Raw genomic sequence first — 45,661 nt, 5'->3', positions numbered from 1 at the left:
ATCTCACGGCCTGAATAAATGCCTGATGGGACAATCTCTAGAATCCAGCTTTAATGAATGAGCAGCGGGAATCGCTGTGTAATAGTCGTAGTCCATGACATTGGCGTGAATGTCCGTGGTTTCCAGCACGCGCAGATCAATAGTGGCAGCCGATGCAGCTCCGGTGATTGATACCAACCCCATCAATACTGCTGCAGATAATGCAGTCCGACGTACTTGCATACTTCCCCCTCGTTTTGAGGCTATTAGTTTCCAAGCAACCTACCTCAAAAAAGACGGCCATGTAATTAGTACGATCCACCAAATTTGCTTTCAGCTATCTGTTTAGAAATCCGATGGTGATACGATATTTGAATAAGGCTAATGACAGGAGTTGTTAGCATCTTCTATCCCACAAAAGGACTTGAGGAATGGGAATCTGCGCCAAGGAGCTGAGGCATTACGTGGTTCGTCCGGCTCTGAAACATCTGGGCATGTGGAGCCCAACCGCTGAAAACTTGTTGCTTGGCACCGCCGCCAGAGAGTCTGGCCTTGGCTTCCACCTGAAAATCGCTAATCAGCACGCGCTTGGAATTTATCAGATATCCCCCAGAATGCACCGTAAAGTCTGGGATCAGTTTTTAGCCACACAGCCAGAACTCTCAAGCAAAGTGAGGGGGCTGGCCAGCCAACGGGAATTTCTCGCCCATCCTCACCATGAGCTGGCGACCAATCTAGCCTATGCAACCGCCATTGCCTGGATGATTTACCTGCGTTCAGGCACTACGTTGGAGTTAATTGGCAAGGATGATGTTCGTTCCATGGGGCGACTTTGGTACAAACATTTCCACAGCAGAAACCCTGGCACCATCAAAAGCTTCTGTGACAGTTATCAGAAACAGATCATTGAATCGGGGAGCTCTCGAGAGGAATCTGACTACTTTAATCAGAACGCAGATATAAGAAGCTGTTCATGATCTTTTGCGAATAGCGAAAACGAGGAGAAAATGTTCCTGTTTTTCAGTTTTTCAGTTTTTCAGTTTTTCAGTTTTTCAGTTTTTCAGTTTTTTGAGGAGCATAGTGGCGCTACGTAACGAAGAAAACTGAAAAACAGGGGCGTTTTATCATCGTTTGCAGCTCGCAGAAAGATTGTGAACAGCTTCTAAAGCCTGCTTGAGACATTCGGCAGGCTTTATCTTGATGAGCCGTTGTCAGAGGCCTTGTGCTTCTGCACACCCGACACAATAATCCGCATAGGGCATCACTTTCAGGCGTTGCCCGGGTATCTCTTGACCACAGCCATCACAGTAGCCGTACTCACCTTCATTAATCCGATCCAGCGCCTTATTAATCTTGCGAAGCTCCATGACGGCCTCGTTACCCAGAGCATCCATCACCTCGTCGTTTTCACGCTCCTGAGCCTGCTCCGACCAGTCTGCACTGTTCTTACGAGTCACGTCTTCTTTGATACTGCCCAATCGGGTGTTCAGCTCGTCACGACGAGTCAACAACCAAGTTTTTGATTTTTCATGGTCTGACATTTTGCAACCCCTGCTCCAATACTGGAAACACTATTATTGTTAACCCCGTTCCGAGGTTTATAGAATTTCATCAGATGGTTTTGTAGCTATGAGAGACATCCTGACAACATTTATAGTACCGCCAGTGGCGTTCGATCGTAAACTGTCCCTGATCAATCCCAATCATCAATAGTAGATCATCGCTCTCAATATCGTGACATCGCTGCCAATAAAATTAATCGATAAGTAGTTGTGCAAATGGAATCGAATATTTCTGGCTGAGTGGCCAGTTACAATGCAAGGCGCTGCGGAGGGAGCATAGCCGTAGCTATGTGACTGGAGCTGCAACGATGCACGACTGCATGGATGCAGAAGGTAGCACCCAAGGGCATAAAAGCAACGCAGGAGCAAGTTGCCGAGAGTGGCTGTCCACTTAGTCAGAAAATATGATTTCATTTGGTCAACTACTTACCTACCGTCGATTCCTAAAACCCTGACTTGGTTGAAAGCTGAGCGGCAGATATAATTGACGAATTTCCTTTTAGACACAGCTGAAACCAACCCTATGACCACAACCAACCTGACCGGTTCTGATACGCACGGCTTCAATAAACTGCAGAAGAAGCTGAGACGCATGGCAGGCAGAGCCATCGAAGACTTCAATATGATTGAAGACGGTGACCGGGTCATGGTCTGCCTGTCCGGGGGTAAAGACAGCTATACAATGCTCCACATCCTGATGAGCCTGCAGAAAAGCGCACCCATCGACTTTGAGCTGCTTGCCGTGAATCTGGATCAAAAGCAACCCGGCTTTCCGGAAGAAATACTGCCAGAGTATCTGGATGGCCTTGGCGTTCCTTATCACATCATCAACCGCGATACCTACTCCGTCGTTAAGGAAAAGATTCCTGAAGGCAAAACCACCTGCGGCCTTTGCTCACGTCTGAGACGAGGTACACTCTACGCCTTTGCTGAAGACATCGGCGCCACCAAAATAGCCCTTGGCCATCATAAAGACGATATCGTCGAAACCATGTTTCTGAACATGTTTTACGGCTCACGACTGGCCGGCATGCCGCCAAAGCTTCGCTCTGATGATGGTCGAAACGTCGTGATTCGCCCTCTGGCCTATTGCCGGGAAAAAGACATCACCGCCTTTGCTGACCAGATGGAATTCCCAATCATTCCATGCAACCTTTGCGGCTCTCAGGAAAACCTTCAGCGCCAGAATATCAAAGCCATGCTGACAGAATGGGAAAAGAAGCACCCTAGTCGTATCGAGTCCATTTTTACGGCCATGCAGAATATTGCGCCATCACAGATGGGCGACACAGAGCTGTTTGATTTTAAAAACCTGACGGTCGATCGCAGCTCAGAACGTAAAGGTTATGAGCATGCTGATAACCAGTTTATCTTTTCTGGCAATATCAGCATTCAAGAAGAAAATAACGGGGTACAGGTGCTCAACTTCGAGCCCTGATTGCTTTATTGCGGTTCGTTCAGCCGCCAGTCATACCGGTACTTCACGATACCGGTATGACTCTTGATTTTTTTCGCAGTATCAGGCCGGGCGTATTTCTGTAAATGCAGCAACACGCCATCTTTGTCGACAAAATCCACTTCATACCATTCATAAATTCGCGACAGAACCAACCTGCCGTCAATCCAGGTTATACCTTTCTCCTGGCTAACAAACCGATCGGCCAGCTTATCCAGTAATTGCTCTGTATTGGCCGCGGTAAAAACCTGTGGTGATAAATCCGGACAACCCATGCTGGCACAATTCACCGCATAATGAATCCGGTTATCTTCCCATAAAGGCCTGAGTATTCTGTGCTCGATATCATTCAGCGTCAGCGGCAGGCCAGCAACGGTAATCACCTTTTCATCCCATGGGCCAAAACGATACCAAGGACCGATATCCGCTATGGACTCAAGAGGATAGTTTTGCAGAATAAGATCCACAGTCAGGGCATTATACAGATTGATCCAGAACGCTTTCTGTTCCGCCTTTGAATAAGACAAAGGCTCAACGGTTGATAGACGACTCAGGTAATCTTTTAGTTTCTCACGGTCTGCTTGTGAAACTGCCTGATACCGAAAAGTATTACCCGCTGAATGGACGACAAGATATTCATCCAGAATATCCTGCCAGTTCTGATGACTCACTGTTTTGCTGGAACCCTCATCACCACCATCCCAAACAGCCCAGTATTCACTGGCCGGTGCGGCTTGAATATTGACTGAAAATGCGACAGAAAATAATAAAAACAGTAACCAGAAAGGCCGGAGAAGAGAAGGAGAACGAGTCATTATTTTATCTTTGTGATTCATAGGAACTCCCTCTCTCTGTTGGGTTATGTTAACAGAGCCTAAGTACCCGGCCATATGGAATCGAATATTTCTGGCTTGTTAATCAGGTTCTCTGCAAGGCGCAACAGCGGGAGCATAGCGAGCTATGTGACCAGAGTTGCAACGCAGTCAGAGGGGCTGATCAACAAGTCAGAAAATATGATTTCATATGGTTGGGTACTTAATTACCCCTGATCATCGTCATCATACTGGATAAGCTCGTTGCTGTTAATCATGGCAATCAGTTCCTGGATGTAGTCATCACCACGAATCGAGTATGCACCAAGCCCCTGGGCAAGGTTTACACCGGTTACTGGCAAGCGCTTTTCCCGGTTACTCTCACGCATTGCTCTCAACGACTGATAAGAGTGATTGGTGTTCAGGTTATGCATATACGCCTGAACAGAAGCGTAAACCGTCTCAAACTTTTGCACTTCATAGGTTTTCCCTTCAGGGCGACCACTGGGAACAATTCCGCAGCCCGGACTGAAACACCATTGTCCAAAAAAGTTATTACCCTGCGTCGCAAAACGGGACGTTCCCCAAGCACTCTCATTGGCAGATTGCGCCAGAGCCAGTGATGCGGGAATAATATCCACCCGGGGCAGCAACGTTTCAAATAGCGCTCGGTCAACGGTTTCAATACTTTTTAGACGATACCGTTTGGCCAGGCTCTTCACCCAGCCAGCTTCATCCTCAGAGAGCGTCGTTTTTGCCGACAACTCAAGCAACTGTTGGCGATTCTGCAGGATGACTTGATTCTCTCGCTCTACCATCGGTAGAACGTAATCAAAGAAAGCACTTTTCTTGCTTTTTACATCGACGATACTGCCAAAATCCGGCAGATGAGAAGGAATTTCCTTAAGCTCAACCACCTCCTGAAGCTCATTTGTTGGTAACGGCCAGAGATACCAACCTGAAAGTAAAGTCAGCACAAGTAATGTACTCAGCATGAGTTTGTCGACCCTGTTCAGCATACTTTCCTCATAAAAAATGTGATTTCTATAGAATACCTACTGACTCACAAAATTGGCATTAAAAAATTTTATTTACACCGGCGATATTTACATTTATAAAAATATATGTAATCACTGTGGGGCGGCTACAAGCGGTTCTGTCATACAACGCTGCACACAAAGCAGCGACAGATAGCCAATAACTATAATAACAACAAACGGTCAACCGCCGGTCAGCATCAGCGTCTTCTCTATTAACGACGAGAAGGCTGATTGCTTACCAAGACATGGAGGCACAACCATGATCCTTAGCCATTTTTGGGGTTTACTTACTGAGCCGGACCACGAGTGGACCAGTATTCGTAAAAACCCGCCCGGTCTTCTTCAGCTTTATCTTGGTCAAATCATCTGGCTGGCAGCCTTGCCAGCTATTTCAACCTACATCGGTACCACCATGGTGGGCTGGTCACTGCCCGGCAATGATGATGTCGTGCGTCTTACCAGCGACAGCGCCCTTTGGATGGCCCTTCTGGCCTGGCTCGCCACCATCAGCGGTGTTGCCGTCATGAGCTGGTTCATGCAATGGATGAGCAGCAACTTTAACAGCAACCCCAGCCTGACCGACTGCACAGCCTTCACCTGCTATACCGCCTATCCACTGTTTCTGATTGGCCTCAGCGGGCTTTACCCTTCACTCTGGGTAGCAATCTGCGCAGGGACAGCCGCTGTTTCAGCAACAGCTTACCTACTCTATAGTGGACTCCATATCTTCATGAAAATTCCCAAAGAACAGGGATTTATTTACGCCAGTTCTATTCTTTGCATTGGTTTAGTGGTTCTAGTGTCCATTATGATCACCACCGTGATCTTCTGGGGCATGGGTGTTGGACCTGAATACGTCCAAAGTTACTGAGTCCTTCTTTTCAGATTTGGCCGCTAATGCGGCCATTTTTATGCCTGTCATTTATGGCCGGCGATTATACCCATTTTCCAGCTCCCGATAATCCGTTATCCTTCCAGCTCAACCTTCCAGCTCAACCTTCCAGCTCAACCTTCCAGCTCAACCTTCCAGCTCAACACCAGGAGGATAATAAACCGTTGCAGAACGACCTTCACCAAATCGAACAGCGCGTGCTTGAGCTGTATCAGGAAGCCGAACGCTTTTTCCAGAAATCATTTAAACGACCTTACATTCGTCTGGATCTTACCGGCGCAACGGCTGGTCAAGCCTGGATCGAAAAGCATCAGCTGCGTTTTAATAAAGTGCTGTTACAGGAGAACCGCGAGCATTTTATTCAGCAAACTGTCGCTCACGAAGTAGCGCACCTTCTGGCCTATGATCTTTTCGGCCCACGAATTCGGGCTCACGGAAGGGAATGGCAGGGGATAATGATAAAGGTATTCAGACTGCCAGCGGATCGCTGCCACAGTTACGATACCGGCAGAAGCAGCCGAAAACAGTGGCTTTATCAATGTCATTGCAAAGGCAGGGAAATCGCCCTCAGCACTGTGCGACACAACCGTTCACAGCGAGGAACGATCTACTTGTGCACAACCTGTAGAGGACCATTGACATACGCAGGAAAAGCACAGGCCACAATCAACTGAACAACCGGCAGAAATATTCAAGGCTCCACTGACGCAGCCATCACTTTTTTCTAAAGACCTATTTCGTAAGCTACACTCTCACCCTCAATAGGAACACGCCTGCGTACTGCTCTGCTGCCAATGCCCCAGAACTCAAATACAGCGCACCCAGAGTGCTCCTACGGTGAAAGTGAAGACACACGAATAGACATAGACGATCCTTTAATTGATTTCAACGTCAACAGTCCCTAACACTGCCAACAAATCGTCACCGTATTTTTCCAGCTTATGTTGGCCGATCCCGGAGATACGGGAAAGCTCAAGATGCGTTGTTGGTCGATGCTTTATCAGCTCCATCAGCGTTTTATCATTCATGATGACATAGGCTGGCACACTCTGCTCTTCTGCATGGTTCCGACGCCACTGTCTCAGGGTTTCCCAGAGTTGTTGGTCGTGCGCTTCCACCACCACCCGGCCGACTTCTTTATACTCCTTCTGATACTTAGTAGAAGGCTCATAGCGATCACGCCGCAGCTCTATACGTTCATTGCCCTTAAGAATTGATCGACAACTATCGTTTAGTTTCAGGGCACCGTGGCCATCAACATCCACATTCACATAGCCTCGTGCCACCAATTGTCGGAATACTGAGCGCCAGCCATTCTGATCCAGCTCATTGCCAATGCCAAAAGTACTTAACCGATCATGACCAAAGCGGCGAACCTTATCATTTTGCTTACCCTGCAACACATCAACCAGATGTGCGACACCAAAACTCTGACCGCTGCGGTAGATACACGACAGTGCTTTCTGCGCTGCTTCTGTGCCATCCCACACTTCTGCAGGCTCCAGGCACAAATCGCAATAGCCACAGGGTTTATCCAGTGGTTCATCAAAATAATTCAGTAGTACTTGACGACGGCAACCGGTGACTTCACACAGCGAAAGCATCGCTTCCAGCTTCTGCCGCTCCACCTGCTGCACTTGCTGACTCGCTATTGATCGAGCCTGCATTTGTCGGAGAAGTACCACATCCTGAAGGCCATACACCATCCAAGCCGTTGCGGGCAGCCCATCACGCCCACCACGGCCGGTTTCCTGATAATACGCTTCGATACTTTTGGGCAAATCCAAGTGCGCAACAAAACGCACGTCTGGTTTATCGATCCCCATGCCAAAGGCAATGGTGGCCACTACGATAATCCCTTCTTCCGCAATAAAACGGTGTTGATTGGCTTTTCGCTGCTCAGGCGGCAAGCCTGCATGATAGGGAATGGCTTTACGCCCAGCCTGGCTCAACCACTCTGCCGTTTGTTCAACCTTTTTCCGGGAAAGACAATAAACAATGCCAGAATCTTCTGGATGCTCTTTCTCCAGAAATTTCAATAACTGCTGCTTACCCTGCTTTTTCTGGCTGATACGATAAAAAATATTGGGACGATTAAAACTGTCAATGAACACCCTGGCGGATTGCAATCCGAGACGCTCACGAATTTCCTGACGGGTGCGCTTATCCGCTGTGGCCGTTAGGGCAATTCTTGGAACGGCAGGAAAGCGTTCCTGCAGGTGGTGCAACTGAAGGTATTCCGGACGAAAGTCATGCCCCCACTGGGAAACACAGTGCGCTTCATCGATCGCAAAAAGAGCAACTTGCATTTGATCCAGCAAACGCAACATAGATTCCGTCAACAGTCGCTCTGGAGCCACGTAAAGCAGATTCAGATCGCCCATCAACAGCTCTCGCTCCACTTGCTGACGATCTTCTGGAGACATACCGGAATGCAAGCAGTCCGCTCGAATGCCGAGCTCCCTCAGGCTATTTATCTGATCTTCCATCAGCGCGATCAGCGGAGACACAACAACTGCCGTGCCACCTCGCATCAATGCAGGAATTTGATAGCAGAGAGACTTCCCTCCACCCGTAGGCATCAGAACCAGAGCATCACGGCCAGCCACTACTTCTGCAATGACATCTTGCTGAAATCCTCGAAACGATGGATAGCCAAACGTGTCGTTTAAAATATTGAGAGCAGGGTCTGACATGAACTTCAAAAACAGCCAAATTCAAAAGTGAAAAGTATACGGAGTTGTGTAAGCTTTCGCATCCCATAAGTCGCATAGCATTCCTGATGGTCACCGGCACCTCTGAACCAGTAAGTACCCGGCCATATGGAATCGAATATTTCTGACTTGTTGATCAGGTTCTCTGCAAGGCGCAACGCCGGGAGCATAGCGAGCTATGTGACCAGAGTCGCAACGCAGTCAGAGAGTCTGATCAATGAGTCAGAAAATATGATTTCATATGGTTGGGTACTTAAGTCAACCTCCCTGCTTTTCAGCGTAATGCCAGCAGAGTAGAATGCTAACCTCGTATTCACAGGACATGATTCCATGCCAAACACACGGGCCTCGCTGGAAACTTTTCTTCAGCCATTCTCTGAAAAAAATGAAGGTACTCTTGACTACCACGGCCTTCATGGATTTCTGACCGCCCTGACAATCTGCCCAACCGATCTCACCGAGCATGAGCGTAACGAGAGTGTTTTTGATCAGAAGGTTGACCTGCCTGCAGAACAGGCCAAAGAACTGAACAGACTCATTCAGGAAGTTCAAACCACTATTGACCGTGGCTTCAATGATGAGGAAGAAGGGTTTTCCCTATCCTGCGAAGCCGAGCTGGAGGATCACGATGATGATGCTCTGGCCAACTGGTGTACCGGCTTTATGGTGGCGCATTTCCTAAACGAAGATGCCTGGTTTATCAGTAATGAACAGGAAGTATGTGAACTTTTGCTGCCCATTATGCTGGCCTCCGGTCTGTTTGATGACGAGCAGGAGTTTAAGGATATCCGCAAAAACGAAGAGCTGGTTGAAGACATGTGCAGCCAAATTCCTGAAGTTTTAATGGAGCTGTATCTGGTCTTCAACGCGCCTGAAGAAAAGAAACCGTTTAAGCCAAAACGGCGTTGACAACTATCCCTCATTCGAACCTTAGTTACCTGATAGTTAGCTATAGTTACCATAAATTCAGATGTATCAAGGACGATAACTATGCACCCCACCTCAGGTAACAACCCAGACAGTACAAACATAGATAGCTTGCGTCGGAAAGTTGACAGGTTTAAAGACAAGGATAGTGATTCTGCCGTAAAAAAACTTGGTAAAGGCTTTCTTCGCAAAATCAGCCCCCAGTATAAAATTGCAAAGTCAAAATTAGCAAAAGCTGAAAGCGATAAAGCAGCAACTGTAAGGCTGAAGGACCGCCACATTACGAATACTGCACTACCCGAAACAAGACGCAGCCCTTATGACCCACTACCAGAATTACCTGATCAGAACCAAAGTAGGTCTGCCCCAATCTCATCACGACCACCCAGTGGTGCTACTAAGCCAGCTCCTCACAGCGAAGCTCCGCCACCGCCTCCACCCAGAAGCTCATCAAATAGACCATCGCTTCCTCCAAGGCCTTCACACGCTTTAAGCGTTGCAAAAGCTCAGGTACCCCAAAGCAACGCGATTAATTATGAGAACTGGTTTGACGATTTAAAACAGGCGACGCAGGAAGAGCCTTCTTACAACAAAGGAGAGTTGCTTGGTGGAGCTCGATTTACAAATATTCTTCCACCAAAACACTCCGCCGTGAATATTAATAAACAGCCTATAAATGCAAACTACACGTTTGATCAGAATTATATTGCTAGTCAAGCCCCTATGATGAATAACGAACAAGGCTTACCAGCATTCTTTTCAATGATTGCGTCCGAAGGTATAACGTCTGTCGTTAACCTGACCAATTCAAATGATGAAATTAACAAGAGAACCGGTCTCCAGGGAACAGATTTAAGAGCCCAGTATTGGCCAGAGCCAGGAGGCTTACAGCAACATTTCATGGATGGCCAATGGTACTCTGTCGAAAACATGGAGACAGAGAAGCATACTGGCTATGATATTACGAAGCTTAGTCTTCATGTACAAGCTCCTGATGGAAGCCTTCTTCAGGAATCTAAAGAGATTAAGGTTTTTCATTTCACGGACTGGCCAGATCACGGTGTCCCCAGCGGCGATGGAATGAAAAAATTCGATGGTTTTATGAGTCAGGTTAAGAATCAATCTGGAGAATCACCTAAGCTGGTCCATTGCCGCGCAGGGGTTGGTCGGACTGGTACATTCATGGTGCTTGAGCAATTAAAAAAAGGAATTGATACCGGTACAATCAATAATAATAACCTGACGGAAAAAATAAATCAGCTGGTTTTAGAGGGTAGGGGAGATCGCGGTAAGGCTTTTGTACAAGCCAATACACAACTACAAATGATTCACGAACAGGCGCAGGCATACCTACAAAAGCGCTCCGGTTATTAATATATAGAAATCCAGATATATGCATCATTAAATATATGAAGCGCAGTAGCAAAGCCTGAACTAATGGCTCATTACCGTTGTTGCCGCTGGTTCAGGCTCAAAAGTCGCAGTGGTTGTATCATACAGCCACACCTCAACCCGCCTGTCACGGATTACTTTTAAGCGACTATCTTCTAAATCCATGTCCACCACAGGAACGTAACCCGCCAACTCAATACTACCTCTAGACACTCCGGCACGAACCAAATGTCGTCTAACCACATCAGCCCGTAGCTTTGCCAGCGTCTTGGAAAAAGGAGAGTCATCGTTCGTTTCTCCAAAACCAATCAGGCGAATTGATCGATCATCTATTGCCAGAAAATCTGCCAACCGTCCAATATCTCGAATCGCCTTGTTATCAAGCTTGGCCTTACCCTGTTCAAATCGAAAGTTGACCGACAGTCTTGTAAATGAATCAACCAGCTTTTGATAGTCTGCTGGCATGGCACTTTGGTCGGAAGCTTTGGGTTGAATACTCTGAGCCACATACCCGACACTCTCCACAATAGACTGCCCTTCTTTGCCAATAGCGTACTCCAGAAATGCTCTGGCCATTGGTTTATCATTATTTTCCGGTATATACATGTAAAGGCGACGGCTTAGCAGATAATCCTCCGTAGATACATTGATCACCGAAGGAGACAGGCTCTTGCCAGCGGCATCAGCCACTTTCAAAGGTTTGGCTGCACCAATCGTATTAAGGCTGACAAAGCCAATTCCACCAGGGCTACTCACTACCGTTGCAGACAAAACCTCATTCGACTCAAAGCGCTCTACCCGACTTTTAAGCTTATGTTTTTTGGCCAAAACCAGTGATTTGAACGTGTCCCAGGTTCCAGACTGTTCATCCCGGGCCAACGGTGTTACGGCCAGATCCCTCCCTCCTAACTGTTTCCAATTGGAGATTGATCCGGAAAACAACCTGGCCACCTGATCAACACTCAGAGCGCTTACCGGGTTATCGGGATGCACAATAATGGCAAGACCATCAATACCAATAACATATTCAGATTGCTCACTGAATAAATCACAGTTTGCCCATAATAGCGATCGTTCAGACTCTTTACCTCGCCGGGAGGAAGCCGCAATATCGGCTTGCCGAGACTGAAGCCCTTTGAAACCCGTTGACGAACCATGAGCCTCAATTTTAATGGCAACCTCTTTATTATCAGCAGCCATAAAACCTTTGATCATGCTTTCATTGATGGATTTATCAGATAGAACCCTGACATCAGAAGCCCCCTGATTTTCAAGAAACCCTGCAGCCAGTGCCGGGCCAAGTGAGGCTCCTACCGTATTAGATCCATGTATGGTAAAAAGAATCTCTGAAGCCAGCACATTACGGCATAGAGTAGCCTGAACGATAAGCAGGAAAATATAGAACAGCGGTCGTTTTGTTATCTTTATCATGGTGACTACCCAACTTCTGAAAACCTGACCATTTTATGAATCATTTATGACAGTCAGATGACAATGGGTAACTAAGAACAGTCTACAGAGAAAGAATCACTGCTATATCAACAGTCAGAGATTAAAAGGGTTTATTAAGGAAAGGCTGTAAGTTTAATTCAGAATTTCAACCACGCTTTCCAGCTCAGCAATAACCTGATCAATCGTAACGTGATGCTCGGCAACCCGTTTGCTGGAGGCATTTTTCTTTAATTGCGTCCTTGCGCCATCAATAGTGAATCGCTGGTCATAGAGAAGATCACGGATCTGCCGCACCAGCAGCACATCTTCATGTCGGTAATAACGGCGATTCCCCCTACGAACAGGTGACAGCTGAGGAAATTCCTGTTCCCAATAGCGAAGCACATGGGTTTTTACACAACACAATTCACCGACTTCACCAATAGTAAAATAGCGTTTACCGGGTATAGCCGGAAGTTGACTCGTCCTGAGTTCCGTGTCCTGCATGGTCGCTTCCTGAGTAGCTTTCCACTCTTGCCTTGAGTTTCTGACCGGGCTTAAACGTCACTACTCGCCGGGGTGAAATGGGTATTTCTTCCCCTGTTTTTGGATTTCGTCCAGGCCTTTGTCGTTTATCCCGAAGATCGAAGTTACCAAAACCAGACAGCTTTACCGGTTGATTATTTTCCAGAGATTGACGAATTTCTTCAAAAAACAGCTCCACCATTTCCTTGGCTTCCCGCTTATTCAAACCCAGCTCGGTATTCAGGCGTTCAGCCATATCCGCTTTCGTCAGAGCTCCCATAATAAAAAAATCCCCCTTTTGTGCTGTTCCACAGCAAAACTGACTTGAACAATGCTCTTTCTGTACGCTGACTAAAGTAAAGAGTACTACTATCGTATTCTTTTTATCTTCTTCAACATTGATCAGTATGTACACAGTAGCAGGTCAGACCGTACTTGTGCAGTATCGTTCCAACCTAAGCTCTGCAATATGACTCATATATTCTTTAGATTGCGGGAAGCAAGACATCAGGTCAAGCCCAAGGTGAGTAGTTGTAATAGATCCATCGCTTGAGATTTATCGATCTCACTAAAAATGAAGCTATTCAAATCCATTCTAGCCTGCCCTGTAACTTAAGCTAGCTTTCAACGTAATCCCAATAATCAATTTATGAGTCACACATAGCTTCCTATGCATCCTTCCAAAAACCAGACTGCACTCGCACAAGTTCATAGAGTCTCATCAACAAGTTCAGACAGAATGGATAAGCCTGAGAAAGAAAAGGAAGTACAAGTCGCAGACATTTTACAAGCATGTCGTTCTGGAGATATCAGCACAATAGAAAAGGCTATTGCTCAAGGTTCAACCGATATTTTTCATCAACATATGAACCCGGAAAAAAATCATTCGTTCAAGACAACACACCCAGTTGGGATCGCTGTTGAAAATAATAGTACCAAAATTGTCGACCTTCTGATTGAACAGCATGTTGACCTAACTATTTCCCATAAAGGTTATGCTTTGGTTGCTCTTGCCTGTAGCAAAGGAAATATGGGTATTGTAAAAGCGATTATTGAGGCTGGTGCCCCCATTACAGCAGGGCCTAATAACATATCTCCTTATTACGCAGCATTGATGCATGGTCATCAGGGCATACTGGACTACTTATATACAAAGACAGACCTGAAATTACAAAAAATACCTGTTGAGCTCAGGAATCTCTTTCTTGAAAACGCCTGTCTAAAAAATGAATATCCAAAGCTTTTCGCATTAATAACTGATGATACGGTGAACTTCAATAATCCGATACCAAGCGAATTGATCCCACTGATCGATGAAGCTCACCAACATATAACGAACGCTCAATATGAGCAGACAAAATTCATAGCATCAATAATTAATCGCACCGTCAAAGAAGGTCTCGAGGAGAGTAAAGTAGAAGATACGCTCAATGCTTTTTATAATGTAGCTACAACATTACCATTTAGCCGTAGGATCAATACATACGACCATAATGAAGGTGAATCGAAGACTGACAGCGACAGCAAACCCAAAATCACCATCCGTAGTGAGGATGCCGAATTATTAGCAATCAATCTTCCAAAGATATCACCTGGCTCAGAAGAACATTCAAAGCTTGTCATGTCCATCATTGACTCACTAGCCATCCCCAAAAAAGAGATAAGCCTCCTACAAAATAAACAGTTTCAAACCATTATGGAAGAACAAGGTTACCAGCTGCAAAAAGGTCTGATTGAATTTGAGATCTCAGCTTTTAATTTAGTTTGCTGCTATATGTCAGTACCTGAGCTTACGGAGGAAGTACCACTAGATCTGGTAGTCTACCAAAATTCAGCAGCATATAAAAAGTCCTCAATAGTATTAAATGCCAGCAGAAAACCAACTAACTTTTTCAAAACAAATCAAGAATTAACAAAGCTAAAAAAACAACAACTCACATTAGATTCGCGGCATAATACAATGAACAAATTATGCAAACTTGCTGAAGAAAAGCTTAGCACCACTGAGTCATCAAACGCACAGGAAATGGGACACACTGTTCAGAGGGGAGAAATTAAAAAAGGTAAGCAATATGTGATGTACTACAGCATGGTTTAATACCAATGGCGTTTTTAAATTTTGGCACGAGCAAGTTATTTTGGGCGACTGGGCAAGGCGAAGAGACGAGTCATAGCCTTTACGCCCTGTGGGTGGTAGCTATGGCGAGGAACTTCAACGCAGATCCAGTCGGTCAAAATAGCTGCGCAGCCCATAATTTAAAAACAGAATTGGTATAACACTGTCCATGTAAGATAGATAAGGCATAAAACCTGATTTTCAAAACAACTCCTGACTGTCCCGTAAAAGACAGTCAGGCTAGAAAAGAAAACGACTACTGTCTCAGGCTCGCATTAAATTCCTGTTTCAGTCGGCTGACAATGCGCTCAACCACTTCGTTCACTTCTTCATCTTTCAAGGTTTGTGAAGGATGCTGCATAATCAGACCCATAGCCAGACTCTTGTACCCTTCTTCAATACCTTTACCGGCATAAACGTCGAAAGTCGTTACGCGACGCAACAGATCACCGGCTTCGCTGGCAATAGCCTGCTCAATAGCACCTGCCGCCGTGGACGCTTCAACCACCAGAGCCAGATCACGGCGCACTTCAGGGAATTTAGACAGTGATGTGAAGTGAGTGACCTTACCGGCAATCACAGCATCCAGTCGCATCTCAACAACATAGGTTGAAGCCGGCACATCCAGCTTCTTCGCCAGTGAGGGATGAAGAGCACCAATGTGACCAACAACCGTACCGTCGCGAACAATCTCTGCACACTGACCAGGATGCATGGCAGCGTGTTCGCCTTTACGGAAGGTAAACTCATTACCTGCCTGACCAAGTTCCAACACGGCTTCCAGATCACCTTTCAGATCAAAAAAGTCCACAGACTCTGCTTTGCCCTGCCAGCTTTCTGGATGACGACTGCCAGTCATCAGCGCCGCCAGCATTGACTCCTGCTTCAGTTCTTCACCGTCTTTGATAAAAGTCAGACCGGTTTCAAAAAGACGCACACGGCTTTGCTGGCGGTTCAGGTTGTAGCCTGCGGTTTTGACCAGACCAGGCAGCAGTGTTGTACGCATAACCGACAAGTCACTGGCAATGGGGTTTGCCAACGCCACAGGTTCACGGACAGGATCAAACAGCTGATGCAATTCCGGCGCAATAAAGCTGAAACAAACTGCTTCCTGATAGCCACGAGCCGCCAGTGCACGACGAACGTCGGATTCCTGAACCAGCGCTTCATCCACCTGCTTCATTTTCAGCAGAGCTTCTGGTGTGCTTTCTGGCAGATTGTTGTAGCCATAAATACGACCCAATTCTTCTATCAGATCTTCTTCAATGGCAATATCGAAACGCCAGCTTGGAACAGAAACGTTCCAGCGTCCTTCACCCGTTGAAGTCAGATCAAGGCCCAGACGGGAAAGCAGCGCTTCGATATGGCTATCTTCAATAGACATTCCCAGCAAAGAAGTCACTTTCTCAGAACGCAGAGTCACTTCACGCAGGGCTGGCAAATGTTCTTCGCTGGCCACTTCTGTTACCGGGCCAGGCTCACCACCACAAATATCCAGAATTAACGACGTCGCACGTTCAACGGCTTTTTTCTGCAGCTGGAAATCCACACCACGCTCAAAGCGGTGAGAAGAATCGGTGTGCAAACCATAAGAGCGGGCTTTACCGGCAATGGTGATCGGATCAAAGAAGGCACTTTCTAAAAAGATGTTTTTAGTGTTTTCGCTGACACCGGAACCTTCACCACCCATGACACCGGCAATGGCCAGCGCTTTCTGCTCATCAGCAATGACCAAAGTTTTATCATTCAGGGTCACTTCCTGACCATCCAGCAACACCAGCTTTTCAGCAGGCTTAGCCATACGCACCTGAATGCTGCCGGACAACTGGTCCAGATCAAAGCCATGCATTGGCTGACCCAGTTCCAACAAAACGTAGTTAGTGACGTCGACTACCGGATCAATGGAACGAATACCGGAACGACGCAGACGCTCAGTCAGCCACAGCGGCGATTGACGGGAAACATCCACATTGCGAATGACACGACCAACATAACGCGGGCAACCCTGTGGAGCATCAATGCTTACCGGGAAAGTGTCGTCAATCACTGGCGCAATATCAGCAACCGTTTCTTCAGTAACATCTGCCAGAAAGTTAGCACTGACTTCACGGGCCAGACCAGCAATACTGAGACAGTCACCACGGTTAGGCGTCAGATCCACATCAATAATTTTATCATTAAGAGACAGGTATTCACGGATATCCTGACCAACAGTGGCATCCAGTGGCAGTTCCATCAAGCCATCAGAAGAGTCGGACATACCCAGCTCTTCTTCCGCACAGAGCATGCCGAAAGACTCTACGCCACGGAGTTTCGCTTTCTTGATTTTGAAGTTGCCCGGCAGGACTGCGCCAACCGTGGCAAAAGGAATTTTAATCCCGACACGGGCATTCGGCGCACCACAAACCACCTGAAAGGTTTCACTGCCGGTGCTGACCTGAGTCACACGGAGTTTGTCAGCATCCGGATGTTGTTCACAGCCAACGATTTCTGCCACTACCACACCGGTAAACTCGCCAGCAACTGACTCAACGTCGTCTACTTCCAGACCGGCCATGGTGATTTTATCCACCAGCTCCTGAGTACCGACCTCAATATTGACCCACTGCCTTAACCACTGTTCACTGAATTTCATAGTTTTTACTCAAATCCTGTAGCCATCTTTAAAAAGGAAATTATCTTCTCTTCAGTTCTTAGCGGAACTGGTTAAGAAAACGCAGATCGTTCTCAAAGAACTGGCGCAGGTCATTCACGCCGTAACGCAGCATGGCAAATCGCTCAACGCCCATACCAAAGGCAAAACCGGTGTACTTCTCAGGATCAATGCCGGAATAGCGGAACACATCCGGGTGCACCATGCCGCAACCCAGCACTTCCAGCCATTTAATAGAACCGTCTTCATTGCGGCCCCACTCAATATCCACTTCCGCAGACGGCTCAGTGAACGGGAAGTAAGAAGGACGGAAACGCACCTGCAGATCATCACGCTCGAAGAACACTCGCAGGAAATCGATCAGCACGCTTTTCAGATCCGCAAAGCTGACCTTCTCTGCCACATAAAGACCTTCCACCTGGTGGAACATGGGGCTGTGAGTCTGGTCGGAGTCGCAACGGTACACCTTGCCCGGGCAAACAATGGCAATGGGTGGGTTTTCATTGTTGGCAATAAAGCGTTCCATGGTACGAACCTGAACCGGCGAGGTGTGGGTTCTCAGTACGGTGGACTCATCAAAGTAAAACGTGTCGTGCATGGCACGAGCCGGATGATGACCGGGAATGTTCAGAGCTTCGAAGTTGTGGTAATCGTCTTCGATCTCAGGCCCTTGCTCAACAGTAAAACCGATGCGACCAAAGTAATCGGTAATGCGTTCCATGGTACGAGTTATCGGGTGAATGGTACCCAGATCCTGACCACGGCCCGCCAACGTCACATCAATGGATTCACTGGCCAGTTTGGCGTCCAGCGCCTGCTGGTCGATCAGGGCTTTCTTCTGGTTAAGGGCATCCTGAACCTGCTGTTTGCCTTTATTGATCAGGCCACCGGCTTTCGGACGTTCTTCGGCGGACAGCTGTCCCAGGGATTTCAGCAGAGAGGTCAACTCACCTTTCTTGCCGAGGTATTGGACGCGGATTTCGTCCAGTGCTGGGGCGTCAGTGACCGTTTCAACAGCACTGAGTGCGCTGGCCACCAGCGTATCAATCGTGTTATCCAGATTCTCCATGGGATTCCCGAACAGATGAGCGACAGAAAATAAACGGTCAATTCTAGCGGTTGGTGGGGGGCTTGGGTAGCGTTCTATGATCGCTCACCCATAATGAGTGGTATTTTGACCAGCGTATTTGTACATACAGCCCTGTTTCTTTAGAATCACGGCTCCAAGAAAGGGCTAGCCATGCAAATTACAATAAATAATCAGCTGATGGAGGTTGAGGCTGACCTGAGCCTTGAGACCTTGCTTGGTCAATTGGGACTTCTTGCCGAAGAAAGTTCCCAGGGCGTAGCGCTTGCTGTCAATCGAAAAATCATCAGCCGGTCTCAATGGGTCTTCTGTCAATTGAACCACGGTGATGAGATTACCCTGATAAAGGCAACCGCAGGTGGCTGAAGCGCCTACCTGATAAACGTATCCCGTATAGCACGGATTAACAACGAATAAACCAGCATGCTGAAAATTGCGGATAAAACATTTGCCTCTCGTCTATTTACCGGCACGGGGAAGTTCTCCAACAGCCTTGTGATGACCGAAGCCATTCTGGCTTCCGGCAGCGAACTTGTCACCATGGCACTCAAGCGGGTCGACCTGAACGAGCAACAGGACAACATTCTTGGCCCTCTAATCGAAAACAATCTGAACCTGCTGCCCAACACCTCCGGTGCGCGTAATGCCGATGAAGCTATTTATGCCGCTCAACTGGCAAGAGAAGCCCTCGGTACCCACTTCGTCAAAATAGAAATCCATCCCGATCCCAAATATTTACTGCCCGACCCCATCGAAACCCTGAAAGCCTGCGAAACACTCAGCAAGATGGGATTTGCGGTGCTGCCTTATATCCATGCCGACCCGGTACTCTGCAAACGTCTGGAAGAAGTGGGTGTAGCCGCCGTTATGCCCCTTGGCTCTCCCATTGGCAGCAACCTTGGTTTAAGAACCAAAGAGTTTATCCAAATCATCATTGAACAAAGCTCAGTGCCGGTGGTTGTGGATGCAGGCATTGGCAGCCCTTCCGATGCGGCGCTTGCCATGGAAATTGGTGCGGATGCTGTGCTGGTCAACTCTGCCATTGCTGTTGCCCGTGACCCGGTTGAAATGGCCATTGCCTTCAAAGAAGCCGTCATTGCAGGCCGACGTGCTTATACAGCCGGGCTGGGTGCTCGTTCTCTGCAGGCCAAGGCCAGCAGTCCTCTTACTGCTTTCCTGGATGACTAATAAGGCCCTTTGACATGTCGTTTCTTGAACGGTTCAACCAGATCAACTGGGATGAGTTGAAAATGTCCATCCACAGCAAAACCGCTGCCGATGTGCAACACGCTTTGAACAGTTCAAGGTTGACCCACGATCAGTTTCTGGCGTTAATATCGCCTGCTGCAGAACCGTACCTTGAAGCCATGGCGCAAAAGAGTATGGCGCTTACACGACAGAGGTTTGGCAATACGCTCCAGCTCTTTATTCCGCTTTATCTCTCCAACAAATGCACCAATATCTGCACCTACTGCGGTTTCAGCCTCGGCAATAAAATTCGTCGCAAAACCCTGAAAATGGAAGAGCTGGATCAGGAAGTGGCCGCCATCAAAAAAATGGGGTTTGACCATATTCTGCTGGTCACCGGTGAAGCGCCGGGAACCGTTGGCGTTGAGTACATCAAATCCGTACTGGAACGAATTCGTCCGCACTTTTCTCACATCAGCATCGAAGTGCAACCACTGGATCAAGCAGATTATGAAACTCTGATGACCGCAGGGCTTGATGCGGTTCTGGTGTATCAGGAAACCTATAACCGCTCCGCTTACAAAGAATACCATCTCCGTGGCAGTAAGATGGACTTCGATTACCGCCTGGAAACCTCTGACCGACTGGGCAAAGCCGGTATTGATAAAATCGGTGTCGGCGCATTAATTGGCCTGGAAGACTGGCGAACCGACTCAGCCATGGCAGCGGCTCATTTAGACTATCTGGAAAAAACTTACTGGCGCACCCGCTACTCAATCTCCTTTCCCCGGCTGCGCCCATGCGAAGGTGAGTTTCAGCCGGTATCGGTGATATCCGACCGCCAACTGGTGCAATTAATCTGTGCCTACCGTCTGTTTAAACCCGAAGCAGAGCTTTCTTTATCCACAAGAGAGTCTGCAAAGTTCCGGGACAACGTGCTGCCGCTGGGCATCACCACCATGAGCGCCTATTCCAGCACGCATCCGGGCGGCTATGCGGATGACAATATTCTGGGCAATGAAGATCTGGAACAGTTTTCAATCGATGACAATCGACGTCCGGAAGTGGTAGCCAAGGCTATTCAGGAAAGAGGGCTCGAGCCGGTTTGGAAAGACTGGTCGCCGTGTTTTAACCACTGAGCTGTTCTATCGCCTAATCAATTTGATATTATGATACACCTTCAATATCAATCATTCTGACCATGAACCATTCAGAAGATAACGACGATTACAACGCCTTCCTAAAAGAGATGGCAGACGTTACCCCCGTAAAGCGAAAAATTCTGGCGGATATTCAGAAATCTCAAGCCGTGACTCCCGGACAACAGGTTCGCAAAGCCGCTGCTGAAGACACCTTTACCGACCCGAATTTTCTGTCACTGCTGAACCCAAAGATGGTGAAGCCCCATGATTTTCTGGTGTGGAAACGGGATGGCGTCCAGGAAGGCGTTTTCAAAAAACTTCGGCTGGGCAAATACGAGATAGAAGCGCGGCTGGACCTGCACCATAAAACCGGCAAAGAAGCCCGGGAAAGTGTTTTCCAGTTTATCAACGATTGTCGCGAACACGAACTGCGTACTGTCTTGATTGCCCACGGTCGGGGCGAGAAAAGCAATCCACCGGCCCTATTGAAAAGCTTGCTTTACACCTGGCTGCCACAAATGGAAGCTGTGCTGGCTTTTCACAGTGCCCTGAAGTTTCATGGCGGTTCGGGAGCGCTGTACGTTTTACTGCGCAAGAGTGAGCGGGAAAAATTAGAGAATCGCGAACGCCATGCAAAAAGAACCCTCCATGGGACTATATAGCCCCATGAAGCAAATTGTAATCTAGACAGGCTTCACTTTAGCCATTTACGGCGCTTAGAAAGGGTCAGGTGCCATACACCTTCTGAGCAGGAACCGCTTCGTCAATCAGCCCTGCAACCGCCTGACCAATCTCTGCCGCTTCCCAGCGTGCACCCTTGTCGTTTTCTGGTCCACGACGCCAGCCGTCTGCAAGGGAGATCTTACCGCCTTCCACTTCAAACAAACGGCCTGAAACGTTCTGACTTTGTTCTGAACCGAGCCACACCACCAGAGGTGCAACATTTTCAGGTGCGTAGAAATCAAAACCGTCTTCCGGCTTTTTCATCATGTCGCCGAACACATCTTCCGTCATACCGGTACGGGCTGCTGGTGCAAGGCCATTGGCCGTAATACCGTAACGCGCCAGTTCCGCCGCCTGAACCAGTGTTAATGAAGCAATGCCACCTTTTGCAGCAGCATAGTTTGACTGACCAATAGAACCCTGCAGGCCTGCGCCGGAACTGGTATTAATAATACGCGCATTGACGTCTTTACCCCCCTTGGACTGCTCACGCCAGTATTTCACTGCATGACTACTGATGCAGAAATGACCTTTCAAATGAACGGCCATCACTGCGTCCCAATCGGACTCTGACAGGCTGGCAAACATACGATCACGGCAGATGCCAGCATTATTAACCACCACATGCAGGTCACCAAACGCTTCGATTGCCTGTTTAACAATCAGGGCAGATTCTTCATAGTCAGTAATGTCGTTGGTATTTACCAACGCCTCACCACCGGACTGTTTAATGGTTTCCACCACGCTTTCAGCGGCTTTACCATTAATATCGTTCACAACCACTTTGGCCCCTTCCGCAGCAAAGCCGAGGGCATAAGCTTTACCCAGACCACCACCAGCACCGGTAACGATCACTACACGATTTTCACAAATAGCCATTTCTCACTACCTATTCTTATTCTTTTAAAGTCGTTCAATAATTGTCACGTTAGCCTGACCACCACCTTCACACATGGTCTGCAAACCGTATCTGCCACCAGTACGTTCCAGCTCATGGAGCAACGTTGTCATCAATTTTGTACCGGTCGCACCCAAAGGATGCCCCAACGCAATTGCACCACCATTGACGTTTGTTTTTGCATGGTCATAACCCGTCTCTTTCAACCAGGCCATGGCAACGGAGGCGAAGGCTTCGTTGATTTCCACAAGGTCAATTTGATCCAGCGTCATCCCCGCTTTTTTGAGCGCATAATCTGTGGCAGGAATCGGTGCCGTCAGCATCCAAATCGGGTCAGCGCCGCGCACACTCATGTGATGAATACGAGCTCTTGGCGTCAGGTTGTATTTTTTTAACGCTGCTTCAGAAACAATCAATACCGCTGATGAGCCATCACAGGTCTGGCTGGAAACACCGGCAGTGACTTTGTCGCAACCAAACAGGAAATCCAGCTCAGCCATTTTTTCCAACGTTGAGTGGCGAGGCGTTTCATCCATTCGAACACCTTCCAGCTGAACGATTTCCCGATCAAATCGTCCCTCTTCAATAGCCTGAAGTGCACGACGATGGGATTCCAGAGAATAACGCTCCAGATCTTCACGGGATAACCCCCAGTGATCTGCAATCATCTGGGCAGATTTGAACTGTGTGGGTGGCTCAGCACCATAACGCTCAACCCAACCTTTAGAACCAGAGAAAGGATCGGTAAACCCCAATGGTTCTGCAGCCATCATCGCAGACGAGATGGGAATCTGCGTCATGGTTTGCACACCTCCGGCGACCACTACATCCTGAGTACCACTCATTACCGCCTGCGCAGCAAAGTGCACGGCCTGCTGAGAAGAGCCACACTGGCGATCAATGGTCGTGCCCGGCACGGCATCAGAAAGGCCGGCTGCCAACCAACTGGTACGAGCAATATCGCCGGCCAGCGGGCCAATGGTATCAACGCAACCAAAAATCACATCGTCGTATTCGTTATCCGGAATACCGTTACGTTCTACAATGGCCTTTAAAACATGGGCACCGAGGTCCGCACCATGTACATGAGCAAGCCCACCTTTACGACGACCGGTCGGTGAACGGACTGCATCAACAATATATGCTTCTGCCATATTATTTCTCATAAAAAGCTTACTCCTGCACAAATGTGCTGCCAGCACCCAAGAACACATCACCAGCTAATACAAACTGCTTGATTCTCTGTTTATGAAACCCTTGACTTCCGTAAGATGAAGCCATTGCCCAGGCACTCTTCATAAAAATCTGCAGATCCACTTCCCAGGTATATCCCATGGCACCATGGGCTTGAATACCATTTTTGGCAGCCAGTAGAGCAGCATCGGTTGTCACCAGTTTTGCATGAGAAACGTCTCTGGTTCGACTACTCAGGCTATTGGCCACAGAATAAGCAGCCTTGTACAAAGGCGACTTGGCAAATTCAATCTGCACGGCAACATTCGCCATCAGATGCTTAACTGCCTGAAAAGAGCCAATGGGTTTACCAAACTGCTTGCGATCTGCCGTATATTCAACAGAGAGATCCACCATCTTTCTGGCAAGTCCTAACTGCTGTGCAGAAACTGCCAGGGCTCCACGATCCAGGGCATCCTGCCAGAGTGCTTTGCCAACAAACTCATTGACGATCAGTGTTTCTGAAGAGGGCGTCCATTCAACAGAAAACAGCTGACGACTCGGGTCAACGGATTCGTTTTTAGTCAGTGCCACCTGCTCAGGCTTTACTGCATGAACTTCATCACCATTGGCAAGAATCAACAGATCAGCAACATGAGCATCTGCAACCAGAAGGTTTTGTGGGTGAGCAACGGCAACCCGGACTTCACCCGTTGCTATACGACTCAGCCACAACTCTTTAAATTCAGCCTGATCATCACCAAGACTGTTTAATAGTGGTGTGGATACCAATACCGTTTCAACCAGAGCTTCTGGTAAAGCGGTGTAGCCGCACTCTTCTGCCAGCAGAATAAAATCCAGCTCATTCATGCCCAGGCCACCATAAGCCTCTGGCACGGTCATGGCCGTCAAACCCAGCTCTGCTAACTGAAACCAGAGTTCACTGGATCGCCCGGATTCACTTTCCCAGCTCTCACGCAGTGTTTCTGCTGTAACTTCATTGGTCAGAAATGACTTCACACTGTCGTGGAACATCAGCTGATCTTCAGTAAACGTAAAATTCATTGCTCTCTTCCTGGCTGTAGGCACTTCCTGGCTGTAGGCACTTCCTGGCTGTAGGCACTTCCTGGCTGTAGGCACTTCCTGGCTGTTGGCACCCTTACGCTCTGGGCATGCCCAGCATACGCTCGGCGATGATGTTCCGTTGAATTTCGTTGGTGCCGGCGTAGATCGGACCAGCCTGGGCAAACATAAAACCATCTAGCCATTTGCCAACATCGTCAGCCGCCGGCGCATGAGGTAACAATTCTGCCCGCGCACCCAAAATACTCATGGCGGTTTCATGCATATTCTGATCCAGTTCTGACCAGAAAATTTTATTGGTAGACGACTCTGCGCCAATCTTTCCGCCCTGAACCAACCGTGAAGCCGTCATATAGGTGTTCAAGGTGTAAGCCTCGGCATCCATCCAGGCTTTCATCACGGCATCGCCAATTGTCGGATCTATATCTGCAGATTCTTTATTGGCTTTGTACAATTCAACCAGCCGGCGGGCGGTTTCCTGAAAGCGCGCAGGAGATCTAAGCATCAAACCACGCTCAAACCCTGCGGTGGACATGGCAACGTGCCAGCCCATGCCTTCACCACCCAAAGCGTTTTCAACCGGCACTTTGACATTGTCGAAAAAGATTTCAGCGAAGCCGGGCAAACCATCTAACTGAGGAATTGGACGAACCGTAACGCCTTCTGCATCCAGCGGTACCAGAATAAACGTCAGACCTTTGTGACGGCTGGATTCCGGATCAGTACGGAAAATACCAAAGGTCCAGTCAGCCCAGACGGCACGAGTCGACCAGGTTTTCTGGCCATTGATGATGTAATGATCACCTACCCGTTCCGCCTTGGAACGTATCGCCGCCATATCGGAACCAGCGCCGGGTTCAGACCATCCTTGCGCCCACACCTCTTCTCCGGTTGCCATTTTAGGGAGAAAGCGAGCTTTCTGTTCTTCCGAACCAAACTCCATCAGTGTTGGCCCTAACAGAAATATACCGTTCTGATTCACCCGTGCCGGTGCACCGGAACGATAATATTCTTCTTCGAAAATCAACCATTCAATCAGATCGCAACCTCGACCACCCAGTGCTTCTGGCCAAGTCACCATTCCCCATCGACCGTCGTTTAATTTGGCTTCCCATTCACGGTGCTGCTGAAAACCTTCTTCCGTATCAAAAGAGCTCAGTGGTTGCTCAGGGACATTCTGTTCCAGCCAGCTGCGCACTTCCTCTCGGAAAGCGTTTTGACCATCGGTATAACTGAGATCCATCTTACGCCTCCGACCCTGCTGCTTGTTTTTGTTGCTCCGGGGAAAACGACGCATCCCGCTTGTCCACGAACGAATCTCTGGCTTCCTGGGAATCAGGAGATGTATAGGCTTCTAAAGTAAAACCCTGTTCCCAGCGGTATTTGGCTTCCAGACTGCCATCTTCAATACCGGTGAGCGCTTCCTTCGCCAGCTTGATCATCTTTGGACTTTTTGCAGCGATCTTTGTCGCGATTTCTCTGGCAGTATCCAGAAGCTGGTCACGGGGAACCACTCGCTCAACTGCTCCCAGTCGGTAGGCTTCCTGCGCATCAATCATGTCGCCAGTGAAGTACATATGACGCACTTTCTGCACCGGAAACATTCTCTGCAGGTGAGCACCGCCGCCCATGGCACCGCGATCCACTTCCGGCACACCAAAACGGGCACAGTCAGAAGCGACAATAATGTCCGCAGCACCGGAAATACCGATACCACCACCAAGTACAAACCCATGAACAGCGACGATGACTGGTTTAGGGTTCAGATGAATCGTTTCAAAGGTGTCGTAATTACCTTTGTTAACCTTGACGATCAGGCTGCCGTCGCCTGCCAGCTCTTTGATATCCACACCGGCACAGAAACCACGGCCATTGGCGGCAATAATAATCACACGAACATCTTCGTTCTTACCCAGAGCTTTAATTTCACTGGCGATATCCGCCCAACCCTGGCTGGTAAAGGCGTTCACCGGCGGGTGATCAAACACCAATTCGGCAATGCCCTGCTGAATGGTCACATTGAACGGTTTACTCATTATTGTTATTCCTTAGATGACGTTAGACAGCGACAGGCGTATCCACTTCAGCGACTTTTTGAGCTGGAGAGTTCGCCGTCAATTGACTGAGACGATGCAACTGCTGATTGGCTTCCTGCATGATTTCCTGAATCAGTTCTTCACAGCTCAGCAGGCTATCGATGGCACCGGCTATCTGGCCCGCAGGTAGAACACCCTCACCGGGTTTACCATCCACCATGGCTTTTTGAATCACCATGGGCGCATTGGCGGCCATAATGGTCTGAGCTGCGGTCATCTCACCGTCACCGCGCATTTTTAGTGCCGTTTTCAGCATGCTCACCAATGACATACCGGTGTATTTTCGGAAGGCCAGTCCATTGCTGATGGCGAGCATCAATTTCTTCAAACGCCCCGCTTTTTCCAGTTCTGTCAGAAACTCATTGGTAATCATCCGCTGAGGCATACCATCAATCGCTTTACTGACAATGATGCTGCCGGGATTGTTGGTGCCCACATACCGGTCAAGCGTGGCTTCGGGCACTGGGCTGTTTTTTGTCATCAAAAAACGGGTACCCATAGCAATACCTTCTGCGCCATAGGCCAGGGCGGATATAAGACCTTTGCCGTCTTTAAAACCACCAGCAGCCACTACAGGAACATCCAGAGCCTCAACAACTTGGGGTAGCAGAATGGAGGTAGGAATAGAGCCGGTATGACCACCGCCCTCACCGCCCTGAACCGTGACAGCATCTGCGCCCATTTCTACGGCTTTGATCGCATGTTTCAGCGCACCAACGGTTGGGATACAAACGACACCCGCTGCTTTGAGCTGGCTGATCATTTTCTTACCAGGTGACCGACTGTAACTGACAGCCTTCACACCATGACGCACCACCATAGCCACAATCTCTGCAGCATTGGTCTGATACATATGGAAGTTCACACCAAAAGGCTTATCCGTCAGTTTTTTGGTTTCAAGAATGGTGGCTTCCATCTCTTCCGGAGGAATGGTAGCACCGGCCAGAAAGCCAAAGCCACCGGCATTACAGGTTGCGGCTACCAGTTTCGGGTCGGCGACCCACCCCATGGCGGTCTGGATAATCGGATATTCACAACCTAACAGTTCAGTAAGACGGGTTTTCATTATGCTTCCGCCTTTTCTTTATCCGACGACTGACGTTGAGACTCAGCCATGGATTTACCATCAAACCCGGCCAGACGATCACCGGACACCAGATCATTGTGAGAGTGGGCAAAATGATGCAAACCAAACACCATATCCATGGTGGTTCGTTTGCCCATTAAATCTTCAGCGTTATTCACCGCCTGTTTGGTCAGCTGCAAACCAAGGCGAGGCATTTTGGCGATACGGCCAGCAATCGCCAACGTCTGTTCTTCTAGTTCATTTCTGCTGACGATTCTATTTAACATCCCCATTTGATAGGCACGCTCAGCCGGCATACGTTCCCCCAAAAACAGAAATTCTTTGGCAATTCTTGGGTTCAGCTCATGGGCGTGGGCAAAGTATTCAACGCCGGGAATGCCCATTCTTACGACAGGGTCTGCATAAAAAGAATCATCGGAAGCAATAATCAGATCACACACCCAGGCCAACATCAGACCACCAGCTATACAGGCACCCTGCACCATAGCGATGGTTGGTTTGGGAATGTCACGCCAGCGACGGCACATGCCGAGATAGACTTCCTGCTCGCGGGCATAGAGGAATTCACCGCCGGGTTTATTGGTGTGATCATACCAGAGGCTGGCTCGATCAAAGGTTTGATCAACGTCACGACCCGGTGTACCAATGTCATGCCCGGCAGAGAAGTGTTTGCCAGCACCTGCCAGCACAATCACCTTAACGTCGTCATCACTGCTGGCTCGACGAAAGGCGTCGTCCAGCGCATAGGTCATTTTTGAGTTTTGCGCATTGTTGTACTCAGGCCGGTTCATAGTGACGATGGCAACACCATCACGAACCTCGTAGAGTACGACCTCCTGGTTTTCCGTCTTATCTGAGTTATCTGTCATCGTCAGGCTTCCATCTTATTCTTTTTATGAGCATGTTTAATTACAAAACCCTATGACTAAAGGCGACGATCACCCGGCGGATTATCCTTCAATTGTTTTGAGCGAAGGTTATGAGGATCCAACTCACGAATCACCTCAAGTTGCACCTCTGTCGGAGCCGCAGTGACAGGCACATCGCCTTCGACAAACACTTCAAAACCGGTGTTTTTCAGAACCTGTTCAACGGTAACGCCCGGATGAACGCTGACCAGACGAAGTTGATGATCCGGGCCATTCCAATCCATGACGCACAAATCAGTAATCACCAGACGTATATCCACCTCATCCAGCGTGTAACCTTTTGGCAGCCGTTCCGGGTTGTAGCCAATGGAGGCAACAACATCACATTCGCCATCCACAAACACGCGGGTGTTATGGCTTGGTACAAAAAAGCTGTTGGCGTGGCTGATCGAGTTACCCGGAAAACCTCGAACGCCTAACATCTGAACCTTTGGTTGTTCATAAGTGCCGCCAAGGGCTGAAATATTCGCCTGACCAAAACGGTCAATCTGGGTTGGGCCGACCATGGCGTGGCGCTTACTGCTCCACACATTGTCAAAAATTCGGGAGAAGCCCATCCAGGTTTCGTTCTTCTGTACGAAGCCGTCTTCCCTGTTGCCAACCGGGTTCGGTTCAGACAACAACCAGGCCTCTGAGTCCGTCATCATCAGGTCGGTATTGAAGGTTTTCATGGCTAGGCTTGCCGCCAGACGTGGAATCAAACCAATGCCGGTGGCCAGAACTTCGCCATCGTTTCGAAAAGCTTCAGCACCGGCACAAATCATTAGTTCTGCCAGTGTGTATTCTTCAGCGGTGCTCTCTTGAGACAAATCGTGAGTCATCATCAGTACTCCAATGAATTAACCTTAATAAACCGGCAACGGCAGATGTTTAATGACTTCCAATCCACCCACCTTGGCCTGGTAGTCTTCTTCGCTGCTGTCTTTAATGAACTGCTCAAAGTACGATGCAAAACCACCGTCTTTTACCGAAGTGTTGTAGGTTTTGAAATGAGATACATCAAATCCGTAGAGAGGAGCGCAGGAAGTCGGGTGTGCACCACCAGGCTGCAAACACACGCCAGATGTCATCGAACGCTCCCAGAATACGTAGCGGGATTCTTCCGGGTTATTGAAGTAATCGGAATCCACCAGTTCATCACAGGTGACAAAGGTCTTCTTTGCGGCCCGGGCAAACCAGTCATCCATATAATGATCAGAACCTTTGATCTGACAAACTCCGCGCTCATCAGCACGATCCACATGCAACAGTGAAACGTCCAGATTCAGTGCCGGCATGGCAACCCATTCTTTTTCATCATAGGGGCTATCAATCACTTTGATGTCTGGGTTGTTACGGATAACGTCGGTTCCCAGACCAATACGGGTCGGGATATAAGGACATCCCCACGCGGCAGCACGAAGGCCAAGCAGCATCATGCCTTCATCCACTTCCATCACGTCGATACTGCCCTGCTGGCGAGCCTGACGAAAATAAGGCTCAAGAGGAATAAAATCGAGAGAGACAAAGGCAAAAACAACTTTCTTTACTTTACCGGCCGCACAGAGCATACCGACATCAGCACCACCGTAAGCGACGATGGTTAGATCTTTCAAGTCAGAGCGAAGAATCTCACGGATCAACGCCATAGGCTTACGACGTGGGCCCCAGCCACCAATACCGATGGTCATACCGTCCTGCAGCTCGGCAACTATATCTGCAGTGGTCATGCGTTTGTCCATGATCCGACACCTTTTTAGTCTGCACAGTTGGTCGTTTTAAAATGCCTCAACTGAAGCACAGTTCATCAACAACCAATATATTGATTTCATTTAAGCGACTCAGGCCTTGCCTATCATCGTCCAAGGGGACTAACGCAGAAATAGAAGTGTTTTATGAGCGGATTTATTGATCAGAAGTTAAAAAATGCGACGGACGTAAATTCTATACGCCCGTATTAATAGAAAAAATCCATTTTGAAGATGTTAAATGAAGGAAAGGCGACCATTTATCTCCTGCGCTTATTTAAACCTGCTTTCTTCTCAGAGAGATCATATTCTTTTTTAATTTTAAGAAATGGATGAAATATATCAGTAAGCGACCCTACATCTAAACAAAATTGATCCATAACTCTCTTCTTGAGTTCCAGCATTTTTTCATACCGTTTTTCCGTAAGTTCCACAAAAGGGGTAATTTCATCAAGAGTTTTTTGGAGATCAAGGTTATTATTACCAGATTCGATCTCACTTTTTATATTACTCAGAGCGTCCTTACAAGCCTTTCTCCTTAGTTCCAACCCTGTTCTTGGCTCAGCTTCATTTTTTTTATCTTTATCTGCAAATTCTTTAACCTTCAGTGCATCATCTATTTTCACTAAATCTTTTCGGAAATCTCCTACCCCTTTGAAAACAGCATTATTTTCAACCATATGATAAACAACATCCATAAAGGTTGTGTTACTCTTTGCAGATTTAGCATTCAAAAGCTCATTAATCGATGATAACTTAATTGCAACTGCACCACCCGCATAACCTTCGCTATTAGCGACATTTCCAAGCATCAGAAAACACTCAAAAAGCCTGGATATTTCACGACTGCCATTCAGAGATTCGAGAGCATCAACCACGGCTACGATCTCATTCCTGAGTGACCCAGCTTCCGATTTAACATACCACACATCATTAATCAGCTTAATTTTCTCTGAAAACCTGCTAATTTGAGAACAATTATAAAAAAATGCTTCAACATCATTAAGCTTAAGCTCATTCTTCATTTTTTCATTAATAGCTTCAATTTCCTCAGAACTCGGTATCAGGTTTTTCAAAAATGACTCAGATCGCTCTTGATTCATTACAGTCAAATCAACTTCATTAATCGCCTTAATTAATTGTTCAGCACTTACATTGGATGATAGAACCTTCTTCAACGTAATTAAAATATTTTGATGCCGCCGACTATCGATAACGGATTTATTTTCAACAGAATTTGGTTTATCAGGTTTCTTTTTTGATTCAACTATCGGCACAGAAAACTCACTATAAAAGAGTGACAGATCAACTTTTTTGTATAGATCCATATAGTCAGCGTTTGAAAATACATTTGGCTTATTGGGATCTATTCCAGCTTTTTTCCAGTTAATACTTCCTATCTTACAGCCCGCTGGCCCAGCATAAGGAATCTTTTCTCCCTGCTTCTTAATCGCTAAAGCAGGATTTGCCATTGGAGTTCCCGGTACTGGGGGAGGAGGAGGAATAGAACCTGATGCTAACGCTCCTGCCTTCTGAGGTGGAGGTGGAGGTGGAGGTGGAGGTGGAGGTGGAGGTGGAGGTGGAGGCGGAGGTGCTACAGAGCTCGGTTTAGCGGGCATATCTGTACTATCCGGGCTCGTATCAGCTCCATTTTGAACTTCATTCTTTAACTGATCAGAAACAGCAGAAGCTGGAGCTCTCAATTCTGACGATATTTTCTCCTGAATCATAACCGAGCTTTGAGAATCTTGAGATTCTTGAGATGGTTGCTTCTCACTTACATTAGACCCTCCACCTGGTTTTAAGAAGTCAAGCATTTCTCTAACCTTCTCTTCTGCACCTCCTCTTCGGCGAATATTTCGCCTTCTTTGAGACTTTGGCTCGCTCTGATCGTCCTTAGGGATTTGTGTACTAGAAGGATCATGCTTGGAGTACTTGACTCCATTCTTTTGAGCGCTATCTACACCTTCACCAGCATCATCGTTTTGAGCAGACAAAGGCGGAACATTCTTTTTTGAGTTTCCGTTGAGAGGATCCATCTCATGCTTCCTAGTTTTATTCCTATCCTAATTAAAGCAGTCATCGTAAGCTGATAGCCACTATGTCAATTTAATGACGACTCTTTCAAAACGGCTCACTAAAGTAGAGCCATTAAATGATCCTTGCCTTGCGATAAAGGGCATCGATTTTCATCTGGGTAGATGCTGGAATATCAATTTTGGTATTTACCAGACTTATTACACCGGTAATCTCATGGAACATATCCCTATTTTTTGATCGCAAATCCCTTAGCTTCGATAAAACCTTACTTCGATCACCGATACGTTCTGCCAGACTTCTAGGCCGATCAATGTGCTTGGCTTTCTTTTCATTAACCGAAGCCTCAAGCTCAGCATCATTGAGCGCTTTTAGCTCTATGGTATTTTTCTCACTGATTGCAGCAACATCTTCAGTTTCATCCTGGTTTAGCTTTTCAGTCTCCAGCTTTCGAGCAAGGAAAAATACGCTCTTAACTTTTTCTGCTATGTTGGTGGCAATGCGACTCGCAAAGTAATCGTTATATATAGCCGTGCGCACCTCACTGACCTTTTCACAAAATGCCCGGTTCAGGATATGTTTGCTTTCGATGTCCGAGAGTTTATCCAGCGCATTTCGCGCACTCATATTGAACACATTCGCAATTGTTTCTGAATATTTATCCTGAGATGTTTTGTACAATTTTCTACCTAATACTACCTCATCATAATCATCAAGTTTCTCAAGGCTTTTATCAATGCTATCCGCTATAACAGATGCCTTTTTACCAAACAGATCACCACTGGTAAATGGTTTGTAAGCATGGAAGCGTGAAATATTCTGATACTCTTTAAGAATCGATTTTTCAACATTGTCGAGGGTCTCCTTCAGTCCTGTACAACGAGCAAACTCAGGATCACTCTGCCCCTTCAAGACAATGCCAATAATTTGTTTCAAAGCGGGGTCACTAGGGCTCTTATCGAATTTTTTTGCTGCACTAACACCTAACTTGTTCCATGCACCTATCAAATCAAATATAAAAGACTCAGTCTTTGCTATTAATAAGTCATTTATAATACTCTTCTGTAATGGGTTACCAAATCTGGATTCAGACTCAGAGTCAACTCTAAAAGGTTTGTCCGATAAAGTATCCAACGAAGTCTTAACCCTGGAGATTCCCTCTTTTATAATGCCACCTTGAAAATCTTCAGGTAAAATCTTTGATAATTCATCTATTTTTTTAATGGCAATACTTTTAATGACAGGTTCAAGGTTTTTAAACAAACTGCCATGCTTTTCATCAAAAGCCACATCAATAATATCTTCCACACCATCTAATCGGGCAAGCATTTCGCGATTTTTGAGCTTAATCTGCTCTTCTTTCTTCTTCTCGAGAAGGTTTATCGAGCCCATCAGCAAATTATTCCGAGAATTAATAGTAGACTGGAGTTCTTTAGCCGTTATTGAGAATAAATGAACCGCCCTATCAGCTCGCTTCTGGAGAAACTTATCGTTTGCAGAAGACGCTGCTATATCCTCTAACGCTTTCAGTTTAGAACTCACTTTTTCTCTTACTTCCGAATACTTAACTTTCAATGCGTCCATTTCTTTAACGAGTCCGGTAACCGCTGAAACATCCGAATAGTTTTTGTTGGCCTGAAGGCGCACTGCACTATCTACAGCCAATTTCTTTTTGGTAAGCCCACCAACCTCTAGCTCAATTCGAGTGGTATAATACGTCAGATCAAAAAGAACACTTTCGTTCTTTCTTCGTTCAACGCCTGTAATACCAGCCTGAATTTGACTTCTGGTATTTTTCAAACACTCAAGTGAGTTATCTCGTTCAGAGCTGAATTCACAGATCATGCCTTCAATCACCAGAATGGTTCTATCCACATTAGCCAACACTGAAGGCGCAATATTGGTACGTGCCAGGTCCTGATAGAGCGCCTCTACCTCATTCTTCTTAGTCTTATAACCCGATAGAATGCGGTCAAGGTCGCTAGCTATCTGCTCGGCTATTTCAGACTGATTCAAGAAATCTGCTTCAGTCGCCGCCTTGTTTTTGAGTAGCTTTTCTATATTGTCATCAAGATCATCGAACTTTTGATTCAAATCCTCTTCACGTCTTTTAAGTTCAATTAGTGAATTTTCGATTTCATCAGCAAATGTTTTTTGAGAAAAATCAGTTTCACCACCAGTTTTCTGCACTTGGTTTGAGGCTGAATCTGAGCTACTTTTATCTGCAGAGACAGCAGGTAAATCAATTTTGTTTTTATCCGACCCAGGGAAAACCAACTCTTCACATTCTTGTTCAAATAGATTGCCAGCTCTTTCTCTGGTAAGCATTTGATTTTTTTGGTAACGACTGATTCGAGGCTTATTATTAGCTCCTGAAAGACCCTTTTCTTTTCTGGATGCTTCCCTCCCCCTGTTTTTTCTTTTAGCACCCGACTGAAAAGCTGGGAGCAGCTCATCCAAAACAGAGTCCTCATTCTGAAATGGTTGAGTAACCTTAGAGCTTTTCTGTTTTTTCTCAACAGTGTTCAAGGTTTCTACTTTATCATCTATTTTCTTTTCAAGCTTTTCTATATCAGCAATAAACTCTTCTTTACTTTTTAAGAACTGTTTTATTTCAGACCCAATAACATCCAGTGTGGTAGTAACATCATCTAAATCATTTTTGGAAAACTCTTCAGATTTAAGATCTTCTAAAAGATTTTGGACACTTGCCTTTTTTCTTTCATATACAGATAAAATCTGATCAAGATCGCCCCTTAATGATGCTAGTAATTTCTTATTCTCGAGAAGCTGGTCTTTATTAACCCGATAATGGGAAAAAATGGATTCAACACTTTCTTCTATATCATTTAGCTTGTCATCTATGGTGGCTTCACGATCTCTAAGTTGAATTAGTGTTGATCCCACATCATCAGCAAATACCTCCCGTGAAAACGCGGTACCGGGGTCCGAGCCCTCGACCACACTGAGACGCTCCAAGTGTTCTTGTGAACCACTCATTGATGACGTTGACGAGAAGTAATCGGAAGTATCAGATTCAACCGAGTTTATTGAACCAAGGCTGGCACTGCGTTTGATCGAACTGTTTGTGTCTTGCAAGTCAGCATCCAATTGGCTTGTAGTTCTTTTTCCCAGATTATTTTTGCTATATTCAGACTTATCAGAAAACGGTAATTTCTTTTTAGCGGATATAATCATATTCTGAACAGTCCTGACGCCTCCATTTACTGCTGTGGTCTTTAATGAGCCAACCAGCTTTCCAGCGGACTCCAGAAAAGAGTGCTTTTCTACACCTGCAACCTTAACGCTGTCATTGTTGGTTTTCATCCTAGATCCTCGAATATTTTGAGTTCTCTGCCGAAAAACTCATCCCTGTTGTTAACTGTATTAATTTTCTGCAAGAGTAATTATTAAGCACTTCGAAAATGCAATAAATTAGCCTTTAGGCGATAATGCCCATTGACTCTCTGTTTTTAAGTGATACTAAAGTATAGCTATTGGCTCTATTCAGGGTTCGACCTGATCACCGGGAAAGATTTTAATCGACATTCCGTTAAGAATTTTGCGCTACCAATCTGTACAAAATTGATACAGGTCAGATATTTGCTATTTTCCCCCCAAGATCCGTTATGCTAGGTAATACCACCTATTGCCGAACATTATCCACAGGCACAGACTATTTCTTTTTTACCTGCTCTTATAGGTCTGCAGAGCTTTTTCAGCTCGTTACCTATTAAGCCCCATTGTTATCAAGGGCTTACAACGCAGTTTAAGAGCATTTTTTTCAGTGTGTTAATGGACACTCGCTAAGGCCACCAGAAATGACAGATCTTAACCAATTTCGAATTGAACACGACCTTCTGGGCGAAGCTCCGGTTCCTGAGAGCGTTTACTACGGTATTCAAACCCAGCGTGCTGTGGAAAACTTCCAGATCAGTGGCGTTCAGCTGAACCATTACGGCAATCTGCCAAAAGCTCTGGCCATGGTAAAGAAAGCCTGTGCACTGGCTAACCGTGATCTGGGCATGCTGGACGAGAAAATGGCCGATGCCATTTCCGACGCCTGTGACGAAATCATCGAAGGTCGTCTGCACGATCAGTTCGTTGTGGACATGATTCAGGGTGGCGCTGGTACGTCCACCAACATGAACGCCAACGAAGTGATCTGTAACCGTGCACTGGAGCTGATGGGTCATCGTCGTGGTGAATACCAGTATCTGCACCCGAACACTCACGTCAACATGGCTCAGTCCACGAACGACGTGTACCCGACGGCTATGCGTCTGGCCATGGTTCTGAAGCACAAGTCTCTGCTGGTTGCTATCAAAACCCTGAAAAATGCCATGGATATCAAAGCTGAAGAGTTCAAAGATATCCTGAAAATGGGTCGTACCCAGCTGCAGGACGCAGTTCCTATGACTCTGGGTCAGGAATTCCGCGCATTTAGCACCACTATTGGTGAAGATGTCCAGCGTATCGGCGAAATGGCTTCTCTGCTGCGTGAAATTAACCTGGGTGGTACTGCCATCGGTACTGGTATCACTGCCGACAGCCGTTATGCACCGCTGGCGGTTAAATATCTGTCTGAAATCTCCGGTCAGGAAATGATTCTGGCAGGCGACCTGGTCGAAGCAACTTCCGACATGGGCGCTTTCGTTATCTTCTCCGGTGCACTGAAGCGTCTGGCGGTTAAGCTGTCCAAGATCAGTAACGATCTGCGTCTGCTGTCCAGTGGTCCGATGTGTGGCTTTAACGAGATCAACCTGCCAGAAATGCAGCCAGGTTCTTCTATCATGCCAGGCAAGGTAAACCCGGTTATCCCTGAGTGCATGAACCAGATCGCCTTCCACGTCATTGGTAATGACCTGGTGGTGACTCTGGCGTCTGAAGCCGCTCAGCTGCAGCTGAACTACGCAGAGCCAGTGCTGGTTTACAAGATTCTGGAATCCATCCAGCAGCTGTCTGCTGGCATGAACATGCTGACCGAACGTTGCGTCAAAGGCATCACCGCTAACCGTGAAGTGTGCCAGAGCTACGTAGACAACAGTGTTGGCCTGGTGACTGCTCTGAACCCATACCTGGGATACGAAAACTCAAGCCGTATCGCCAAGACAGCCCTGAAGAGTGGTCGTCGTGTGGTTGATCTGGTTCTGGAAGAAGGTTTGCTGACCGAAGAGCAGCTGGCTGAAATCCTCAAGCCAGAAAACATGATTGCACCTCTGAACCTGAGTGCTTCCATCAAGCACTGAGCGATTTAGGTTCATCAAAAGCATCCTCTACGAGTGCCTTTGATAACGAAAAAGGCCGCATCTGGTTCCAGGTGCGGCCGTTTTTTCACCATTCTATTACTCCCACCGTCGTACAATCGCGGTAACCCTCGGTAATCCACAATAACAACTTCGATAAATTCCCCTATCATTCATCGATTATATCAGTCTTCACCTATGCATCACGGTTTAGCCTGCAGACTGAATAGCAAAAGCGTATCAGCCCCATTGGAAACCGAAACAGAACACAAAAAAATAGGTAAACGACTAAAGTCATGTAATGAGCTCTGCTGCATTTTGGGCATTTTTCCTTAAGCAAGTCTTACTGGCGCTCTAATTTTCTATTGTGCTGACAAAACATCACGCCATACTCTGCTAAAATTGTTTCTGACGACGGTCAGGCGAAGGACGGTCAGGTAAAGGCAGTTGATAGATGTCACGGTTCTGAATTTATTAACAACGTTCTGCCGTGCCTTAGAAGCTGTTCATGATCTTTTGCGAATAGCGAAAACGAGGAGAAAATGTTCCTGTTCTTCAGTTTTTTGAGGCGCATAGCGGCGCTACGCAACGAAGAAAACTGAAGAACAGGGGTGTTTTATCATCGTTTGCAGCTCGCAGAAAGATTGTGAACTGCTTCTTACGGTACCTGTTCAGTTAGCTAGTGCATTTGGATGCACTCTTTACCGGACTCTTTACCGGTTTCCATTAAACCCTTTTCGGCTTGATTGCATAACGAATACATGTGGAGTCACTATGCAGCAACAGGATATGAAGCAAGAACCTACCGTATTTATTATTGATGATGATGAGGCCGTCCGTGACTCACTGAAAATGTTAATGAAGTCGGTTGGTCAGGCAGTGGAAACCTTTTCTGCTCCAGCAGAGTTTCTGGAAGTTTATGACGAAAACCGCCCGGGTTGCATCGTTCTGGACATCAGAATGCCTGGCATGAGTGGCCTTGAGCTGCAGAGCAAACTGAATGAAATGCACTGCATTCTGCCGATTATTTTCATTACTGGCCACGGTGATGTGCCAATGGCGGTACAGGCCATTAAAGATGGTGCAATGAACTTTATTCAGAAGCCGTTCCGCGATCAGGAGCTTCTGGATCTGATTAACGATGCCCTGAAGCTGGACACTCAACAGCGCCGCGAACTTCTGGAGCACAAAGAGATTCTTCGTCGTCTATCCACACTTACTGACCGTGAGCGTGAAGTACTGCACCACGTGGTTGAAGGCAAAGCCAACAAGGTGATTGCTGCCGACATCAACCTGAGCCAGAGAACCGTTGAAATCCACCGCTCCCGGGTGATGGAAAAGATGGGCACCAAATCACTGGCTCACCTTGTTCGACAAGTGATGCAGGTTAAAGAACATCTTGATGGTGAGTTTAACTTCAAAATTTAGGCTATCGTCTTCTTAGAAGCTGTTCATGATCTTTTGCGAATAGCGAAAACGAGGAGAAAATGTTCCTGTCCTTCAGTTTTTTGAGGCGCATAGTGGCGCCATGTAACGAAGAAAACTGAAAAACAGGGGCGTTTTATCGTCGTTTGCAGCTCGCAGAAAGATTGTGCACAGTTTCTTAGTACCAGCTATCAGCATTTCTTTAAACGTGCTGATGGCTACTTAAGCTATCACCGGATATCAACACGATATTCATGGACAATCATCAGAATTATTGCCAGTTTGAACGGTGATTAGATACCCCAGAAATGGGTTAAACCTACCTTGTGAAAATAAAACGAATACTCATTCAAATGGTTAGGTAATCCCCGTATCACGTCAAGTACATCCCTCCATTCAGCATTTAGCCCACTAAACCTAAACTGAACATCATCCATTATGAATAACATAAATGGTGCGCAGAGACTGTGAATTATCTTTCCTTAAGCAAAGAGCGGTCGACATTTAACCAAGCTCTCAATTGAAGAGCCACTCAGCAACCATACAGAAAATTTTTTGCAAGGCTGCCAATATGAATCTCGCCCCGACATGCTCAGTTTACCTTCTGGAACAAGATTCTATTGTCACAGATACGATTCGTCATCTGTGTATAGAAAACGCGCTTTCACTGACCTGCTTTAACAGCCATGTTGAGCTGATGTCTGCCATCAAGGCTACCCAGCCATGCTGCATTATTGCGGCTAATGACCAGCCCTCTGGACAGGCACTGGACCTTATGGAAAATCTTGCGATTGAGCAGCAACAGATCCCCGTCATTATTCTTGGGGATCACAACGATGTACACAGCGCCGTTGCTGCAATAAAAGCAGGTGCTATTGATTATATCGAGAAGCCAACCATCTATGGTCGATTGTCAGAGCAACTAAACCGCGTCATCAAGCAACGGGCTCAGGTATAATACCGCGTAGCCTGGTTCAGGGCTGAAGACCTTTCACGTATTCAGCAAGGTGCTTTAGTAACTCGATTTTACTGGTTGATTGTTGCACGTCCTCAGACTGGCTCTTTTCTTCCCAAATCTGCCAGAATCGCTCATAGGTGAGTACCGACTCATTACTCTGGTGCAGCTGGCCGGATAAACGCTCACGACAATACTGGTTCCATCGAACTCGTTCATCCTCATCTAACGTCTCAGAAAAATGACGACCTCGATAGCGAAATAGCATTTCTTCCAGACGCTTATCCTGAAAGTACAATCCAAGATCAGACAACGCCTCGGGTTTCACTCCATGAATTCGATTCATCTCATCACGATCCGCCGGTGAGAAGAAACCACCGGAGTAAATCATTTGATCAGGATCTGTCTGCCCTCCTTCTGGTCGTTGGGAAACCACGTCCCGAAGTTTCGCCGATAAACCCGGATCATCTATCAATCGTTGCCGGTTGCGTTCGCAGGTTGCCAGATCAATTTCGAGGCGATCCTGATCTTCAGGCTTTAATACTTTCAAAGGTGCGACCACTGGGCACTTATTCAAATGAATAGTTTTCAGTGGAATGCGTTGCTCACCTCCCGGTAGCTGATCCGTTGGCGTGTAAAGCCTGCTGCGAATATCGTCAGCGGATAAATTTAACAACGGCTCCGGGTCAATGGACAAGTCATAAACGACAACTCCATTACGATTCAACGGATGATCAACCAGCGGCATGACAATGGCCAGATTATTCCGCTGCGCACCAAACATGCCTGAAACATGGACGACCATATTCCGTTGAGCAGTGTTCAGCAGTCCAGCCACTTCGCGCTTACCCCGATTAGCCAGATAAAACTGGTACACCTTAGGTTGTTTTTGTCGTATAAGCCGCGCAAGGGCGATGGTCGCTCTTACGTCCGAAAGCGCATCATGAGCTGAGCCATGATCCAGCCCGTTTGCTTTTGTCAGGTGCTCTAGCTTAAAGCTGGTGAAGCCATCTTCTCGTTTCGGCCACTGAATACCTTCAGGCCTCAGTGCAGCAACCATCCGAACCAGATCAACCAGATCCCACCGACTGTTGCCGTTTTGCCATTCCCGGGCGTATGGGTCATAAAAATTGCGATACAGAATATTGCGGGTGACTTCATCATCAAAACGCAGCGTGTTGTAGCCAAGAGCGCAAGTTCCCGGCTCCATCAACTCACGATGAATTCTCTGAATAAACTCAGGCTCAACTATTCCCTGGGCATTAACAGCCTGAGGTGTTAACCCGGTAATTAAACAAGCTTCAGGGTTTGGAAGGTGATCTTCTGGCAGTCGACAGAAAATATTGAGCGGCTCACCAATTTCATTCAACTCAGCATCCGTTCGAATACCGGCAAACTGTGCCGGCCAATCCAGAGAAGGGTTGGCCCCGAAGGTTTCATAATCGTGAAAGTAAAAGCTTTTGAGCATCCGATGACCTGTTCAAATATGAGTTACAAGCATTGCCTGACAATGCTATTTACTATACATCAGACTTACACCTTATGAACAAATTCAACCGACAACTACAACTTCTTCCACATACTGGATCGACTCAGGAGCGCCAATTTTCAATTCAAGCTCATCAAATTGAAGACTATCTAACTTCTCCGGATTCAAAGTTACCTGGGCATGGATCGCTATTGATTGTTGAAACTCAAATTTATCGCCCTCTATTGCCCGGGTAAACCGGGGAGCAATAAGGCTCGTATTGACAGTTACACTACCGTCGTCATTCCTAAAAAAATGCGTTTCATATTGACGATCTACGGCAGAGAGTACATCCTCCCGCTCATCTTCACTTTGACGCAACAGCGCCAGGAAAAACCAGAGACTATTACCACTTGTCTGCGTCAACAAGTCTGAAATAACCGACGTCATACTATCAGTTTCAGCAAAATCGATGATTCTCTGCTGCACTACTTTTGAGAAGGCAGTTCTTGCAGATTCCAGTTCATCACCTTTACTCAAATTCCCTGCACTCTTCCCGGTTGCAGATTCCGTATGAAACGATATACCTTGATTCTCAGGGAGTTCAGCCTCGGTATAGACATAATTGCCATTTTGACAACAGACATGGAATTTAACAAAGGGCTTGCTGCTATGGGCAAAAAAGTTCATAGAACGAGTAACATCCTGATCAAACTGTGCAACAATATGATTATCAAGGAGTTTCATTTCTTTATAAGACTTAAAAGCAATTTCGCCAAGATTTTTCAAAACGGTGTCACCCTTAGAATACCGATTCACGTTTTCGTAGTTGTTTAGTAGGTTTATGCGAAACATTAAGCCCCATACCTTTTGCTCAATACTCTTTAATGCTTCTGACGCCTCATCAAACCCAAACACTTTGAGTTGTTTTATTAATATTGAAATTTTTTCTTGATCCTGTTGAAAGAAAAGCCGAATACCTTCAACACTACCTTTTATCAAATATCCATTAACAATATCTTGCGCATGCTGCTGAACACTCTTTTTAAATACTAAGCCATGAGGGTAATCCGACCCCTGAAGAAAGTGCCATACATTCGAGAGAGACTGTTCAACCTCTGCGACAATCACATCCTCGCCGTCAATCACAACAAAGTCGCCCTCGACGTCATGTAGGTTGTTAACAACAACCTTTGGCTGAACTTTGCGTCCATTGAGTATTTTTGCCTCAACTGAGCTACCGTAAAGGTTTGGACAACTGGAGGCCTTCCTCAACCCTGAATCCTGTTCATCTTTTTTAGCTGAAAAACTGTCGCCGAAGTTACCTACCCCAGGCGAGTATGAGGTTGTAAGAATTGTCATACCGGCCACCGAACCAAATAATACTAACGTTATTAATATACTAAATGTTCTGACCATTAAATCTTACGTTAGTTCGAATTAATTGATCTCATAAATCCTGCCAAACCACCTCAGCCTGACCTCGGGTTACTTCTAACAACCGGCGAGTCAAATCGTTACAGATCTCTCCAGGCATAGCCACCATTAGCTTGACTCTATCAGAATACTGACAACCCATTAATTGAGCCTGATACTGATTCAGGATATACCGAGTCGCCTGTTCTTGTGAGTAGTCACAGGTAATCTCGCCTTCCTGAAGATGCACCCTCCTTGTTAGAGGCAATTGCTCACAGGCCATCTGAACAGCAGAACTATACGCTCTAACCAGACCACCTGCCCCGAGTCGGACACCTCCGAAGTAACGAACTACTACAACCACAATCTCTCCAATTCCTTTATGAAGCAGCACGTTCAACATGGGCTTACCCGCAGTGCCAGAAGGCTCTCCGTCATCATCACAGGCAATGGCCGCGCCGCCATTGGGCGGACCAGCAATATAAGCTGTGCAGTGGTGGGTCGCGTCTGGGTATTTCTGCCGGATAGATTGGATAAATACTTGAGCATCAGCCTTGGAAGGCGCATGGGCTATCCAGGTGATAAAACGGCTTTTTTTGACGTCGGTTTCAAAAACCACAGTCTCGGCGGGCACATCGTAATCGGCAGGCATCGTTTCCAGAATCAGCAGGATAGAGCGGAAGGTGATAATACTTGAAGACTATTAAGTACGCCAAATCCAGTCTCTTCCAACCATGAAATGGCCTGATTAACCGTCTTCGGTGAACGTGAAATAGTCTTTCAAGGAGTCCACCAAATCGAAGATATCGTGGCCAGCATTCACAATGCTGTAGCCCGAGTCAAAATACTCCGGCCCCACATCAGGCTTACACCAGTGACAACGGGCATCAAAGTCCAGATATTTGAGATCGCCATCACCGGGCATAATAACCCGCATGTTATACACAGCACCAATCAACACCGGCACCGAGCTGATCAACATAAGACCATTGCAACTGATGTTACCAATACTGCCCATAACCCGCATGGTATTGCGGTTATAAACCTTGAGGTATTCCTGCAACTGGTGGCGTTGAATTGAGCGGCCTTCCTTGCCACTACTTCTCAAAGACATACTTTATACCTTAATGTACAAAAACTACTGCCCTTCCCGGAAATTCACAATCAATAGAATCTCTGAAAAAGATACACCTGCCTCATAATTACAGAAGATGGAAATACCCCTTTCCATGCCAACCGCAACCTCCCTGATAAAAGGACAATCATTAGAGCTAATGGCCATAGGGAAATGAATCAACTTGCTTAACCCAACTTTGATTTGACAGCCAAACATCATTACTTCCACCTACTTCAGCCTTGAAAAAACCATCACATAAATCCTATATTTCAATCAGTTAAAAGATATTCACGACACAGAATGCACACCAGGCAGCAACGGATACGGCACTTTAAATACACCTTCTGAACCAGAGAATTTCATGATTCTGACGCTTAATATGGACATTAATAGACGTGCATTCTGGCGCAAGAATACTTGGCGAAAACCGGTCAAATCACATAAAACTGAATAAGAAAAGACCAGATCCCAAGATCTGGCAATAGAAAGAAGTCAATGAAGGGAAAATAATAATGTTTAAAGGGGCTAATTAAATGAGCCCCTCTGAAGAATGAAAGAATTACTTAATAATCAAACCCGTTTCATCATCACCGATGGCTCTGATGGAATTTTCCAGCTGCTGGAGACGAACAGAAACCTGACTTTGAAAAGAACTCAGTTTCTTGCTCAATTCTTCCTGAGTTTCAGCGGATGCTACAACCTGCTGCTCAACGGTCTTCTGACTATTAATTGTCTTTTTGAGAGCAGCAATCTCGCCCTTCAGAGCGTCTACGTAAGCCGTCATATCCGAATTGGCTACCAGCTGCTCAGTGGTAACAGCCTTGATCATCTGGTTAACTTCCACCAAACGCTTATCTTGCTGCGCATAACTCTTTTTCACGCCATCCATCTGACTCACAGCCTGATCGGCCTTTTTCGCGGTCTGGGCAATCTTCTCTTTATTCTCGGTAATCCACTGGCGATTCCGCTTATTGGTCACATCCCATAATTTACGGATTTCAGAATTCAGCACCTTCAACTCTGATCGAAACACCGAATCGCTCTGGCTGATATTCTCTCCAGTTTTCGAAACCTCGCCGGTCACTTGCCCAAGTGATTCCCGGGTTTCCTGTAATTGCTGCCGGGTATCCGCCAGCGTTTTCTGCAACTGAGAGAACTGCCAGTAACCACCACCGGCAACAGCCACCAGCAATAAAAACAGAATGGTACTCACCCAATAGCCGCCACCACCGGATTTGACCGGCACACCATGACCAATATTGCGAGGTGCTCCCGCAGAAGCCCGTTGTCGGGAAGGGCGCTCATCCGCCGACAGAGAAAAACCCTGCTCGGGCTGCTGTGTCTTATTGTCCTCTCGCATAATCA

The 45,661-nt window shown here is 46.8% G+C and carries 40 protein-coding genes; 14 read left to right on the top strand and 26 right to left on the bottom strand.

Annotated elements, in window-relative coordinates:
• Window positions 1-3: 3 nt before the first annotated feature.
• Window positions 4-222 carry a hypothetical protein gene (locus tag Q1B11_RS01680; protein ID WP_299726374.1) on the bottom strand — a complete coding sequence of 73 codons (219 nt, stop codon included), beginning with the start codon at window positions 220-222 and terminating at the stop codon, window positions 4-6.
• Window positions 223-410: 188 nt separating this feature from the next.
• Here Q1B11_RS01680 and Q1B11_RS01675 point away from each other — a divergent pair, with 188 nt between their 5' ends.
• Window positions 411-956, top strand: a complete 546-nt coding sequence (locus Q1B11_RS01675; protein WP_067522307.1) for a hypothetical protein — start codon at window positions 411-413, stop codon at window positions 954-956.
• 234 nt (window positions 957-1,190) lie between these two features.
• On the opposite strand, the gene Q1B11_RS01670 is transcribed toward Q1B11_RS01675, so the two are convergent.
• Window positions 1,191-1,520, bottom strand: a complete 330-nt coding sequence (locus Q1B11_RS01670; protein ID WP_299726368.1) for a TraR/DksA family transcriptional regulator — start codon at window positions 1,518-1,520, stop codon at window positions 1,191-1,193.
• A gap of 544 nt (window positions 1,521-2,064) precedes the next feature.
• On the opposite strand from Q1B11_RS01670, the gene ttcA reads away from it, so the two are divergent.
• Complete coding sequence (ttcA, locus tag Q1B11_RS01665) at window positions 2,065-2,979, top strand: tRNA 2-thiocytidine(32) synthetase TtcA (protein ID WP_299726365.1); 915 nt, start codon at window positions 2,065-2,067, stop codon at window positions 2,977-2,979.
• Between the two features lie 5 nt (window positions 2,980-2,984).
• Here ttcA and Q1B11_RS01660 read toward each other — a convergent pair whose 3' ends face one another.
• Together Q1B11_RS01660 and Q1B11_RS01655 are read right to left on the bottom strand one after the other, a co-directional pair.
• The gene (locus tag Q1B11_RS01660; RefSeq protein ID WP_299726362.1) at window positions 2,985-3,833 is read right to left on the bottom strand and encodes a DUF547 domain-containing protein; all 849 of its coding nucleotides are present in this window, start codon (window positions 3,831-3,833) and stop codon (window positions 2,985-2,987) included.
• A gap of 203 nt (window positions 3,834-4,036) precedes the next feature.
• Entirely contained in the window at window positions 4,037-4,828 is a 792-nt protein-coding gene (locus tag Q1B11_RS01655; RefSeq protein WP_299726360.1) for a glucosaminidase domain-containing protein, read from the bottom strand.
• Window positions 4,829-5,108: 280 nt separating this feature from the next.
• Here Q1B11_RS01655 and Q1B11_RS01650 point away from each other — a divergent pair, with 280 nt between their 5' ends.
• On the top strand, window positions 5,109-5,720 hold the full coding sequence (locus Q1B11_RS01650; RefSeq protein ID WP_299726357.1) for a Yip1 family protein: 612 nt from the start codon (window positions 5,109-5,111) through the stop codon (window positions 5,718-5,720).
• Window positions 5,721-5,746: 26 nt separating this feature from the next.
• The gene (locus tag Q1B11_RS01645; protein WP_299726354.1) at window positions 5,747-6,415 is read left to right on the top strand and encodes a SprT family zinc-dependent metalloprotease; all 669 of its coding nucleotides are present in this window, start codon (window positions 5,747-5,749) and stop codon (window positions 6,413-6,415) included.
• Between the two features lie 201 nt (window positions 6,416-6,616).
• Here Q1B11_RS01645 and recQ read toward each other — a convergent pair whose 3' ends face one another.
• Complete coding sequence (gene recQ, locus Q1B11_RS01640) at window positions 6,617-8,437, bottom strand: DNA helicase RecQ (RefSeq protein ID WP_299726351.1); 1,821 nt, start codon at window positions 8,435-8,437, stop codon at window positions 6,617-6,619.
• 348 nt (window positions 8,438-8,785) lie between these two features.
• Between recQ and Q1B11_RS01635 the strand changes: the two genes are divergently transcribed.
• Together Q1B11_RS01635 and Q1B11_RS01630 are read left to right on the top strand one after the other, a co-directional pair.
• Window positions 8,786-9,364, top strand: a complete 579-nt coding sequence (locus Q1B11_RS01635) for a YecA family protein (protein WP_299726348.1) — start codon at window positions 8,786-8,788, stop codon at window positions 9,362-9,364.
• Between the two features lie 81 nt (window positions 9,365-9,445).
• A complete protein-coding gene (locus tag Q1B11_RS01630; protein ID WP_299726345.1) occupies window positions 9,446-10,756 on the top strand; it encodes a protein-tyrosine phosphatase family protein in 1,311 nt (436 codons plus the stop codon).
• Between the two features lie 60 nt (window positions 10,757-10,816).
• On the opposite strand, the gene Q1B11_RS01625 is transcribed toward Q1B11_RS01630, so the two are convergent.
• The 3 genes from Q1B11_RS01625 to ihfA form a co-directional block, all read right to left on the bottom strand.
• Entirely contained in the window at window positions 10,817-12,205 is a 1,389-nt protein-coding gene (locus tag Q1B11_RS01625; RefSeq protein WP_299726342.1) for a substrate-binding domain-containing protein, read from the bottom strand.
• Window positions 12,206-12,358: 153 nt separating this feature from the next.
• A complete protein-coding gene (locus tag Q1B11_RS01620) occupies window positions 12,359-12,712 on the bottom strand; it encodes a MerR family transcriptional regulator (RefSeq protein ID WP_299726339.1) in 354 nt (117 codons plus the stop codon).
• On the bottom strand, window positions 12,663-13,010 hold the full coding sequence (ihfA, locus tag Q1B11_RS01615) for an integration host factor subunit alpha (RefSeq protein ID WP_299726336.1): 348 nt from the start codon (window positions 13,008-13,010) through the stop codon (window positions 12,663-12,665). Before ihfA ends, Q1B11_RS01620 begins: the two co-directional genes overlap by 50 nt.
• 459 nt (window positions 13,011-13,469) lie before the next feature.
• Here ihfA and Q1B11_RS01610 point away from each other — a divergent pair, with 459 nt between their 5' ends.
• Window positions 13,470-14,828 carry an ankyrin repeat domain-containing protein gene (locus tag Q1B11_RS01610; protein WP_299726333.1) on the top strand — a complete coding sequence of 453 codons (1,359 nt, stop codon included), beginning with the start codon at window positions 13,470-13,472 and terminating at the stop codon, window positions 14,826-14,828.
• A 274-nt stretch (window positions 14,829-15,102) separates the two neighbouring features.
• Here the strand turns inward: Q1B11_RS01610 and pheT are convergent, their stop codons facing one another.
• Together pheT and pheS are read right to left on the bottom strand one after the other, a co-directional pair.
• The gene (pheT, locus tag Q1B11_RS01605; RefSeq protein WP_299726330.1) at window positions 15,103-17,481 is read right to left on the bottom strand and encodes a phenylalanine--tRNA ligase subunit beta; all 2,379 of its coding nucleotides are present in this window, start codon (window positions 17,479-17,481) and stop codon (window positions 15,103-15,105) included.
• 58 nt (window positions 17,482-17,539) lie between these two features.
• Complete coding sequence (gene pheS / locus Q1B11_RS01600; RefSeq protein WP_299726327.1) at window positions 17,540-18,568, bottom strand: phenylalanine--tRNA ligase subunit alpha; 1,029 nt, start codon at window positions 18,566-18,568, stop codon at window positions 17,540-17,542.
• 171 nt (window positions 18,569-18,739) lie between these two features.
• Between pheS and thiS the strand changes: the two genes are divergently transcribed.
• The 4 genes from thiS (at window position 18,740) to smrA (ending at window position 21,578) form a co-directional block, all read left to right on the top strand.
• The gene (gene thiS, locus Q1B11_RS01595) at window positions 18,740-18,952 is read left to right on the top strand and encodes a sulfur carrier protein ThiS (protein WP_299726324.1); all 213 of its coding nucleotides are present in this window, start codon (window positions 18,740-18,742) and stop codon (window positions 18,950-18,952) included.
• Window positions 18,953-19,009: 57 nt separating this feature from the next.
• On the top strand, window positions 19,010-19,774 hold the full coding sequence (locus Q1B11_RS01590; protein ID WP_299726322.1) for a thiazole synthase: 765 nt from the start codon (window positions 19,010-19,012) through the stop codon (window positions 19,772-19,774).
• Window positions 19,775-19,788: 14 nt separating this feature from the next.
• Entirely contained in the window at window positions 19,789-20,913 is a 1,125-nt protein-coding gene (gene thiH, locus Q1B11_RS01585; protein WP_299726319.1) for a 2-iminoacetate synthase ThiH, read from the top strand.
• A 62-nt stretch (window positions 20,914-20,975) separates the two neighbouring features.
• On the top strand, window positions 20,976-21,578 hold the full coding sequence (gene smrA / locus Q1B11_RS01580; RefSeq protein ID WP_299726316.1) for a DNA endonuclease SmrA: 603 nt from the start codon (window positions 20,976-20,978) through the stop codon (window positions 21,576-21,578).
• 64 nt (window positions 21,579-21,642) lie between these two features.
• On the opposite strand, the gene Q1B11_RS01575 is transcribed toward smrA, so the two are convergent.
• From Q1B11_RS01575 to Q1B11_RS01525, 11 genes are all read right to left on the bottom strand, one after another.
• Window positions 21,643-22,518 (bottom strand): SDR family oxidoreductase, encoded by an 876-nt coding sequence (locus tag Q1B11_RS01575; protein WP_299726313.1) that lies wholly within the window; start codon window positions 22,516-22,518, stop codon window positions 21,643-21,645.
• Between the two features lie 24 nt (window positions 22,519-22,542).
• Complete coding sequence (locus tag Q1B11_RS01570; RefSeq protein WP_299726310.1) at window positions 22,543-23,691, bottom strand: acetyl-CoA C-acetyltransferase; 1,149 nt, start codon at window positions 23,689-23,691, stop codon at window positions 22,543-22,545.
• Between the two features lie 19 nt (window positions 23,692-23,710).
• The gene (locus Q1B11_RS01565) at window positions 23,711-24,775 is read right to left on the bottom strand and encodes an acyl-CoA dehydrogenase family protein (protein ID WP_299726307.1); all 1,065 of its coding nucleotides are present in this window, start codon (window positions 24,773-24,775) and stop codon (window positions 23,711-23,713) included.
• A gap of 94 nt (window positions 24,776-24,869) precedes the next feature.
• Complete coding sequence (locus Q1B11_RS01560; RefSeq protein ID WP_299726304.1) at window positions 24,870-26,036, bottom strand: acyl-CoA dehydrogenase family protein; 1,167 nt, start codon at window positions 26,034-26,036, stop codon at window positions 24,870-24,872.
• A gap of 1 nt (window position 26,037) precedes the next feature.
• A complete protein-coding gene (locus Q1B11_RS01555; RefSeq protein WP_299726301.1) occupies window positions 26,038-26,829 on the bottom strand; it encodes an enoyl-CoA hydratase family protein in 792 nt (263 codons plus the stop codon).
• A 22-nt stretch (window positions 26,830-26,851) separates the two neighbouring features.
• Window positions 26,852-27,955: a nitronate monooxygenase gene (locus Q1B11_RS01550; RefSeq protein ID WP_299726298.1), complete on the bottom strand. Its 1,104-nt coding sequence runs from the start codon at window positions 27,953-27,955 to the stop codon at window positions 26,852-26,854.
• Complete coding sequence (locus Q1B11_RS01545) at window positions 27,955-28,845, bottom strand: enoyl-CoA hydratase (RefSeq protein ID WP_299726295.1); 891 nt, start codon at window positions 28,843-28,845, stop codon at window positions 27,955-27,957. The genes Q1B11_RS01550 and Q1B11_RS01545 overlap by 1 nt, the downstream gene beginning before the upstream one ends.
• Before the next feature lie 56 nt (window positions 28,846-28,901).
• Window positions 28,902-29,729 carry a ketoacid CoA transferase gene (locus Q1B11_RS01540; protein ID WP_299726292.1) on the bottom strand — a complete coding sequence of 276 codons (828 nt, stop codon included), beginning with the start codon at window positions 29,727-29,729 and terminating at the stop codon, window positions 28,902-28,904.
• Between the two features lie 21 nt (window positions 29,730-29,750).
• Window positions 29,751-30,626, bottom strand: a complete 876-nt coding sequence (locus Q1B11_RS01535) for a CoA-transferase (protein WP_299726289.1) — start codon at window positions 30,624-30,626, stop codon at window positions 29,751-29,753.
• A 266-nt stretch (window positions 30,627-30,892) separates the two neighbouring features.
• Entirely contained in the window at window positions 30,893-32,671 is a 1,779-nt protein-coding gene (locus tag Q1B11_RS01530; RefSeq protein ID WP_299726286.1) for a hypothetical protein, read from the bottom strand.
• Between the two features lie 112 nt (window positions 32,672-32,783).
• Window positions 32,784-35,996, bottom strand: a complete 3,213-nt coding sequence (locus Q1B11_RS01525; RefSeq protein WP_299726283.1) for a hypothetical protein — start codon at window positions 35,994-35,996, stop codon at window positions 32,784-32,786.
• A gap of 494 nt (window positions 35,997-36,490) precedes the next feature.
• Between Q1B11_RS01525 and aspA the strand changes: the two genes are divergently transcribed.
• From aspA to Q1B11_RS01510, 3 genes are all read left to right on the top strand, one after another.
• Window positions 36,491-37,918 carry an aspartate ammonia-lyase gene (aspA, locus tag Q1B11_RS01520; protein ID WP_299726279.1) on the top strand — a complete coding sequence of 476 codons (1,428 nt, stop codon included), beginning with the start codon at window positions 36,491-36,493 and terminating at the stop codon, window positions 37,916-37,918.
• Window positions 37,919-38,689: 771 nt separating this feature from the next.
• Window positions 38,690-39,343: a response regulator transcription factor gene (locus Q1B11_RS01515; RefSeq protein ID WP_299726276.1), complete on the top strand. Its 654-nt coding sequence runs from the start codon at window positions 38,690-38,692 to the stop codon at window positions 39,341-39,343.
• A 568-nt stretch (window positions 39,344-39,911) separates the two neighbouring features.
• Window positions 39,912-40,298 (top strand): response regulator, encoded by a 387-nt coding sequence (locus Q1B11_RS01510; protein WP_299726273.1) that lies wholly within the window; start codon window positions 39,912-39,914, stop codon window positions 40,296-40,298.
• A 16-nt stretch (window positions 40,299-40,314) separates the two neighbouring features.
• Here Q1B11_RS01510 and sbcB read toward each other — a convergent pair whose 3' ends face one another.
• The 5 genes from sbcB to Q1B11_RS01485 all read right to left on the bottom strand — a co-directional run bounded on the left by sbcB (window position 40,315) and on the right by Q1B11_RS01485 (window position 45,656).
• Window positions 40,315-41,763 (bottom strand): exodeoxyribonuclease I, encoded by a 1,449-nt coding sequence (gene sbcB, locus Q1B11_RS01505; protein WP_299726270.1) that lies wholly within the window; start codon window positions 41,761-41,763, stop codon window positions 40,315-40,317.
• An 84-nt stretch (window positions 41,764-41,847) separates the two neighbouring features.
• The gene (locus Q1B11_RS01500) at window positions 41,848-43,125 is read right to left on the bottom strand and encodes a hypothetical protein (RefSeq protein WP_299726267.1); all 1,278 of its coding nucleotides are present in this window, start codon (window positions 43,123-43,125) and stop codon (window positions 41,848-41,850) included.
• 88 nt (window positions 43,126-43,213) lie between these two features.
• On the bottom strand, window positions 43,214-43,831 hold the full coding sequence (locus tag Q1B11_RS01495; RefSeq protein ID WP_299726264.1) for a YigZ family protein: 618 nt from the start codon (window positions 43,829-43,831) through the stop codon (window positions 43,214-43,216).
• Window positions 43,832-43,927: 96 nt separating this feature from the next.
• Window positions 43,928-44,293, bottom strand: a complete 366-nt coding sequence (locus Q1B11_RS01490; protein ID WP_067514391.1) for a PilZ domain-containing protein — start codon at window positions 44,291-44,293, stop codon at window positions 43,928-43,930.
• 562 nt (window positions 44,294-44,855) lie between these two features.
• On the bottom strand, window positions 44,856-45,656 hold the full coding sequence (locus tag Q1B11_RS01485; protein ID WP_299726258.1) for a hypothetical protein: 801 nt from the start codon (window positions 45,654-45,656) through the stop codon (window positions 44,856-44,858).
• Between the last annotated feature and the right edge of the window lie 5 nt (window positions 45,657-45,661).

It is taken from the genome of uncultured Endozoicomonas sp., assembly GCF_947495845.1.
Lineage (GTDB): Bacteria > Pseudomonadota > Gammaproteobacteria > Pseudomonadales > Endozoicomonadaceae > Endozoicomonas.
Note: the sequence above shows the minus strand (reverse complement) of the source record. Positions and strands in the feature narration are given on the sequence as shown.

Coding starts and splice junctions, on each gene's coding strand:
- smrA (WP_299726316.1), top strand. CDS start 20,976: ATGAACCATTCAGAAGATAACGACGATTACAACGCCTTCCTAAAAGAG.
- Q1B11_RS01565 (WP_299726307.1), bottom strand. CDS start 24,775: ATGAATTTTACGTTTACTGAAGATCAGCTGATGTTCCACGACAGTGTG.
- Q1B11_RS01650 (WP_299726357.1), top strand. CDS start 5,109: ATGATCCTTAGCCATTTTTGGGGTTTACTTACTGAGCCGGACCACGAG.
- Q1B11_RS01630 (WP_299726345.1), top strand. CDS start 9,446: ATGCACCCCACCTCAGGTAACAACCCAGACAGTACAAACATAGATAGC.
- Q1B11_RS01500 (WP_299726267.1), bottom strand. CDS start 43,125: ATGACAATTCTTACAACCTCATACTCGCCTGGGGTAGGTAACTTCGGC.
- Q1B11_RS01485 (WP_299726258.1), bottom strand. CDS start 45,656: ATGCGAGAGGACAATAAGACACAGCAGCCCGAGCAGGGTTTTTCTCTG.
- Q1B11_RS01590 (WP_299726322.1), top strand. CDS start 19,010: ATGCTGAAAATTGCGGATAAAACATTTGCCTCTCGTCTATTTACCGGC.
- ttcA (WP_299726365.1), top strand. CDS start 2,065: ATGACCACAACCAACCTGACCGGTTCTGATACGCACGGCTTCAATAAA.
- Q1B11_RS01670 (WP_299726368.1), bottom strand. CDS start 1,520: ATGTCAGACCATGAAAAATCAAAAACTTGGTTGTTGACTCGTCGTGAC.
- Q1B11_RS01495 (WP_299726264.1), bottom strand. CDS start 43,831: ATGCCTGCCGATTACGATGTGCCCGCCGAGACTGTGGTTTTTGAAACC.
- pheT (WP_299726330.1), bottom strand. CDS start 17,481: ATGAAATTCAGTGAACAGTGGTTAAGGCAGTGGGTCAATATTGAGGTC.
- Q1B11_RS01675 (WP_067522307.1), top strand. CDS start 411: ATGGGAATCTGCGCCAAGGAGCTGAGGCATTACGTGGTTCGTCCGGCT.
- Q1B11_RS01645 (WP_299726354.1), top strand. CDS start 5,747: ATGCGGCCATTTTTATGCCTGTCATTTATGGCCGGCGATTATACCCAT.
- Q1B11_RS01575 (WP_299726313.1), bottom strand. CDS start 22,518: ATGGCTATTTGTGAAAATCGTGTAGTGATCGTTACCGGTGCTGGTGGT.
- Q1B11_RS01570 (WP_299726310.1), bottom strand. CDS start 23,691: ATGGCAGAAGCATATATTGTTGATGCAGTCCGTTCACCGACCGGTCGT.
- Q1B11_RS01515 (WP_299726276.1), top strand. CDS start 38,690: ATGCAGCAACAGGATATGAAGCAAGAACCTACCGTATTTATTATTGAT.
- recQ (WP_299726351.1), bottom strand. CDS start 8,437: ATGTCAGACCCTGCTCTCAATATTTTAAACGACACGTTTGGCTATCCA.
- Q1B11_RS01545 (WP_299726295.1), bottom strand. CDS start 28,845: ATGACAGATAACTCAGATAAGACGGAAAACCAGGAGGTCGTACTCTAC.
- Q1B11_RS01540 (WP_299726292.1), bottom strand. CDS start 29,729: ATGATGACTCACGATTTGTCTCAAGAGAGCACCGCTGAAGAATACACA.
- Q1B11_RS01655 (WP_299726360.1), bottom strand. CDS start 4,828: ATGCTGAACAGGGTCGACAAACTCATGCTGAGTACATTACTTGTGCTG.
- Q1B11_RS01560 (WP_299726304.1), bottom strand. CDS start 26,036: ATGGATCTCAGTTATACCGATGGTCAAAACGCTTTCCGAGAGGAAGTG.
- thiH (WP_299726319.1), top strand. CDS start 19,789: ATGTCGTTTCTTGAACGGTTCAACCAGATCAACTGGGATGAGTTGAAA.
- Q1B11_RS01635 (WP_299726348.1), top strand. CDS start 8,786: ATGCCAAACACACGGGCCTCGCTGGAAACTTTTCTTCAGCCATTCTCT.
- Q1B11_RS01510 (WP_299726273.1), top strand. CDS start 39,912: ATGAATCTCGCCCCGACATGCTCAGTTTACCTTCTGGAACAAGATTCT.
- Q1B11_RS01535 (WP_299726289.1), bottom strand. CDS start 30,626: ATGGACAAACGCATGACCACTGCAGATATAGTTGCCGAGCTGCAGGAC.
- Q1B11_RS01660 (WP_299726362.1), bottom strand. CDS start 3,833: ATGAATCACAAAGATAAAATAATGACTCGTTCTCCTTCTCTTCTCCGG.
- pheS (WP_299726327.1), bottom strand. CDS start 18,568: ATGGAGAATCTGGATAACACGATTGATACGCTGGTGGCCAGCGCACTC.
- Q1B11_RS01680 (WP_299726374.1), bottom strand. CDS start 222: ATGCAAGTACGTCGGACTGCATTATCTGCAGCAGTATTGATGGGGTTG.
- sbcB (WP_299726270.1), bottom strand. CDS start 41,763: ATGCTCAAAAGCTTTTACTTTCACGATTATGAAACCTTCGGGGCCAAC.
- ihfA (WP_299726336.1), bottom strand. CDS start 13,010: ATGGGAGCTCTGACGAAAGCGGATATGGCTGAACGCCTGAATACCGAG.
- aspA (WP_299726279.1), top strand. CDS start 36,491: ATGACAGATCTTAACCAATTTCGAATTGAACACGACCTTCTGGGCGAA.
- Q1B11_RS01490 (WP_067514391.1), bottom strand. CDS start 44,293: ATGTCTTTGAGAAGTAGTGGCAAGGAAGGCCGCTCAATTCAACGCCAC.
- Q1B11_RS01525 (WP_299726283.1), bottom strand. CDS start 35,996: ATGAAAACCAACAATGACAGCGTTAAGGTTGCAGGTGTAGAAAAGCAC.
- Q1B11_RS01555 (WP_299726301.1), bottom strand. CDS start 26,829: ATGAGTAAACCGTTCAATGTGACCATTCAGCAGGGCATTGCCGAATTG.
- Q1B11_RS01625 (WP_299726342.1), bottom strand. CDS start 12,205: ATGATAAAGATAACAAAACGACCGCTGTTCTATATTTTCCTGCTTATC.
- Q1B11_RS01610 (WP_299726333.1), top strand. CDS start 13,470: ATGGATAAGCCTGAGAAAGAAAAGGAAGTACAAGTCGCAGACATTTTA.
- Q1B11_RS01550 (WP_299726298.1), bottom strand. CDS start 27,955: ATGAAAACCCGTCTTACTGAACTGTTAGGTTGTGAATATCCGATTATC.
- thiS (WP_299726324.1), top strand. CDS start 18,740: ATGCAAATTACAATAAATAATCAGCTGATGGAGGTTGAGGCTGACCTG.
- Q1B11_RS01530 (WP_299726286.1), bottom strand. CDS start 32,671: ATGGATCCTCTCAACGGAAACTCAAAAAAGAATGTTCCGCCTTTGTCT.
- Q1B11_RS01620 (WP_299726339.1), bottom strand. CDS start 12,712: ATGCAGGACACGGAACTCAGGACGAGTCAACTTCCGGCTATACCCGGT.